The following is a 57,671-nucleotide window of genomic DNA, read 5'->3' on the forward strand; positions in this document are numbered from 1 at the left end:
AGGCAGAGATCCTGGAGGCAGAGGGCGAACAGGAATATATGAAAATCCTTGCTCAGGCTTATGGAGAAGAGGACAGGAGTGAGTTTTATTCTTTTGTGAGAAGTCTGGATGCGCTGAAGACATCTATGAAAGGTGAGGACAAAACAGTGATACTGTCCGCGGATTCACCGATCGCTCAGATTTTTGAAGGGAAATAAAAGAAAAAAGTAGCAATAGTACACTCTCAAGTATTTCCAGATTTTTATATAAAATAGATGAGAAATTGACTTTGTAAGCAGGTATGAGACTTGACGAACGATATGAATGTGGATATAATAGGTTCAGAAAAGAAAAAATGGAATTTTTAACCGGATTTTACCGGCTCGGATATTGCTAAGGAGGAACATTTTATCATGAAAATCGGAAATGATATTTATTATGTAGGTGTAAATGATCATCAGGTAGACCTGTTTGAAGGTCAGTATGTAGTGCCAAACGGTATGTCCTATAATTCATATGTGATCATGGATGAGAAGATTGCAGTTATGGATACCGTAGATGCTAATTTCAAAGACGAATGGCTTGAAAATGTAGCCAAAGTCCTGGACGGTGCGAAACCGGATTATCTGGTAGTACAGCATATGGAGCCGGATCATGCCGCAAATATCGAGAACTTCATGAAAGCATATCCTGACACAACCGTAGTTGCAAATACCAAGACTTTCACTATGATGGGAAATTTCTTCAGAAACCTGAATCTGGACGGAAAGAAGCTGGTAGTTGCAAACGGTGACAGCCTGACAATTGGAAAACATGTGCTGACTTTCGTATTTGCACCGATGGTTCACTGGCCGGAGGTTATGGTTACCTATGACAGCACTGATAAGGTTCTGTTTTCAGCAGACGGTTTCGGTAAATTCGGAGCACTTGACGTAGAAGAAGACTGGGACTGCGAAGCACGCCGTTACTATATCGGAATCGTTGGAAAATATGGTGCACAGGTTCAGAAGCTCCTGAAAGCTGCCGCAACTCTGGATATCCAGACAATCTGTCCACTCCATGGACCAATCCTCACAGAGAACCTTGGATATTACCTTGAGAAATATGATATCTGGTCCTCCTACAAAGTAGAGAGCGAAGGTGTTGTGATCGCCTATACATCTGTATATGGAAACACAAAGAAAGCAGTAGAACTTCTGGCACAGAAACTGGAAGAAAAAGGTTGTCCGAAAGTAACTGTATTTGACCTTGCAAGAGATGACATGGCAGAAGCAGTGGAAGAGGCTTTCCGTTACGGCAAACTGGTACTTGCCACAATTACATACAATGGAGATATTTTCCCATTTATGCGTACTTACATTGAGAATCTTACAGAACGCAGCTACCAGAACCGCACCATCGGTCTCATTGAAAACGGAAGCTGGGCACCTGCAGCAGCAAGAATCATGCAGGGGATGTTCGAAAAGAGCAAAAACATTACATGGCTCGAGAACAATGTAAAGATCATGTCCTCACTCAGCGAAGCAAATGAGGCAGAGATTGAGGCTATGGCTGAGGAGCTTTGCAAATAAATTTTGGCTACGATAAGGTATCAAATTCTGAAGTATATATAGAAAATTATTAAATGCAGAGAATCTGCAACTATACTAATATTAAAAAACAGGGAGTGTACAACTTTAAGTAAGTTGTACACTCCCTGAAATTTTTTACCAGAATATTTGCCTGCCACTCTATTGACAATAGTATGATTTCGTACTATTATACTTTGGTATGAAATCATGCTATGAAAGGAAAATAAAAATGTCAGAGATAATTCAAGATAAAGTTAATCAAATAAACTGCCTGAACGAAGAAATTGATTCCTTGTATCATCAGGCGGCATTAAAGCTGGGAGTATCGGACTGCGTTCTGTTTGTTCTTTATATGCTTCACACGAATGACGGGAAATGTCTGCTCTATGATATTTACAAATTATCGGGAATCAGCAAACAAACAGTCAATTCAGCAATTCGAAAACTGGAAAATGAAGAAACGGTATATCTGGAAAAATGTAATGGAAAATCGAAGATGGTATATCTTACTGAGAAAGGAAAAACATATACTTCCCAGACAGCTGCACGACTATTTGAGGCTGAATGTAAAGCGCTAAGCAATTGGACGGAGGAAGAAATTAACCTGTATCTTAAGCTGACTGAAAGATATCATGCAGATTTAAAGAATGAAATCGAATCTTTATAGAAAGTGGAAGAACTATTGGAATCTGTCAAATAAGCAGAGGAAAGATTTAAAGAAAATTGTTATAAAATCATCTATAAGATTATGGGACTTAACAACAGAAAGGAAAATAGGAAAATGGAACAGACAATACAGCTTTCGGATCATTTCGGTTACAGACGACTGATCCGTTTTACAATACCGTCAATTCTTATGATGATCTTTACATCCATCTATGGTGTAGTTGATGGATTTTTTGTATCAAATTTCGTTGGAAAGACATCATTTGCAGCGGTAAATTTTATCATGCCATTTCTGATGATCACCGGAGCTATGGGATTTATGTTTGGAACTGGTGGAAGTGCGTTGATTGCTAAAATCATGGGTGAAGGAAAGAAAGAGAAAGCACAGAAAATTTTTTCGCTCCTTATTATGGCTACGATTATCTGTGGAATTGTAATTGGAGCAATCAGCATAATTTTTCTCAGACCAGTAGCCGTATTTCTTGGAGCAAGAGGAGAGATGCTGGAAGAATGTATTATATATGGAAGAATTATTCTCGTAGCATTGCCATTCCTTATGTTACAGTACGCATTTTCAAGCCTGGCTGTTACCGCAGAAAAGCCGAAACTGGGATTGATTGTGACAGTTACTGCAGGTGTGATAAATATGGTTGGTGATGCGCTTTTTATGGCTGTTTTTCAGTGGGGAATCGCCGGAGCGGCAATGGCTTCCGCACTGGGACAGATTGTAGGAGGTATTATTCCGCTGATTTATTTTGTCCGGAAAAATACCAGCCGATTAAGGATTGTCAGACCGGAATGGGACGGCAGAGCACTGCTTAGAATCTGCACCAATGGCTGCTCGGAACTTATGAGCAATATCTCTATGTCCGTCGTCGGCATGCTTTATAATACACAGCTTATGAAATATGCAGGAGAAGACGGGGTGGCAGCCTACGGTACGATCATGTATGTGAATTTTATTTTTATTGCAATTTTCATTGGCTATGCAACAGGTGTTGCGCCGGTGATCAGTTATCATTATGGTGCCGGGAATACAAAAGAACTGAAAAGTTTGCTGAAAAAAAGTTCTGCATTGATCCTGATTTCATCTGCATTGATGTTTGGAATATCAGAACTTATGGCAAAACCACTGGCAGGTATTTTTGTTGGATATGATGCGGCACTGCTGGAAATGACTGCGCATGGTTTCTCAATCTATGCAGTTTCTTTTATCTTCGCAGGGATTGCCATATTTGGCTCCGCTTTCTTTACAGCTCTCAATGATGGACTTACATCGGCAGTCATTTCATTCCTCAGAACACTTCTGTTTGAATGCGCTTCCGTAATGATCCTGCCGCTGATTCTTGGGCTTAATGGAATCTGGTGCTCGATTGTTGTAGCAGAGTTCATGGCAGTGGTGGTAACTTTGATATTTCTTGTGGTTAAACGTAAAAAGTATGGATATTGGTAAAATGAAATAGAGTATCTGGATTATATAATCGGCATATGGGTGACCAAGACTTAAAATATTTCTCCAGTTTGTTCTATAATATGCTATACTAGCTTTAGTTAAAACTCAGGGAGGCGGTAAGATGACTAAATTAGGTCAGATGTTAGTTGATGATGGGTACAAGCGTGGAAAAATTCAGGGAGCACTTTTATGTGGAAAAACGCCTGAGGAAGTAGCAGAAATGTTTGATATTTTGTTACAAGAAGTGTTAAAAGTGAAAGAGAATGAAAAAGATATGAAAAAAGCTTGAGTCATAGACTTATATTTATATACTATTTAGAAAAATTGTTATGACAGGTATATTTCTTATACTTTGTTCTTTTATGATTCCTGATGGATTCTGGGAACATCATAAGCAGGAAGCCACCCTTATCACGTGCGTTGTGAATCTGGCAATTGTAGTATATATGTTTGGAGTTGTGATAAAGAAAATAAACAGGGAGAAAAAGAATCCGGCAATTATTATAGTTGTTGTAGTATTGGAGATTGTGTTGGTGATGTGGATTTTGCAGAGCTTTGCTGCCAGATCAATAGAAAATGCTGATGGAACCAGTAAGGGTGTTGTAGCAGAGCAGTTTGCGATGCAACTGTTGCTTAATGAAAAAGATGTCGAAGAAGACTGGATATGTGGATATAATTATGTTCAGATTGATTTACACCCGGATGTCTATCGTGTAGGTTTCACTTATTATGCAAATCAGAAAGATGTAGAAATAGGAAAAGAAAGTGTGTATGGTTATGATATTCAGGTGGATTCCGAGTATATGATTACGATAAAAGAAAAAAGTGTTGCAATCGGTGAGGATTTGTGGAGCAAAAATACAGATCTGATAGAATAAAACCAATAAAATTGAAAATTTCAGTACAGAAAGGATAAAACTCAAAAAGTATTAAGAAGTTATAAAAACCAGTAAGATAATACTGAAGAGAAAGGCAGGAACAAAACATGACAGTAGCAGAAGTTGTAAAGAAAATGGTAGAGTATTCCAAGGGCGATCTTCATGACATCAACCATTTCATGAAAGTATACGCATATGCAAAAACAATCGCAGAGGGCGAAAATCTGTCACCGGAGCAGCAGAAGCTGGTGGAGGTAACTGCGGTTGTTCATGATATTGCCTGCCCTCTCTGCAGAGTAAAATATGGAAATGCCAACGGCAAGCATCAGGAGGAAGAAAGTGCGGCACTGATAGAGGAATTTTTCGCAGATTCAGATCTGCCGAAAGAATTTGTAAATCGTGTTTCTTATATTGTAAGTCATCATCATACAATAACCGGAATCGATGGTATTGATTATCAGATCATGATAGAGGCAGATTATCTGGTAAATGCAGATGAGAGTAATTTCTCCGGAAACAATGTGAGAAATATGCTGGAAAAAGTATTCAAAACAGAGACAGGAAAATTCCTGCTTCAGTCTATGTATCAGAAAAGATTAAATGCTGAAGAATAAAAAGAAAACGTTAAGAAAGATTATGAGTGATAAAAAACCGGTGCAGAAGTGTGCCGGTTTTTTATGGGGAAATTCAGGGCTTATAATTTGTTTGTATTACAATTATATGTGGATGAGAGGTTATAATAAATATAAAAAATCTGATACCTGAAAATTTATTTAAAAGATATGAAACTTTTCTCTATAATTCCCCATCTAATAAGTGTAAAACAAAACAACAAAGCTTCATTCGAATGAAACATATTTGTAAAAACATAAGAGCTACTGGATATGAAGTAAACAGTAACACATAAAACTCTAAACAAGGAGGATCAGCATTTGATACAGTTGGTAAAACGCTCCATCTCAGGAGATGCGGATGCATTTCTGGAATTGATGGAAAAGAATTCTCTGGCAATGTACAAGGTGGCGAGGGGAATCCTGGATAATGATGAGGATGCCGCAGATGCCATGCAGGATACCATACTTACCTGCTTTGAAAAAATACATACACTGAAAAATCCGGAATATTTCAAAACCTGGATAATCCGGATTCTGATCAATGAATGCAATAAAATCCACAGACACTACAAAAATTTCAGCAGAGCCGAAGAACTTCCGGAAGTTCCCGGACAGGACATGTCCATTGAGGAATTTGAGTTCAAGGAAATGCTTGGAATGCTGGATGAATCCTACAGGATCATACTGGTTCTGTATTATGTAGAGGGATTTCGGATCGCAGACATTGCTTCTATATTAAATATGAATGAAAACACAGTAAAGACCAGACTGGTCAGAGCCCGGGTGCAGCTAAAGCAGGAATATACTTCAGCAGAAGATAATATTCAGAAGAAAAGACTGCAGCAGAAGAAAAACAGAGAATTCACAGGTATCACAGAAGAGCTTGCAAAAGATCAGAATGGAAATCTGAGAACAGGATCAGTAACAGCAGGAAGCATAACGGTAAGTGCAAGAAAGGGATGAAGTGATTATGGCGAAGAAATTGGATTTTGATAAAGAAAAGAATAACAGAAATGACAATGCGATAGAGGAAATCATGCAGGCAGAGTTTCCATTGCCAAAGCAGGCAGAAGATGCAAAAAACGAAGCATTTTCCAGAATCAGAGAAATGGCAGCAGCTTCTGGAAATGTGGAGAATACAGAGAATATGGTGCAAAGATTGCGGGAGAAATCAACAGAAAAATCAACAGGAAGTTCCGGAAAGAAATCATCCGGAACAGCAAAATCGCACAAGAAATTCAAAGCAGTATACAAAACAGCTTTGGGACTGACCGCAGCTGCAGCCGTATTTTCCGCAGTATGTATCACAAATCCTGCATTTGCAGAGAACATTCCTCTGGTCGGAAATGTATTTAAGCAGCTCGGCAATTCCCTGGGATTTTATGGTGATTATTCAAAATATGCAAAGCAGCTGACAGATTCCACAGAAGATGCACTGTCTGCAGATGCTGATGGAAGTCAGGAGGGCAGCAGTAATTCTCAAAATGTTCAGGTTGAGGATCAGAATACAACAGAAAATCACAATGCAGATAAAACGAAAGACGATCAATCCTACAGCAAAACGGTAGATGGAACAACTGTCACACTCTCAGAGGTATACTGTAATGAACTGGCAATGTATCTGTCTATGGCAATCCACACAGAAGATAAATTCCCGGATACCTTCATTACATCTGATGGAAAACCCAATATTAAGCTCAGTGAGGATTCTACAGTCAAATATGATTACATGGATGGAAAAAGTAATCTGTTTAATGCTTATCTGGATGGAAAAATGCTGGATGATAACACCTATGCAGGAGTTTTGCGTATTCCTGTGGACGATATGACAGTGGATGATGCAGGATGGACAAAATATTATGAGGTGCGTAATGCATTTTTCAAAGAAAAAGGGATTGATGTAGATTCCGAGGACTTTAGTTTTGATAAGTTAGCCCAGGTACTGGGAATGGATGAATACAGTGATGAGAACCTTCCTCAGGTGGGAGGTCCGGCAATCAGCGATTATGTCAAAGACATCAAAGTACCTGACAGGTTTGCCATGGAGCTGGATCTGAAAGATATTGTGGGTACTCTTCCGGATGACCAGGATACTACCCCGGATATCCCTCAGGATCTGCGGGATGAATATAATCAGAAAATGGCAGAGCATGGAATCAGCACAGATGATGCAGATTATGAGAGCCTGACAGAAGAACAGAAGGATCTGGAACATCAGTTTTTCACTGAGATGTGGAATGAGTATTTTGAACGGTATCCTGAGGCAATTGAAGGTAATAACAGATATAACTCATGGACACTGAAGGGTGACTGGAAGTTCAACGTAGATGTAGAGAAAAATACTTCCGATACGGTTAAAAAGGATGTAAATGTGGTAGATGAAAATGGAGATGGTGTTCTCTCCATTACGAAAACACCATTTGAGATCACTATGAAAATGCAGGATCCGGAAGCAAAGTATTTTGCAGTTATGCTGGATGCCAATGGAGATATCATGCCATATGGAGGCGTGTCAAACAGCAATAACACATATGCGATACAGGACAGAGACATTTCCACTGTATATATTTATCTTTGTGACTACTATGAGTATATGGACGAACTGAAAGGCTACTATTGGTCTGATAACTATGAAGAGAAAGCAAAGACCAGGACCTTCAAACAGCTTCTGGATGAACGGGCAGTTGCCGGCACAGAAGTACATTTTGATACAGATAAATAATGATATAAAGCTTCTTTTTGCCCTTGATATCAGATGATAAAGTCCCGTAACTGAAACAGCATCTTCACAATTTTCTGCAGAAAGATGATGTTTTAATTATTTTGATAAAAAAGGTCAGAAAAACAGTAGAATCTGAGCCAAGTTAATGTTACAATGTAGGCGTCTCAAAAAAAGAGTGCAGAAGGGAGCCAAAACAAAATGGACTACGCAAAAGAATCTTTAAAAATGCATTATGACTTAAAAGGTAAAATTGAGGTTGTATCAAGAGCCAAAGTAGATTCCAAAGATGCTTTAAGCCTTGCTTACACACCGGGTGTTGCTCAGCCTTGTCTGGAGATCCAGAAGGATGTAAACAAGAGCTATGATCTGACAAGACGCTGGAATACAGTTGCTGTTGTAACAGACGGAACTGCAGTACTTGGACTTGGAGATATCGGACCGGAAGCAGGTATGCCTGTTATGGAGGGCAAATGTGTACTCTTTAAAGAATTTGGCGGTGTAGATGCGATTCCGCTCTGTGTCCGCAGTAAAGATGTTGATGAGATCGTTAAGACAGTAAGCCTCCTGGCCGGATCCTTTGGAGGAATCAACCTTGAGGATATTTCCGCACCGAGATGCTTTGAAATCGAAAAGAAACTGAAAGAGTGCTGTGATATTCCGATCTTCCACGATGACCAGCACGGAACAGCAGTTATCACACTTGCAGGTGTTATCAACGCATTGAAACTGGTTGGCAAGAAGCTTGATGAAGTGAAGATCGTTACTTCCGGAGCAGGTGCTGCAGGTATCGCTATCATTAAACTGTTAATGTCCATGGGACTTAAGAATGTAATCATGACAGACAGAAAGGGCGCGATCTACGAAGGCAGAGAAGGATTAAATCCAATTAAAGAAGAGATGGCTAAGATCACAAACTTCAACAAAGAGAAAGGTACTCTTGCAGAAGTGATCAAAGGCGCAGATATCTTCATCGGTGTATCCGCACCTGGAACACTGACACAGGATATGGTCCGCACAATGGCAAAAGATCCGATCATCTTTGCATGTGCAAACCCGGTACCTGAGATTTTCCCTGACGAAGCAAAAGCTGCAGGTGCAGCAGTGGTATCCACAGGACGTTCTGATTATCCGAACCAGGTAAATAACGTGCTCTGCTTCCCGGGACTTTTCCGTGGTGTACTGGACGCAAGAGCATCAGATGTTAACGATGAAATGAAAGTTGCAGCAGCATATGCCATCGCAGGTCTGGTAAGTGATGAAGAATTAACAGCGGAATATATTCTTCCGGCAGCCTTTGACCCACGCGTAAAAGATGCTGTAGCTAAAGCTGTAGCAGAAGCAGCAAGAAAATCAGGCGTAGCAAGGATTTAACCGAATCAGATTGCGAATATCTGTTTGACACAAATAGAATAATGAAGCCCTCTGTTTTCATGTGAGCAGCATGCAGACAGAGGGCTTTTTTACATAATACCAATCTGACCTCTAAAAAATTCGAAAAATTGGTCATTGAAATAATGACACATTTCGCGTATGATAACTTCAACATATTGATGCGTCAATATATAAAAAATCTGATAGTGAAAATCAAACAGGTGATATGGCTTATTGATATGAACCTGGAGTCTATCAGATTATACGAGAGGGGACAGTTATTATGAATACTCAGAACAGCACAATTACAAAACTTGCAGAGACAGCTCTTATGGCTGCATTATGCTATGTATCCTTTACATTCTTGCAGATTAAGATCCCTGTACCGGGCGGTGATGCAACATCCATCCATATTGGAAATGCATTCTGCGTACTGGCAGCACTTCTGATCGGCGGTGTATACGGCGGATTATCCGGTGCCATCGGAATGGGAATTGCAGACCTGATGGATCCTGTATATATCACAGGCGCACCAAAGACATTTGTACTGAAATTCTGTATTGGTCTGATCACAGGTCTGGTAGCACATAAGATTGCAAAGATTAATGAAAGTACAGATAAAAAATATGTTTTCAAATGGAGTGTGATTGCTTCTGTAGCAGGTCTTGCGTTTAATGTTGTGGCAGATCCGATCGTAGGATACTTCTATAAACAGTATATTCTCGGACAGCCTCAGGAACTGGCACAGGCACTTGCAAAAATGAGTGCTGTAGCCACATTATTCAATGCAGTAGTTTCTGTGATCCTGGTAGTAGTGATCTACAATGCAGTACGTCCGGTACTGATCAAGAGTCATTTGCTTACAGTTACCGGTAAGAAAAAAGAACAGGCAGCATAAAAAATGAAAAGCATTTCAGTTTTGCATCATACAGCAGACTGAAATGCTTTTTTGGTGTATAGAGTATTTATAAGAAAAAATATAATAAGAAAAAATAAAAATATGGGGTTGAAATAGGGAGAAATATATAGTATCGTAGGTGATACAACGCTTAGGGCGAGGACTGTCTTTGGACAGTCTCTTTTTATGAAGAAGGATGAGGAAAAAATTATGGAGAGGACAAAAGAAAGGTTATCGTTTCGTAAGAAGTTTATCGGTGACAAGAAGTTTTATATGATGGTTCTGGCTGTGGCTGTGCCGATTATGATTCAGAATGGAATTACAAATTTCGTAAGTCTGCTGGATAATATTATGATCGGACGGATCGGTACGGAGCAGATGTCAGGGGCTTCCATTGTGAATCAGCTGATTTTTGTTTATAATCTGTGTATTTTCGGAGGAGTATCCGGGGCAGGGATTTTTACAGCACAGTACTTTGGACAGAAGGACAATGAAGGAGTGCGGCAGACATTCAGGTACAAGTTATGGATGGCTGTGATCCTGACTATTGGGACGACTTTGCTGTTTCTGACGGTTGGAGAGAATCTGATCAGTATGTATCTGCAGGGGGATGGAACTGCGCAGCAGATTGCAGATACACTGAATTATGGAAAACAGTATCTGGATATTATGCTGTTGGGATTACCACCTTTTATGATGGTGCAGATTTATTCCAGTACTCTGCGAGAGTGCGGAGAGACGGTTCTTCCTATGAAAGCAGGAGTTGTGGCAATCTGTGTGAACCTGTTATTTAACTACCTGCTGATCTATGGTGTATTTTTCTTCCCAAGACTTGGTGTGAGAGGTGCGGCAATCGCAACTGTGCTGTCACGTTATGTGGAGGCTGCAATTGTAATCAGTTGGACACACAGGCATACGGAGAAGAATCCCTTTGCAAAAGGGTTGTATAGCACGCTTAAGGTTCCTGCAAACCTGACAAAGAAAATTCTGGTCAAGGGAACTCCACTGTTATTTAATGAGACTTTATGGGCTTCAGCTATGGCTATGCTGACCCAGTGCTATTCGGTTCGAGGGCTGAATGTGGTTGCTTCCCTGAATATTTCCAATACGATCAACAATGTGTTTAATATTGTGTTTATTGCTCTGGGAGATTCCGTGGCAATTATTGTAGGACAGCTTCTGGGCGCGGGAAATATGAAGAAGGCAAGAGATACAGACAATAAGATGATTGCGTTTTCAGTTATGTGCTGTACAGGAGTTGCAATTGTCATGTTTATTATGGCTCCGTTGTTTCCAATGCTTTATAATACCAATCAGGAAGCCAGGGAGCTGGCGAAATATCTGATCATGATCACTGCATTCTTTATGCCTCAGAACGCATTCCTGCATGCAACCTACTTTACCCTACGTTCCGGTGGAAAGACCATCATTACGTTCCTGTTTGACAGTGTGTTTATCTGGTGCATCAGTGTGCCGATTGCGTTTGTACTGAGTCGTTATACAGGGATTCATGTGCTTGTGATTTTTGCATGCGTGCAGCTGGCAGATCTGATCAAATGTGTGATTGGATTTGTTCTGGTTAAGAAGGGTGTGTGGCTGCAGAATATCGTTTCGTCATGATAAAAAATTTCAATAACATTTGGCTTGACTAACCGATATACTATAGTGTATCATCAGTGAAAGTCAAATAGAAACAGTCTTATAAAACTGTTATAATATGACTTGTTGTTTGATTCACATCATGCTATTTGTGAATTGATATATGTAACATTAATTCTCTTTGCACTGCATTACATTCAACAGAATGCGAGATCAACAGTACAAACTGAGCAGGCGATGCCCGAGATGTTCGAGGGCGTGGGGCCGGGCCGCGCGAAGTGGCAGCAGATATGAACATTTTCAGACATATCTGTGGGACAGTGTATGTTCCGCAGGTGTGTCTTTTTGTTTTCTGGAAAATATGTTTTGGAGAGATTTTCTTTTAGAGGGATTTTCTTTTAGGAGAATTTCCTGAAACGGGTGCAATTCCGGGATACCAAAAGACCCCTGTAAGACCGCACTTTGATAAGTCGCAGAAAGGAAATATGTTTTCTGACTGTGACGCAATGTATGTGACATAAGAAGAACCTGTAAACTCAAATATAGGAAAGTACAAAAACTTATATATTTGAAAAGAAAATTTAGGAGGTCCTGGTTATGGAACAGACAAAAAAATTAAACATGACATCAATGTCAGAAAAGACAAACAGTAACACGACAACTAAGAAAGAAGAGCCTGCATGGGAACATAAGGTAGCCATGAAGGTATCGGGTGTGAGTATTGCAGTAAACCTGTTACTTTCCTTATTTAAATTACTTGCCGGAATTCTGGCACATTCAGGTGCCATGATTTCAGATGCGATTCATTCAGCATCTGATGTGGGAAGTACTTTCGTAGTAATAGTCGGTGTGAATTTATCCAGCAAAAAATCCGATAAGGAGCATCAGTATGGACATGAGCGGATGGAATGTGTATCTTCCATTATTTTGTCCGGGTTACTTCTGGCAACCGGTATCGGAATCGGTATGAATGGAATTGAGAACATTATTAAGAGTACTTCAGGAGCAAGCATTGCAATTCCCGGAACATTGGCACTGATTGCGGCAGTTGTTTCTATTGTAGTGAAGGAATGGATGTTCTGGTATACGAGGAGTGCTGCGAAGAAAATAAACTCTGGCGCACTGATGGCAGATGCATGGCATCATCGTTCAGACGCAATGTCCTCTGTTGGTGCATTTATCGGTATCCTGGGTGCGAGACTTGGCTTCCCGATTCTGGATCCGATTGCCAGTGTGGCAATCTGTGTACTGATCGTGAAAGCATCTGTAGATATTTTCAGAGATGCAATTGATAAGATGGTTGATCATTCCTGCGATGAGGCAACAGAAGAGAGCATGAGAGAAGTGATCCTGGGAGTGAAAGGCGTGAAGGGAATCGACCTTCTCCAGACACGACTTTTCGGTTCCAAGATGTATGTGGACATTGAAATCTCAGCAGATGGTGAGATTCCACTAGATGAGGCACATGACATTGCAGAAAATGTTCATCATAGTATAGAGAAGAATTTTAAAGACGTAAAACACTGTATGGTTCATGTGAATCCGGTGAATGAGTAATTTACTTCAAATAAGATATCCGTACTTAGCAGTTGTTCTGATTGCAAAATCTATCCTATGGAGTTACAATGACAATGCGGCAAAGTAAGTCAGACACAGGATAGATTAAGGAGGCTAGACAACAATGAATGAAGGAGAAGAAGTCAGAAAGGGGAAGTCTGTATTCAGATCAGTGATATTGCTGATGGCAGTGGTGCTTGCAGTTATGGCCGGAAATACCGGAATTTATGCTGCTCAGGCTGAGAAAGTAAACGGAAATGGTACCACAGAGATGGTTAATCCAACGGTAACACCGGATCCGGACATAACAACAACACCCACAACAACACCCACAACAACACCCATAATAACACCGGAAGTGACACCAATTGTAAAGAAGGGGCTTTTGAAAGAGGGAAATTCCTATCGCTATTATGTCAATGGTAAAATGGTTACAAATACCTGGAAGAAGGTGAAAAACCATTATTATTGGTTCAAGTCCAATGGAAAAGCTGCTGCAAATGGTTATTATAAAGTGAAGGGTGTATATTATGTTTTTGATGAAAAGGCACGCAGACTTTCCCCTGCTAAAAAAGCAGTAGTAAAGGTAAAAAATATCAGCTATTTTGTAGATACAAAGGGCAGAGCTGTCAAAGGCTGGAATGAATATAAAAATAAAATGTATTATTCATATTCCAATGGAAAATGTGCGGTAAATACAAAAATAGATGGAATTAAAGTTAATAAAAACGGGGCGGCAGATCTTACTCAGGCCAGAGAGATGCTGGAAGCAAAAAAGTTTATTGCAGCGCATACCACTAAGAATATGAATAACTATCAGAAACTTCGTGCCTGCTTTAATCATATCATGTGGTATACCAGATATACTCCCTGGAAACGCCCCACGGAGGCTGAATTCAAAACACAAACATGGGTATATAAATACGCCTTGGATATGTTTCAGACAAATCTTACCGGAAATTGCTATGGCGTAGCCAGCTGTCTGGCAGCAGTTGCCAAAGAATTGGGCTATGAACCTTATGTGATCACTGCTTTGGAGGATCATGCTTTTGTTATGATCAATGGCCTTTATTATGACAATATGTATGGAACCCTCTTTGGTTCACCTACTCATCCCTATTATCATTTACGACAGAAAATTAGATTTTAATCGAATCAAAAAACTATAATAAGGATATATTGAATGAAGAAATTATTTAAAAAAGTGGGAAAAGCAATTTTGCTTTTTCTGCTGATCGTGGTGGTGGTAAATGTACTTTTACCTCTTTTTTGCAAGAAACCGGACAAAGAATATGCGGAAAATCTGAGAAAGACAGAATTTACAGCAGAGACAACAGGTACAGAAAAGATTTGCTGCATTGACGATAATGAAGAAGCACTTTTGTGGAGGCTTCGGATGATCGGTACTGCCAGGGAGAGTATTGTATTATCTACCTTTGATTTACGTGCAGATGAGAATGGCACCAAGCTTCTGGCTGCTCTGAATTGCGCTGCGTCAAGAGGCGTAAAGATTCAGCTGTTGATCGATGGAATCTATCAGCAGCTGTTTTTGGCTGGAAGCAGTGACTTTCAGGCTCTGTCATCATATGACAATGTGGAAGTGGGTGTTTACAATCCGGTGACACCAGCCAATCTGTTTAAGGTAAACTATCGTATGCATGACAAATATCTGATTGTGGATGAGAAAATGTACCTGTTGGGTGGACGTAACAGCAATGATATTTTTCTGGGAGATCAGACAAAGGGCATTAACGTAGACAGAGATATTCTGGTATATGATACATCCGGAGGACAGGGAGAATCACTGCAACAGATTGAGGATTATTTTCATAAAATCTGGAAGGAAAGCTGTGTGAGTATCAAAAAAGGAAAAAAATCTTCCAAAGATACAGATGCTTACAGGCACATGGAAGAAATTTATGCAGCCCTGCTGAAGAAGTACAATGACATAGAAACCTACCGTGCATGGGAAAAAGATACCATAGAAGTAAATAAAATTACGCTGATCCATAACGAAACCCAGGCAGAGCGAAAGACACCTCAGGTTCTACAGGCAATTCAATATCTTTCTGAAAATGCAGATCACGTAACAATACAGACTCCCTATGTAATCTGTAATAGCTATATGTATAATGTGCTGCAGGGAATTTCAGATCATGGGAAACTGCAGATCGTGTTAAATGCAGTTGAAAAAGGTTCCAATCCATGGGGATGTACGGATTATCTTAATCAGAAAAAGCGGATTTTGGAAACGGGGGCAGATGTGTATGAATTGATGAATGACTATCCGGTTCATACAAAAGCTGTGTTGGTGGATGATCGTCTGTCCGTAGTGGGTTCTTATAACCTGGATATGCGAAGTACTTATCTGGACACAGAGCTGATGCTGGTTATTGACAGTGAAAAACTGAATCAGCAGATTCGTGAAACAGAATCAGATTATATGGAAAAAAGCAAAGAGGTACTTGCAAATGGTCAGGAAACCGAAGGTGCAAAGTACCAGGGGAAAGTACTGGGCTGGAAGAAGAAATTATATTACGGTATGCTCAGGATTATTATCCGGCCGTTGCGGCAGCTGCTCTAGAGCCTTTTTCAAACACGCTCTAGAGTGACAAAAACGAAAGTGCTCGAAAGCCAATGAATACAAGGCTTTCGAGCACTTTTTGAGAGCAGGGGATGAGAGAATCGAACTCCCACCAAAGGTTTTGGAGACCCCTATCATACCATTTGACCAATCCCCTATGAACTTATATGTAAATTTCGTTTACTGTTGCAATTATACATATAAAAGCAACGATTGTCAAGGCTATTGTGCATTTATTATTATAAATATTTTTGATAATTGGATAGAAGAATGGAAATAAAAAATCCTGCTACAGAGCAGGAAAAGATAAAAGCGGAGATGGAGGGATTTGAACCCTCGCACCGGTTACCCGGCCTGCCGCATTTCGAGTGCGGTCCCTTCAGCCTCTTGGGTACATCTCCATATTAAGATGAAAAACAGTTCCGCAACGTAATCGGAACTGTTTTTCATTATATAAGGAATCTGCGAAAAGGTCAATTCTTTTTTTATTGACGAATTGGTTTTACTGTAATAAGATAATAACAAAATGCAGTTGTAAGGAAAGCAAACAGGTGATGATCATGACAGACAAAAAGAAAACAATTCTGGAAGCTGTGGATAGGCTGACAGATACTTACCGTAAGGAAGAACTTTTTCTGGGAGAAAACAGAAATCCTCTTCCAAATAAGAAAGAAATTATTGATTTTATTAAAGATATGAGATCCGTTATTTTTCCCGGATATTTTAGTGTGGATTCCAGTGCCAGTGTGTTTCCGGAGCATTATGTGGCATATCGCCTGAATGATCTGTATGACTGCTTGCAGGAACAGATTAAGGTTGCGTTTTTATATCAGGGTGAGCCTGTGCAGCAGGCACAAGAACGGGCAGAGCAGATTACAGAGCGCTTTTTTGTAAGTGTACCGGATATTCAGTCCATGCTTCTTACTGATCTGCAGGCCGGCTTTGACGGTGACCCTGCGGCAAAGAGCAAGGAGGAAATTATTTTCTCATATCCAGGATTTTATGCAATCTATGTATACAGACTTGCCCATGTTCTCTATCTGGAGAATGTGCCGTTTATCCCCAGGATCATGTCAGAATATGCACATGGCTATACAGGGATTGATATTAATCCGGGTGCGACCATCGGAGAGTATTTCTTTATTGACCACGGAACAGGCGTTGTAATTGGTGAAACGACAGAAATCGGAAGGAATGTAAAACTGTATCAGGGTGTGACACTTGGGGCACTTTCTACCCGCCAGGGACAATTGCTTGCCAATGTGAAGAGACATCCGACAATTAAGGATAATGTAACGATTTATTCTAATTCTTCTGTGCTTGGCGGAGAGACTGTGATCGGAGAGAATACGATCATCGGAGGTAACACTTTTATTACAGAATCTATTCCGGCAAATACCAAGGTAAGCGCCAAGAGTCCGGAGCTGGTGATTAAGAAGCCCAGAAGTGCTGTGGAAGCTACCAATGTATGGGATTGGGATAATTAAAATTGTACCAGATGTCAATAAAATATAAAAAATACAAAAAAATTAAAAATAGTGTTGACAAATGCTTTTTCATAAGCTATACTAAAGTCCGTTGATGCGTAAGAAATGTATCAACGGCACCAAAATGCGGGTGTAGTTCAATGGTAGAACACCAGCCTTCCAAGCTGGATACGTGGGTTCGATTCCCATCACCCGCTTATGCGATAGTGGCGTAGTTGGTAACGCGCGACCTTGCCAAGGTCGAGACCGCGGGTTCGAGCCCCGTCTATCGCTCTTAACTGAATATGCGGGTGTAGTTCAATGGTAGAACACCAGCCTTCCAAGCTGGATACGTGGGTTCGATTCCCATCACCCGCTTACGCGATAGTGGCGTAGTTGGTAACGCGCGACCTTGCCAAGGTCGAGACCGCGGGTTCGAGCCCCGTCTATCGCTCTTAGGACTTCGGATTTTCCGAAGTCCTTTTTTCTTTTAAGAACCACTATAAAAGAACTGCGGCATATCCATTTGATAAATATGCCGCAGTCCGTTAGGAAGGATTATAGTATAGAATTATAATTTCAGATGTCGGCTTGTACTCAGGATTGTTCTGAGATAGTGTCGGAATCACCGTAAAAGGTCAGAAGATAGAGTCCGCAGATTCCAACCAGACCATATACGATTCTGGAAACCCAGCTCATGCTTCCGAAAAGGAGAGCGACCAGGTTCAGATTGAAAAAACCAATCAGTCCCCAGTTAACAGCTCCTATAATGGCGATAGTCAGCGCCGTATATCTTAAACATTTGCTTCCCATAAGTCACCATCCTTTCATAACCTGTCGCTGTATACAGCTTTTACAGGAATCATAAAGCCAGTACACCGTTTTCGAATAATGTACTATACATTTCATATTGTTTCACGGAAAATAAAAAATATACACAGCTTTCAAATTTGATTTTGAAAAACTGTGTATATTATTTTTTTACTGATAAGTTAATGTTTATAACTTAGAGATATGATTGGTGTTCACTATCATCTCTATTGCTCAGCTATTTTACTTTAAGAATCTGTTTTGCAGTTGCATCTTCGTCAAAGGAATATGCTTCCTGTGCCTGAACGGTGACATCACTTTCATCTGTCAGTGTAAATGCCTGACATACATTTACAGTCTGTCCCGGCTGGATTTCAGCTGTATAATGATCAATTGCATCATCATTATTCTCTGGAATAGCAGCCTCACAGACTTCGCCATGCTGGTAAGCTTTCAGACTTACATCAACCATAGCGCTGGAAGTACCGGATGCACGATTGGTATAATCATAGTAAATCATAACACAGGGATTTCCTGCAAAATCCTTGGTTACTGTGTGCTTTTTGTATTTTATAGTAAATTTGTCAGTGGTCAGATCCAGAGTATCGCTTTCGGAAGCTTCTGGTACAGAAGCTGCATCGGATCCATCGGAGCTTCCCATATTGTTGATGGAATTATTAACTTCTTCTTCAACATTTTTGAAATTCGCAGACATAATTTTTACAGTTTCATCATCCAGGGAAACAATTTTCCAGCCTTCGTTTGTTTTGATCACCGGATAAGTGATGTCTGTTTCAGAATATTCGTCCGTTTTACTTTTCTTTGCCTTTTCATTCAGAATAGTGGCAAGCTGTTTTTGAGTTTCTTCTTCTGTAAGCTTATTGCCTGCATAAGCACTGGAAACAATCTGACGGAGAAATTCAGTAATGGTTTCTTTGTAAATACTGGTACCGTCAATATATTTAATGTGGGCGGTAATAGAAGCAGTGCCATCCTGGAGCCTGAAACGGTTTCCGGTGATTTTATAGGTCATTTTTTTGTTGATGGCTATAAAGAAATCTGTATATGCGGCATTGCGGATGTCTGCATTGTCCAGGGCTGAAAGATCGCTGCTCTGAAGCATGGATTCCATTGTATTAAAATCCATTTTCTGCATACTGGACAGAAATTTTTCTGCTGCTTTCTTGGGCTGCTGGCGCTGATAAAAATAGAATCCTGCGCCTCCTGCAATTGCAAGAACCAGAATGATAATAAAAATAATCAGTCCAATATGGCTCTTTTTTGTGTTTTTACTCATAGTTCCTCCTGATATTAGGATGGGTTGCTGTTCTCAGTAACCCATGATTAATATATACGTAATTTCATTATAGCAGAAGAAGTTGACAATAGCAAATATCTTACCTATAATTACGGTAACCAATAATTAGCGTAAGCAATAATTACAAAAGGTAAATCTGGCTGTGTGCAGGCAGATTATTTTATGGAGAGGAGTGGGATTATGAGGTATGAAGGAGCTTTTTTGTCGGAAGCAGATGGGCTGAGTATTTCCACGGCAGCTATGATTCCTGACCAGAAACCATATAGAGCAGTAGTACAGCTTGTTCATGGCATGAGTGAGCATAAAGAGAGATATTTTCCGTTTATGGAATATCTGGCAGGGCTTGGTTATCTTGTAGTGATCCATGACCACAGAGGACATGGCAAAAGTGTAAAAGCTGTGGAGGATCTGGGATATACTTATGGAGGGGGCGCTCAGGCGATGCTGCGGGATATTGGAACTGTAAACCGCAGACTGAAAGCAAAGTATCCGGATCTGCCGTTGATTCTTATGGGACATAGTATGGGGTCTCTTGCAGTCCGTGCCTTTGCGGCAAAACACGATAGCTGTATGGATATGTTGATTGTCTGTGGTTCACCAAGCTATAATGCGGCCTGGCCGTTAGGAGTAGCTATTGCAAAGACTGAGAAAGCATTATTTGGACCGCACCACAGGAGCAAGCTGATCGAGACTCTATCTTTCGGAAGTAGTGTCTTGAAGTTTCGCAAGGACAAAAACTGTACTGCCTGGATTTGTTCAGATCCTCAGGTGGCCAGGGAATATGAGGATTCCCAACTTTGCGGCTTCACTTTTACAGATGATGGATATCTGGCTTTGTTTGAACTGATGAGGCGGGCATATGATGTGGAAAGTTTTTCCTGCACAAATCCGTCTATGCCGGTGCTGTTTATCAGCGGAGCAGAGGATCCCTGCCTGATTAATGTGAGGCATTTTGCCAAAACTGTAAGGGCAATGCGCAGGGCTGGATACAGGGATGTAAAGGGAAAGCTTTATCCGGGAATGCGTCATGAGATTCTCAATGAGATCAATAAGGAACAGGTTTACAGAGATATTGTAGCTTATATGCGTAAGAAAGGATTTTAAGGAGACTGATTATGGAAGAACAGAAAAATGAGAATCTGCCGGAGGAGATTCAGGCAGAGAATTTAACAGAAGAGGATAACGGGGAACAGGAAAAGGCTTCCGGAAGACGGATGCTTCTCTGGGGACTGGCAGGAATCTATCTTCTGTATACAGGATTTAGTCTGTGCAAAGGTTTTATCAATGGTGAAGAAGGAAGTCAGATGGGATTTATGATTGCAGGAATTGCATTTCTGGCCATTGGAGCAGGACTTATTTTTGCAGCTGCCAGAAATGCATTAAAGTCTGGCAAGGTGAAAGAACTGAAGGAAGCAGGAGAAGCAGCTGGCAGAGCAGGTACAGAAGCTGCAGCAGGCGGAGAACTGAAATCAGAAGACAGACCACTGACAAATCATTCTATGAGTATTGCCCAGAGAGCAAATCTGACTCAGAGGCTTGCAGATGAGGAGACTGAGAAGGAATGAAAATAGTGATTGCATTGCTGAAACCATTTTCCTTTGTGCCGGCTATTTTGATGATGTTTCTGATTTATTCTTTTTCTGCACAGCCCGGAGAAGTTTCAGGTGATCTTAGCTATAAGATTAGTTATACGATTGTTGAGACCAAGAACGAAGTGTTGAATGAAGGAAAAGGTTACGATGAGTTATCATATGAGGCTGATGGTATTCACTATTATGTGAGAAAAGCTGCACATATGACAGAGTACTTTTTGCTGGCAATTGCAATTTCCTTTCCTTTATATGTGTATGGTGTGAGAGGAATCTGGCTGATGCTCCTTGCTGGAATTGTTTGCGTGGGTTTTGCAGGACTGGATGAATATCATCAGTCTTTTGTGGATGCCCGTACACCTTCCGTGAAGGATGTTGGAATAGACAGCACCGGTGCATTTATCGGAATACTGCTTGTGCAGGCTTTTTGTTGGTCAGTGCTCAACAATCCGAATAAAAAGAAAAGAAAGCGCAGTCGCTGAGGCAGGAGACAGAAATTCTGCCTGGCCAGATTGAAATCGTGAAATTAAGAAAAAACTGTGGGCATTCTGTTATAAAAATATAAACAGAATATCCACAGCTTTTTTATTTCCATAATCTGTGAAGATGAGTTTAAGCTTACATTTTTACGGAAAATCTGATCCGCAGGGTTAAATACGGTCCAGTCCTTCTCTGGTATGGCGGATAAAGATATTTCGGATCTCCTGGATCTCGCCAAGACCTTTCAGTGTGCAGGTGACGGAATATCCTTCTTTTTCCAGAATGCTTTTCCAGGAATTAGCGTCCTCTCCGGACATATCATTGTTTGCATGATCTCCGGCAACGATCATAAAAGGTGCCAGATGAATGTGGGCAGGATGTAATTCTTTTAATTCATCAAGAAAATGTTCAATACAAAAATTTCCTTCAACAGTTCCCATGTGCATATTGGAATAGCCGAAATCCTTAAATAACTGATCCATCTCAGGATAGAGTTCATTGGCGACATGTTCTGTTCCGTGTCCCATAAATAAGAGAACTTCGTCAGCTTCCGGATGATATTCTCTGACCATAGCCTGACAGACTTCCTCTTTATCCTGCTTTGAAACCATCAGAGAATCACAGATAATGACAGAATTAAAATCCGCTTTATGAGCCAGAACTTTCTCTTTCATGGCATCACACTCAAATCCGGTGATCACGTAGGTCGGCTGTACGATCACATTTTGGATTCCGTCTGTCTTGAGTTGTGTCATTGCTTCATCAATATCCATGATATGGATCCCGTCCCGCTTCAGAAGTTTGGCACGGATACGTGCACTGGTCCATGCCCGGTATATTGGATATTCCGGATATGCGTGATGCAGATCAGATTCGATCTGTTCAATTGTCTTTTTTCGTGTTTCTGCATAACTTGTACCAAAACTGATAACAAGAATTGCTGTTTTTTCAGATACCCCCATTTTAGATCTCCTTATAGTAAGTATAGTTACAGTTACCTTTGCATAATCAATCCATCAGATATCTGTTCTATTATACAGGGGAAAATGTGGAAACTCAAGCAAAAACCTATTTTTGCTCAAGGAAAGAACGCATGTTTACTTCCGGTATTATATGTGCTAAAATATAGCCATGGGTAGTAGAAAAAGATAAAAGTATCCGTGAAGAGGCAAGAAGCCCCCACTTCAAAATCTGGGATTTAAGTGGTGGGAGCATGTCACAGTATCAGGAGGAAAAACTATGTATCAGTCATTTAAAGGTGGACTTGGCGGTATTGCACTGGCAAAGCATGGCAGAAGCCGTGCAATCAATGCTGAGAATCCTCATGGAGAAAAAGGAAAAGGCGGAATGGCAGCCAGTCATCTGGGACCATCAAGAAAAGGAAGTCCTTGTCTGAGTAATATTGAGCCGGGTGCAATTGTAACTCTTGCAGAGATGGAAGGTCCGGGAGAAATCAATCATATCTGGATTACAGTGGATAACAAGACAACAGATGCAGATTGTTTTGTATTGAGGGATTTGGTTATCCGTATGTACTGGGATGATGAAGAGTATCCATCAGTAGAAAGCCCGCTTGGAGACTTTTTCTGCTGCGGGTTTGGCAGAGAATGCAGTGTAAATTCTGTACCGATGGCAGTAGTGCCAAACAGAGGATTTAACTGCTATTTTCCAATGCCGTTTAAAAAGAAAGCGAAGATTACATTGGAGAATCAGCATGCAAATAAAATCCCTGCATTTTTCTATCAGGTAGATTACTGTCTGTATGATGAACTCCCGGAGGATATTACTTATTTCCATGCACAGTGGAGACGGGAACGTCTGACAGAGAAGCAGAAGGATTATACAATTCTTGATGGAGTAAAGGGAAAAGGACACTATGTAGGAACTTATATTGCACTTACTACCTTGGAACGTTACTGGTGGGGAGAAGGCGAAGTGAAATTCTACATTGACGGAGATGAGGAATATCCTACAATCTGCGGAACCGGTACAGAAGATTATTTCGGAGGCTCCTGGAGTTTTGCAAAGCAGGTGGACGGAAAAACTGTGGAGCAGAATTATAATACACCATATCTGGGATATCCGTACTATTCCGCCCATGATGAGCTGATCCATAACTTCTATCATAATGATGACTGCCCTCCAATGAGAGGATTCTACCGCTGGCATATCCAGGATCCAATCTGTTTTGATGAGGATCTGCGTGTGACAATCCAGCAGATAGGGGTTGGATACAGAGGATTATTCGAGCGTCAGGATGATGTGGCAAGTGTTGCGTATTGGTATCAGACACATCCTCATGCACCGTTTGCACCATTAATGTCAAAGGAAGACAGATGGCCCAGATAAAACAGAGGTATAAGGCAGCAATAAGCTTTCATCTGTTTACGGACAACAGGAGGCGTACTTCGTGCAGAATCAACAACCATCAACTTTAAAGGAAATCCGTGTCCATGGTACTCGGGATTTTCCTTGTGCTTTTTATCAGACAGGCACAAAAACGAAAGGGAATATGGTAAAGCATCATTGGCATGAGGAAGTGGAGCTTCTGTATTTCTCAGGGGGAGAATTTTGCCTGGAAGTCAATATGGAGCGTTTTTATATTTCAGAGGAATGCTTTTATTTTATTAATCCCGGAGAACTTCACAGTATATCTGTTGAAAAGAATGGCGGGTGTGTGGAAAATGCATTGGTTTTCCATATGGATATGTTTCGTTCGGTATATTCACTGGATCAGATTCAGACTAACCTGATCCAGCCGGTCCAGATAGGCAGCATTCAGTTTCCCAGATGCCTGCGTAAGGAGGATTCGGCATTTGAACTGGTAAAAAAATCCTATAAAGAAATCAGAAATGTATTTGGCGGAGATTCTTTTCCGGATAATTATTATGACGGTGCGGCAGTTACAGATGATATCACCAGGCAGTTATTTATCAAATCAGCATTGCTGCGGATTTTGGCAGTTCTGTCTGTGAATAATCTGTTTGAGGTAACGGAGAAGAACCATGACCACAGGATTGAGACGATCAAGACCACACTGACTTACATACAAGAGAATTACAAAGAGAAAATTTATATCCGTGATCTGGCAGGGCTGATAGGGATGAATGAACAGTATTTCTGCAGATTTTTCAAGAAAGTAATCGGTCGTTCACCAATGGAATATGTGAATGAATACAGGATAAAAAAAGCAATACACTATCTGAAGGAATCAGATCTGACGGTTACGGAAATTTGTCTGGAATGTGGATATAACAATTTGGGGAATTTTCTGAAGGAGTTTAGAAAATATACATCAACAACGCCGCTGCAGTACCGCAAACGTTCTTTGGATGAAATAGAGAATGCTGATAAATAGAATGCACAAAAGTCAAAATATCGTATTTTTATATCAAAATAGGATAAGACAGTTTCTGTGAATCCTGATAAAATCGTATTTATTGAAAAAGAGAACTTGGATAAAAATACAGGAGGATTTTTGCAATGACAAAGAAATGGTGGAATGAAAAGGTTGCTTATCAGATTTACCCGAAGAGTTTCTATGATACCAATGGTGATGGAATTGGAGATCTGAGAGGTGTTATTGAGAAACTGGACTATCTGAAGGATCTTGGAATTGATATTATCTGGCTTTCACCCTGCTATCGTTCTCCGTTAGCTGATCAGGGATATGATATTTCTGATTATTATGATATTGATCCACGATTTGGAACTATGGATGACATGGATGAGCTGATCGCTGAGGCAAAGAAGAGGGATATGTATATTCTTATGGATCTGGTGGTAAACCATTGCTCAGATGAACATGAATGGTTTAAAAAGGCCTGTCAGGATCCGAATGGAAAATATGGAAACTTTTTTTATCTCCGTGATAAAAAAGAGGGAGAATTGCCTACGAACTGGAGATCCTATTTCGGAGGTTCGGCGTGGGAGGACTTGCCCGGAACCAATAAGCAGTATCTTCACTTATTTCATAAAAAACAGCCGGATCTGAACTGGGAGAATCCGGAAGTAAGAGAAGAGGTTTATAAAAACATTAACTGGTGGCTGGATAAAGGGTTGGGCGGTTTCCGCATTGATGCTATTATTAATATTAAGAAAGCCCTTCCACTCCATGATTATGAGCCTGACCGTGAGGATGGTCTGAGCAGTATCCATAATATGCTGGCTGAAGCGCAGGGAATTGGAGAATTTCTGGGAGAGATGCGTGACCGCACCTTCAAAAAATATGATGCTTTTTCAGTAGGCGAAGTTTTTAATGAGAAACCGGAGGAGATTCCTGATTTTATTGGAGACAACGGATATTTTTCCAGTATGTTTGACTTTGCAGAAACGATCTGTGGAGGCTCTGAAAAGGGATGGTATGACTGCAGACAGATCACACCGGATGAGTATAAAGCATGCTGCTTTGGCACACAGAGAAAAATCGGGGATATTGGTTTTGTTTCCAATATTATTGAGAATCATGATGAACCCCGTGGTGTCAGCAGATATATCCCGGAGGGTGACTGCTGTGATGCAAGTAAGAAAATGCTTGGTGGTCTGAATTTTATGCTTCGCGGAATTCCCTTTATCTATCAGGGGCAGGAGCTTGGAATGGAGAATGTGAAGTTTGAATCCATTGACCAGGTAGATGATATTTCCACATTAGATGAATATAAGGTTGCTTTAGATGCCGGATGTACACAGGATGAAGCTCTGAAGGTGGTTTCCAGATTCAGCCGTGATAATGCCAGAACCCCAATGCAGTGGACAGACGGTGAAAATGCTGGATTTACAACAGGTAAACCATGGCTGAGGGTAAATGAAAACTATAAAAAAATCAATGCTGAAAGCCAGATCAATGATCCGGATTCTGTAAGAAGCTTTTATAAGAAGCTGATCGCACTGCGCAAAAATCCGGAATATAAAGAAACTGTTGTATATGGCGCTCTGGAACCGGTATGGGAAGAAGTGCACAATCTGATGGCATATTATCGCAAAGGTGACAGAACTCTTCTTGTAGTGGGTAATTATCAGAAAGAACCACAGACAATCGAACTTGCAGGAGAGTATAAGAAAATTCTGATCAATAACTATGATCATGCAGCTGTGTCTGGAAATAAGATAGAACTGCAGGGGTATCAGTTCCTTGTTCTTGAGATGTAATATGATGTAATATACTTTAGAGTCTGTATCACAGGCATTTTACGGAAAATATAAATAAAAGAGAACGAAAATTCAGTTTTGGCAGGAAAGTTGGATTTTCGCTCTCTTTTTATATTATACGAGGATACCACGTTGCTAGGAACGGAGTGAACAGCAACTAATATGGTGCGGGACGGATTTCGTAATTGACAAGTCTTGTATGTGGGAGGTAAATATTGTATAGTATAAGTATTCGGATTTACAGGAAAATACGATTGGGTATGGCAGAGAGGGATAATGAGAAAAATACAGATTATTGTGAATAACGGAGCGGGAACCGGACAGGCACACAGGGTATGGAATGAAACTCAGTATCTGCTTCGGGGGTACAAAATAAAATATGCCGCTTATATGACAAAATATCGGGGACATGCTACAAAACTGGCAGAGCGTATTTCATCAATGAAAGGTGAGGAGCCGGTTTACCTGCTGGTGGTAGGTGGAGATGGCACGATTAATGAAGTACTAAACGGTATTACAGATTTTGAAAAAGTACGTCTTGGAGTGATTCCCACAGGTTCGGGAAATGATTTTGGCAGAAATCTAAATCTACCCAAAGCACCAAAGGAGAGCCTGAAGGAAATATGCGCCTGTATCAAAAAGGATCAGAGAGGGGAAAAACTCCTCAGGATTGATTTGGGGCAGGTAAGCTGGGAAGGCTGTAAGAAGCCACGGATTTTTGGAATCAGTTCCGGTCTTGGGCTGGATGCCCTTGTGTGCAAAAAAGCACTTCATTCCAGACTGAAACAGGTTTTGAACCGTTTCCATATGGGTAAGCTTACATATCTTGCATTGACAGTGCAGTCTCTTTTTACCATGGAAACGGCAAATGGAAAAGTGATTACAGAACATGGGGGATTTATTCTGCCTGGGATGATCTTTGCAGCAGCTATGAATCTTCCTGCTGAAGGCGGAGGTGTTCCCATGGCACCTCATGCATCACCACAGGATGGGCGTTTGTCTCTGAGCAGTGCAGCAGGAATTGCCAAGTGGCAGACCTTTTTTCTGCTTCCACTACTGGTTGCGGCAAAGCAGGAACATATTAATGGATTTAATATCAGAGACGAAAAAGCGTTCCGGTTGATTCTGGACAAACCCATGGTACTCCATGCAGATGGGGAATACTGCGCAGATGTGACGAGAGTAGAATTCCGGTGTTTGGAGAAGAAGCTGTGGCTGCTGCATGAATAAGCGGTATTACGAAAGTACAGTTGAGTATAAAAGCCAGAAATGCTATAATGCAGTGAAATATGCAAAACAGTAGAGAAAATAAAGAATATGGGAGTGTGGAAAAATGAGTTACGCAGATGATGTATTTATAAAAATGTGCCAGGATATCCTGGAAAATGGGACAAGTACTGAGGGAGAAAAGGTACGTCCGGTTTGGGAGGATGGGACTCCGGCATATACGATCAAGAAATTTGGGGTGGTAAACCGATATGATCTGAGAAAGGAATTTCCGGCAATGACGCTCAGACGTACAGCCTTAAAGAGTGCTATGGATGAAATCCTCTGGATCTGGCAGAAGAAATCCAATAATATCCATGATCTTAACAGCCATATTTGGGACAGCTGGGCAGATGAGAAGGGTTCCATTGGGAAGGCTTATGGATACCAGCTTGGTGTGAAGCATCAGTATAAGGAAGGCATGATGGATCAGGTGGACAGGGTAATCTATGATCTGAAGAATAATCCCTTCAGCCGCAGGATCATGACAAATATTTATGTGCATCAGGATCTCCATGAAATGAAGCTGTACCCCTGTGCATATTCTATGACCTTTAATGTGACACAGACACCGGGGAGCGATAAGCTGACTTTGAATGCAATCCTCAATCAGCGTTCCCAGGATATTCTTACAGCAAATAACTGGAATGTATGTCAGTATGCACTTCTGCTTATGATGATGGCACAGGTATGTGATATGGAGGCAGGAGAACTGCTTCATGTGGTGGCTGACTGTCATATTTATGACCGCCATATTCCGGTAGTAAAAGAAATGATCAAGAGAAAACCTTATCCGGCACCTATTGTGAAACTGAATCCGGAAGTGAAGGATTTCTATCAGTTTACAACAGATGATCTGATCGTGGAGAATTATGAAACATGGCCGCAGATTAAAAATATTCCGGTGGCCATCTGATAAATTAAGAGAGGAAAAAATAAAATGAATGTTATCGTAGCAGCAGATAAGAACTGGGGAATTGGCAAGGATAATAAACTTCTTGTAAGTATCCCGGCAGATATGAAGATGTTTCGTGAAGAAACCAGTGGAAAAGTAGTCGTTATGGGAAGGAAAACTCTGGAAAGTTTTCCAAATGGACTGCCACTGAAAAACAGAACCAACATCGTGATCACCAAAAATAAAGACTATGATGCAAAAGGTGCGATTGTAGTACACAGCATTGAAGAAGCACTGGAAGAGGTTAAGAAATATCCTTCAGAGGATGTTTACTGTATCGGCGGTGACAGCATATATACACAGATGCTTCCATACTGTGATGTAGCCCATGTGACAAAAATTGATTTTGTTTATGAGGCAGACAGTCATTTTCCGGATCTGGATGAAGACGAGGAATGGGAGATCACAGCAGAAAGCGATGAGCAGACTTATTTTGACCTGGAATATCAGTTCGTGAAATACGAGAGGAAAAAATAGAAGAAACAAAGCAGAGCTGGAAAAACCAGTGATGTAAAAGAAAAAATATCCCGTAGAATGTGCTCAAACTAATTCTGCGGGATATTTTTGTAATAGTTAACTGTTCAGCAGTCAGCTGTTATTTATTCAATAACTTTCAGCCATCCTTCCGGTGCCTGGATGCGGCCCATCTGGATACCTGTTAATGTGTCGTAGAGCTTCTGGATAACCGGACCCATTTTCTCCATTCCGCTTGGGAAGCAGATTTCCTTGCCGTGGTCAACAATCTTTCCGACAGGAGAGATAACTGCAGCAGTACCGCAGAGACCACATTCAGCGAAATCCTTTACTTCATCAAAGTATACTTCTCTTTCTTCAGCTTCTAATCCAAGGTATTCCTTGGCAACATAGATTAAGGAACGACGTGTGATAGAAGGAAGGATACTGTTGGACTTCGGTGTGACAACTTTACCGTCTTTTGTAACGAAGATAAAGTTAGCACCGCCTGTTTCTTCTACTTTAGTACGTGTAGCTGCATCAAGATACATGTTCTCATCGAATCCGTTCTTGTGAGCATCTACGATTGCATGTAAGCTCATTGCATAGTTAAGACCAGCTTTGATATGACCTGTTCCATGAGGTGCAGCACGATCGAAATCACTGACACGGATTGTAATCGGTTTAGCGCCGCCTTTGAAGTATGGTCCTACAGGTGTAGTGAATACACGGAACATATATTCGTCAGCTGGCTTCACACCGATAACAGGGTTGGTACCCATCATATATGGGCGCACATATAATGTAGCTCCTGAGCCATATGGAGGAACATATGCTGCATTTGCTTTTATTGTCTGTACGATGGCATCAACGAAACGGTCTTCCGGGAATACCGGCATTTCAAGCCTTTTTGCTGAATTTGCCATACGCTCTGCATTTAAATCAGGACGGAAAGTAACAATATGTCCGTCTTCTGTTGTGTAAGCCTTCATTCCCTCGAAAACAGTCTGTGCATACTGGAATACACCGGCACACTCATTTAATGTTACGTTAGGATCTGTAGTGAGTTCACCTGCATCCCATGCACCGTCTTTGAATTTAGATACATAACGATAATCGGTCTGTACATAACCGAAGCCTAAGCTGCCCCAGTCCATATTCTTTTTTTCCATAATATCAATTCCTCCGTTCACATTCATTACTTTGTGTAATTTATCTCTTTACCATTGTAAAACTTTTGACTGCTAACTTCAATGGGGAATTTGATTTTTTGGATTTTTTTTGTTCCTGTTTGTACTTTGCTTTCCGCGTGTTGCTTTTTAGACAGGATTTCGCTATAATAAATAGCAGAAATATGGGAGGGAAAAATGAGTAATCAAAATTTGAATCAATTTGGAGAGTTAGGGGACAGACTTAAAACCATCATTGATGACGGCGTGAACTCCCAGGACTATCAGAAAATGACAAAAGAAATAAAAAATACAGTAAATGACGCAGTAAATCTGGCAGTGAATACAGCAGTAGAGACCGGAAGCACAGCCATTAAAAATGGCCTGGATAATGTGTTCGGAAATGGAAATACCAATACCGGGATGCAGACAGAACAGCAGAAGACCAGAACACAGGCTTTTGAGGAAAAGCGAAAGCAGGAGCGTGCGGCACAGGATGCTGCCAGATCTCAGGCAGATGGGAAAAAGGAAATGCCTGCTCTTTATGAGAAAATGACAGGTGTCCGTGTGAAGGGGCTGCTTATGTCTGTTACAGGAGGAATCCTGGCCAGCGGAATGGGACTGGGATGTCTGGTTTTGGGAATTTTCGGTACAGTAGCGAAAATGAATTCCATAGTAGCCGGCGGTATTGGCTTTCTGGCAGCAGGAGCTGTTATCGGCGGTGGCTTTCTGGCAGCAGGCGTGAGCAGACTGGGAAGTCTGAACCGTTTTCAGAGATATCAGCAGACACTGGGAGATCATACCTATTCTAATTTTGAACAGTTATCCATTGCTGTTGACAAACCCGTGGATTTTGTAAAGAAAGATATCAAAAAAATGATAGCCAGAGGCTGGTTTCGTCAGGGACATATTGATAATCAGGAAACATGCCTGATCACAAGTAATGAGACATACAGACAGTATACAGTCACACAGAATGCACTGGAGCAGAGAACACAGGAAGAACAGAAAAAGCAGGCAGAGGCAGACTGGCTCAGGCAGAATACTGCTCCTGAGGTACAGGAGATTCTGGATAAGGGAAATGATTATCTGAAAAAGCTGGGAGAATGCAATGATGCAATTCCCGGTGAGATGATATCAGCCAAGATTTCCAGAATGGAGCTGATCGTGAAACGTATTCTGGAGCGTGCCCAGGAGCATCCGGAAATAGTGCCGGACCTGAAAAAAATGATGTCCTATTATCTGCCAATTACAGTGAAGCTTTTGAATGCATATGTAGATATGGATAAGCAACCAGTGCAGGGAGAGAATATTCAAAATTCCAAAAAGGAAATTGAAGAATCTCTGGATACCTTAAATCTGGCTTTTGAAAAACTGCTGGATTCTATTTTTGAGGATACAGCTATGGATGTATCCAGTGACATTTCTGTATTACATACTTTGTTGGCACAGGAAGGGCTGACAGAGGATGATTTCAACCGTATGAAGAAGCAATAACATCAAAAGCATAATAGAAAAGGAGAGAACTTATGGGAAACGAAATGCAGGATTTTGAAAAAGCAAATTTAGTATTGGAACCAACAGAGGCACCAACCTTAACATTGGATCCTGATCTGGGAGAAACAGAACCAACAGCCGTTTCCGTGCCGGAGCCTGAAAAAAAGCAGGAAGTAAAAGCAAAAATGCCGGCCCTCTCTCCGGAAGAGCAGAAAATGGTAGATGATTTTGCTGCTAAGATCGATATTACCAACACAAACCAGATTCTTCAGTATGGAGCCGGAACCCAGAAGAAAATGGCTGATTTTTCAGATGCAGCTCTGGAAAATGTAAAGACTCAGGATCTGGGCGAGGTTGGGGATCTGATTTCAAGCGTAGTTGGAGAATTAAAGGATTTCAGTGCCGAGGAGGAAAATAAGGGCTTTTTTGGATTTTTCCGCAAACAGACCTCCAAGATTGAGAATCTGAAGAACAAATATGACAAAGCCGAGATAAGTGTGGGCAAAATAACAGATGCCCTTCAGGAGCATCAGGTACGCCTTCTGAAGGATTCTGCAATGCTGGATAAAATGTATGACCAGAATTTGAGCTACTTTAAAGAGCTGACCATGTATATTGCTGCTGGAAACCAGAAGCTGGAAGCAACCAGAAATGGTGAACTGGCAGAATTGAAGAATAAAGCAGCTTTATCAGGACAGCCGGAAGATGCTCAGGCAGTCAGGGATCTGGAGGAAAAATGCAATCGTTTTGAAAAGAAGCTTCATGATCTGGAGCTTACCCGAACTATCGCTATGCAGACTGCTCCTCAGATCCGTCTGATCCAGAATAATGACACAAGTATGGTAGAGAAAATCCAGACAACGATTGTGAATACCATTCCTCTCTGGAAAAGCCAGATGGTTCTTGCACTGGGAATTGCTCATTCAACAGAAGCGGCTCAGGCTCAGCGCCAGGTAACGGATCTGACCAATGAGCTTCTGAGAAAAAATGCAGAAACCCTTCATACAGCCACTGTAGAGACAGCCAGGGAATCTGAGCGTGGTATCGTAGATATTGAAACTTTGCAGAAAACCAATGCAGATTTAATACAGACCCTGGATGAGGTGATCCGTATTCAGCAGGAAGGCCATGAGAAACGGCGGGCTGCTGAGGCAGAGATGCGTCGTATGGAAAATGAGTTGAAGGACAAACTGCTGGAAATCCGAAAATAAAGTAATTGTTTGAAAGCCAGATGATGTTGCCTGATAAGAGCAATGTCAGATATAAAAAGAAAAAGGGGTTATTTTCATGTATAGAGACCATACTAAAGTAATTCAGATAGGAAACAGAAAAATCGGCGGCGGTAATCCCATACTTATCCAGTCCATGACCAATACAAAGACCGAAGATGTAGAAGCCACTGTTAGTCAGATTTTATCCCTGGAACAGGCAGGCTGTGATATTATCCGCTGCGCAGTGCCGACTATGGAGGCGGCCAGGGCTCTGGGAGAAATCAAAAAACAGATACACATTCCGCTGGTAGCAGATATTCATTTTGACTATCGTCTGGCCATTGCAGCTATGGAAAATGATGCAGACAAAATCCGTATTAATCCCGGTAATATTGGAAGTATTGACAGGATTAAGGCTGTAGTGGATACAGCAAAGGAGCGTAATATTCCTATCCGTGTAGGGGTAAATAGTGGTTCCCTGGAAAAGGAACTGGTAGAGAAATATCATGGTGTTACAGCAGAGGGGCTGGTGGAAAGTGCTTTGGATAAAGTACACATTATTGAAGAACTGGGTTATGATAATCTGGTGATCAGTATCAAATCTTCTGACGTTCTCATGTGTGCCAGGGCTCATGAGCTGATCGCACAGCAGACAGATTATCCTCTTCATGTAGGAATTACAGAAGCAGGAACTCTATATTCAGGAAATATTAAATCAGCTGTGGGACTGGGGATTATTCTGTATCAGGGAATAGGAGATACCATTCGTGTATCTTTGACAGGAGCGCCTCTGGAGGAAATTAAATCTGCAAAGAGAATCCTGAAAACCCTTGGACTGCGTAAAGGCGGGGTAGAGGTAGTTTCCTGTCCCACCTGTGGCAGAACTCAGATTGATCTGATTGGTCTTGCAAATCAGGTAGAGACTATGGTACAGGATATTCCGCTGGATATTAAGGTAGCTGTAATGGGGTGCGTGGTAAACGGTCCAGGGGAAGCCAGAGAAGCTGATATCGGTATCGCCGGCGGTGTAGGAGTTGGCCTGTTGATCAAAGGCGGCGAGATCATAAAGAAGGTTCCTGAAGATCAGCTGCTTGAAACATTGCGTCAGGAGCTTCTGAACTGGCAGAAATAACGGAAAGACAGGAATGGTTTTTCAGACAGGGTTTTCTGGCTGAAAAAAGGAGATTTTATTTTGGAAAAAGACTTTTTTGATGTATTTCCCAACTTAAAAGTGAAAAAAGAATTGGAGGAATTGCTGGAAATGGTCACTGTGACCAGAGTTTCCTGTAATCCCTCCAAAACTCATATCTGGGTTTATATAAAAAGTGAACGATGGATCCACAAGAAACATATCTTTGAATTGGAGGATCAGATTGAAAGGCAGCTTTTCTCAGGACTTGAACTGCGAGTGACTGTTATTGAAAAATTCCGGTTGTCCAGACAGTATACCCCGGAGAATTTTTTGGAAACTTATCGTTCCAGTATGGAACTGGAACTGCGCAGCTATAACATGCTTGAGTACAATATGTTCAAACAGGCACAGATTACTTTTCCGGGAGAGAATGATCTGCGTATGATACTTCCGGATTCTGTGATCGCCAGGGAGAAAAGTGAAATTCTGGTGGAATATCTCCACAAGGTTTTTTGCGAGAGATGCGGCATGGATCTGAAGGTAGAACTGGATTTTGTGGAGACACAGGAGAGCAGATACAGGAAAAATGCAGCTGCCCAGATTGCACAGGAGGTAGAGAATGTTATCCGCCATGCAAAACTGAACAGCAGCAAAGAAGAGGACGGACAGAAACCGGAAGAAGAGGCAAAGACGGCAAAGACGGAAAACAAAGACAAAAAGGAAGACAAGACATCTGCAAAACAGGAGAAAAAATCCTCCTTTGGAGAGCGGAAAGATAAAAAAGGAGATTTCCGCGGCGGTTTCCGCAGGGACAGCAATCCGGATGTTATTTATGGAAGAGACTTTGAAGGAGAGCCCATTACCCTGGAAGCTATTACCGGTGAGATGGGTGAAGTTATTGTACGCGGACAGGTTATGGATGTGGAAGCAAGGGAGATCCGTAATGAGAAAACAATCCTGATCTTTCCGATTACAGACTTTACAGACAGTATTGTAGTAAAAATGTTCCTCAGAAACGAGCAGGTGCCAGAGGTTACAGAGCATGTAAAGAAAGGAGCTTTTTTAAAGTTCCGCGGTGTTACTACAATTGACCGTTTTGACAGTGAACTGACCATCGGTTCCATTGCGGGAATTAAGAAGATTGCCAATTTTACCACTGCCAGGGTGGATACCAGCCCTCAAAAGCGGGTGGAGCTTCACTGTCATACCAAAATGAGTGATATGGATGGAGTTACAGAAGCTAAGGCTCTGGTAAAGCGTGCTTATGAGTGGGGGCACAAGGCAATTGCCATTACAGATCATGGCGTAGTTCAGGCTTTTCCAGAGGCAAACCACTGCTTTGATGCATGGGGCGGTTGTGTGCCCAAGGATTCGGATTTTAAAGTTCTTTATGGTATGGAGGCTTACCTGGTAGATGATTTAAAGGGTATGGTTACAAATGGTAAAGGACAAAGCCTGGATGGGAAATTTGTGGTATTTGATATTGAAACCACAGGCTTTTCCTCTCTGACCTGTCATATCATCGAAATTGGAGCAGTGCTTGTAGAGAATGGCCAGATCACAGATCGTTTTTCTACTTTTGTAAATCCCAGGGTTCCCATTCCTTTTCGGATTGAACAGCTGACCAGTATTAATGACAGTATGGTAATGGACGCCCCTCCCATCGAGGAGGTTCTGCCCAGATTCTTGGAATTCTGCAAGGGTGCGGTAATGGTTGCCCACAATGCAGACTTTGATATGGGATTTATTATGAAAAACTGTGACAGACTGGGGATTTCTCATGACTTTACCTATGTGGATACTGTAGGTATGGCCAGATTTCTGCTTCCTGCATTGAATCGTTTTAAGCTGGATACAGTAGCGAAAGCGGTAGGCGTTTCTCTGGAGAATCATCACAGGGCAGTGGATGATGCGGCGTGCACAGCGGAGATCTTTGTGAAATTTGTGCAGATGCTGGCAGAACGTGATATCGTGGATGTGGATGAATTAAATAAGCAGGGAGCAGTTTCAACGGATACTGTCAGAAAACTTCCTACTTATCATGCTATTATTTTTATGCGGAATGAACCGGGACGCATTAACCTGTATAAGCTTGTCAGCCAGTCTCATCTGAAATACTATCACAGAAGACCACGAGTACCAAAGAGCGTGCTGGAAAAATATAGAGAAGGACTTTTGGTAGGAAGTGCCTGTGAAGCAGGGGAGCTGTATCAGGCCCTTCTTAGGAATGCACCTGAGGCAGAAATCGCCAGACTGGTGAATTTCTATGATTATCTGGAAATCCAGCCAATAGGAAACAATAAGTTTATGCTTACAGATGAAAAGCATGATATGATAAATTCAGAGGAGGATCTCCGGGAGATCAACCGCCGGATCGTGAAGCTTGGAGAGCAGTTTAAAAAGCCGGTGGTAGCTACCTGTGATGTACATTTTATGGATCCTCAGGATGAGGTTTACCGTCGGATCATTATGGCCGGGAATGGATTTTCAGATGCGGATGAGCAGGCACCTCTGTATCTGCGTACTACGGAGGAAATGTTGGATGAGTTTTCCTATCTGGGCAGCGAAAAGGCTGAGGAAGTGGTGATCACAAATCCAGGTAAGATCGCGGATATGATCGAAAAAATTTCACCGATCCATCCGGACAAATTTCCACCGGTTATTGAAAATTCGGACCAGGATCTGAAGAATATCTGCTTTACCAAGGCTCATGAAATGTACGGCGATCCTCTTCCAAAGATCGTAGAGGACCGTCTGGATAAAGAACTGCATTCCATTATTTCCAATGGTTATGCGGTAATGTATATTATTGCCCAGAAGCTGGTATGGAAGTCTAATGAAGATGGATATCTGGTAGGCTCCCGAGGCTCTGTAGGTTCCTCCCTGGCAGCGACTATGTCAGGAATTACAGAGGTTAATCCTCTGCCACCCCACTATTTGTGCCCTAATCCTGATTGTAAATACAGTGATTTTGATTCTCCTGAGGTCAGAAAGTATTCCGGAATGGCAGGTTGTGATATGCCGGATAAGATATGCCCTAAATGTGGAACCAAAATGAAGAAAGAGGGATTTGATATTCCTTTCGAAACATTCCTGGGATTCAAGGGAGATAAGGAACCGGATATTGACCTTAACTTTTCCGGAGAATATCAGGCGAATGCTCACAGATATACAGAGGTTATTTTCGGAAAGGGCCAGACCTTCAAGGCAGGTACCATTGGTACACTTGCCGAGAAAACAGCTTTTGGTTATGTGAAAAACTATTATGAGGAACGCGGAGTACATAAGCGTTATTGTGAGATTAACCGTATTGTCCAGGGCTGCACCGGTGTGCGAAGGACTACCGGACAGCATCCGGGAGGAATTATCGTACTTCCTATGGGAGAAGAGATTGAGAAGTTTACTCCGGTTCAGCATCCGGCCAATGATGTGAACAGTGATATTATCACAACACATTTTGATTATCATTCTATTGACGGAAACTTGCTGAAGCTTGATATACTCGGGCATGATGATCCTACCATGATCCGTATGCTGGAAGATCTGACAGGAATCAGTGCCAGGGACATTCCCCTGGATCAGAAGGATGTGATGTCGCTGTTTGCCAGCACAAAGGCTCTTCATATTGAGCCTGAGGACATAGGGGGATGTAAGCTTGGCTGTCTTGGAATTCCGGAGTTTGGTACAGATTTTGCCATGCAGATGCTTATAGATACTAAGCCGAAATATTTCTCTGATCTGGTTCGTATTGCGGGGCTTTCCCATGGTACTGATGTATGGCTGGGAAATGCCCAGGTACTGATCCAGGAAGGAAAAGCAACTATTTCCACTGCAATCTGTACACGTGATGATATTATGATCTATCTGATCGGTAAGGGAGTAGAGAGTGGCCTGGCCTTTACCATTATGGAGAGTGTCCGTAAGGGCAAGGGTCTTCGTGAGGAGTGGATCACGACTATGAAGGAACATGATGTGCCAGACTGGTATATCTGGTCCTGTAAGCTGATCAAGTATATGTTCCCCAAGGCTCATGCAGCAGCCTATGTTATGATGGCATATCGTATTGCCTGGTATAAGGTATTTCAGCCACTGGCCTATTATGCGGCTTATTTTAGTATTCGTGCCACTGCCTTTTCCTACGAACTGATGTGTATGGGAAAAGAACGTCTGGAATATTATATGGCAGAGATACGCAAAAAAGGAGATGCTGCTTCCAAGAAAGATCAGGATACTTTGAAGGATATGCGTATTGTACAGGAAATGTATGCCAGAGGGATTGAGTTTGTTCCTATTGATATTTATACTGCCAAGGCCCAGCGGTTCCAGATTGTAGACGGAAAACTGATGCCTGCACTGGCCACCATTGATGGTCTGGGAGGTAAGGCAGCAGATGCAGTGGTGGATGCCGCCAAACAGGGCAGATTTTTGTCAAAGGATGATTTTCGTGACAGGACCAAAGTCAGTAAAACTGTGATTGATCTGATGGATGACCTGAAACTGTTCGGCGATATTCCTCAGTCCAATCAGATGTCATTGTTTGATTTCACCGGCTGATCTGTGCAAGTGTCAGATTGGCCATATCATAAGAGACAGAAAAACAAGGAGATGGATATGCGAAAAGAAGAATTGAGATATTTACAGAGACTGGCTGAGCTTTATCCTACAATAGGAAAAGCTTCTACGGAAATCATCAACCTGCAGTCTATTCTGAATCTGCCCAAAGGTACGGAACATTTTCTGTCAGACCTGCACGGAGAATATGAGGCATTTTCCCATGTTCTCAGGAATGGTTCAGGAGCAGTGCGCAAAAAGATTGATGATGTATTTGGACATACTCTCAGCAACAGCGACAAACGGGCTCTTGCTACTCTGATTTATTATCCGAAGGACAAAATTGATGTGGTTAAAAGTGAAGAAGAGGATATGGAAAACTGGTATAAGATCACCCTTTACCGTCTGATCGAGGTGTGTAAGACAACTGCCTCCAAATATACCAGATCCAAGGTACGCAAGGCTTTGCCTGCAGATTATGCCTATGTAATCGAGGAGTTGATCACAGAGAAAGCAGAAGTACTGGATAAAGAAGCTTATTATGATGCGATTGTAAATACCATTATTCAGATTGGAAGGGCAGAAAATTTTATTATTGCCCTGGCAGAATTGATCCAGAGGCTGGTTGTGGATCATCTGCACATTCTGGGAGATATTTATGACAGAGGTCCGGCACCTCATTTTATTATGGACAGACTGATGGAATATCATTCCCTGGATATCCAGTGGGGAAACCATGATGTAGTGTGGATGGGTGCGGCGGCAGGACAGCAGGCATGTATTGCCACTGTTTTAAGAAACAGTATCCGATATGATAACCTGGATATTCTGGAGGATGGATATGGAATTAATATGCTGCCTCTGGCCACCTTTGCCATGGAAGTTTACGGAGAAGATCCCTGTGAGATTTTTTCCATAAAAGGAAGTTCTGATTATAATATTTTGGAAAAAGAACTGGGCAAAAAAATGCATAAGGCCATTGCTGTGATCCAGTTTAAGTTAGAAGGAAAGCTTGTGCGTAAGCACAGGGAATTCCAGATGGAAGACAGGGCATTACTGCACAGGATCAATCCGAAAAAGGGAACGATCGTCATGCCGGATGGAAAGGAATATCCACTGCGGGATACGAACTTTCCTACTGTGGACTGGAACCATCCTTATGAGCTTACGGAAGGAGAAAGGGAGGTTATGGATAAACTTTCCTCAGCTTTTCGTAATTGTGAAAAGCTTCAGAGGCATATCCTCTTTCTCCTTGATAAAGGAGGGCTTTATAAGGTATATAATGGAAATCTGCTTTTTCATGGAAGCATTCCCCTTAATGAGGATGGAACCTTCCGTGAAGTACAGATTTATGGAAAAAGCTATAAGGGTAAGGAACTGTATGATATTCTGGAAGCCTATGTTCGCAGGGCATATTATGCGGTAGATAAAGAGGAACAGAAAAAAGGCAAAGATATTATGTGGTATATCTGGGCAGCACCCAATTCTCCTTTGTTTGGAAAAAGTAAAATGAGTACTTTCGAAAGGTATTTTATTGAAGATTCTACTACTCATGAGGAGAAGAAAAATGCATACTACAGACTCTGGGAAAAAGAGGAAATCGTGGACCAGATGCTTCTTGAGTTTGGATTGGATCCGGAGAAGGGACATATTATTAATGGACATGTTCCTGTTCATCAGAGTGAAGGTGAGAGCCCGGTGAAATGTAATGGCAAAGTAATTGTGATTGATGGTGGTTTTTGTAAGGCCTATCGGAAGGTTACGGGAATTGCAGGATATACTTTGATCTATAATTCCTATGGACTGACTCTCTGTGCCCATGAGCCCTTTACATCTAAGGCAGATGCTATTGCAAAGGAAACAGATATTGCTTCAAACCGTGTTGCAGTCCGTTATACACCGAGACGTCTGCTGGTTGGAGATACAGATACCGGATATGCCTTGAAGGAAAGAATCCAGGAACTGATCCAGCTTCTGGAAGCTTACAGAAAAGGTATCATTAAGGAAAAAAGTAAGTAATAGATGAAGCGGTTTGAAAATATCCGCTATATAAAAGGAGACGGATAATTTGTCGGAAACGAAATATAACAGGAGAAACAGAAGAGACCGAAAAAAAAGAATACTGACCAGACTTCTTATTGTATTGATTATTATATTCCTGCTTGTAGGCCTGGCAGGAATCCTTATGGCCAGGCAGAAACAGGATATGGAAAAACAGCAGAAAAAAGATGAGGCCATAGCAGCACTGGCCAGTATTCCTACAGTGACACCCACCCCGGCTGCGACACCAACTCCTACGCCTACACCGATTCCTACAGTAACTCCTACACCTGTTATTACCAGGGCACCTGCTTTTAATCCTGAGGATTATATAGGAGTCTGGAAAAGCGAAAACGGAAGGGTTACCATACAGATCACAGAGCTTACAGAGAAAACCATTACCTTTACTTACACACAGACCAACAAAAAAGAAACTGCTGTGTGTGAGGCAAATGTGAAAAAATCCGTGGCAGGAAATGCGGCAAATTTTTCCTTTAAAGATTCTCTGGGGAATAAGGCAAAGGGTTTCCTGACCTTTGACAACGGCAGGCTATATGCGTATATAAAAACCAGAAAAAAGGCAGAGGGCGCAAAAGTTCATCCGTCAGTTGACGGTATTATGATAAGAAATTAAAATGCAGGAGGAATAGACTGAAAATACAGTCCTTCCTCCTGCATTTATATTTTATTTTGCCATCTTTTTGTTATCTGTACGTCCCACAAGATAGTCCAGGCTGATTTCATAATAGTTGGCAAGGCGAATCAGCATTTCAATGGGAATATTTCTGGAACCGGTCTCATAGTGAGAGTAGGAACGCTGACTGATGTGAAGGATTTCGCTGAGTTCACGCTGGGACATATCAGCATCAGTACGCAAATCCTGAATACGTTGAAATTTCATATAGAGTTCGCTCCTTTTTTATTATAATATAAAAAGTATAAATCAGAACAAAATGAACACTTGCAAATTGGAGCAAAATGGGCTATAATAAAAGATAATCTTTTTCTCATTTCTTATTTTCTAAGCAGAGTTTTATCGTTTGACTGCGATTTCATCTGCATAATTTCCAAAATATATATTTATGTGTGAAACAGCGGGGATTTTTGCGCAAAGAAAGGAGTAAATTTGTTTGCAAGTGTTTTATCTGCTGCAATTCTGGGGATAGAGGTGCGTCCGGTTCAGGTGGAGGCAGATGTAAGTAATGGTCTGCCATCCTTTACAATGGTTGGTTTTCCTTCTGCTCAGGTGAAGGAGGCACAGGACAGAGTGCGGACAGCACTGAAAAATAATGGTTTTCAGTTTCCACCAAAAAAAATCACAGTAAATCTGGCTCCTGCAGATATGAAGAAAGAAGGAGCCGGATTTGATATGCCGGTGGCTGCTGCTGTGATGGCTGCTTTTGAGATGATAAAGCCTCAGGTATTGGAGGGGGTGATGATGTCCGGTGAAATCGGTCTGAATGGGGAAATCCATGAGGTTTCCGGAATTCTGCCCATGGTTCTCTGTGCCAGAGACCTGGGCTGCAGACTGTGTGTGGTGCCTTATGGAAATTTAAAGGAGGGCAGGCTGATCAGGGATGTTCCGGTAGCCGGAGTGAAGAATCTTCAGGAACTGATGCAATGCTTAAATAATCCGGAACCCTATATACAGAGAGAAGAGCAGGAGGAACCGGAAGTCGGAGGGGAAAGGAATCAACTGGATTTTGCGGACATTGAAGGACAGGAAAGTGCAAAGAGGGCAGCAGAAATTGCAGTGAGTGGATTTCATAATATACTGTTTATGGGACCACCGGGAACCGGCAAAACTATGCTTGCCAGAAGGCTGCCTACGATTATGCCGGGAATAAGCTTTGAAGAGAAGCTGGAACTTACCAAAATATATAGTATTGCCGGACTTTTGGCCAGAGATCATCCTCTGATCAGCCAGAGACCTTTCCGCAGTCCTCATCATACAAGCACCGCCTATGCGCTGGCCGGTGGGGGACGCAATCCAAGACCCGGTGAGATTACGCTGGCCCACAGGGGTGTGCTGTTTCTGGATGAGATGCCTGAGTTTTCCAGAAGTAGTCTGGAACTTCTCAGGCAGCCGCTGGAGGATAAGGTGATTCATATTGCCAGGGTAAGCGGAACCTACACGTTTCCGGCAGATTTCATGTTGTGCGCAGCCATGAATCCCTGTCCCTGTGGTTACTATCCGGATCTGAACCGTTGTACCTGCACTCCGGGGGCGGTAGCCGGTTATCTGGGAAAGATAAGCCGTCCCCTTCTTGACAGAATTGATATCAGTACAGAAGTGCCGCCTATTTCTTTTGAGCAGCTTCATCAGGGAAAGAGAGGAGAAAATTCAGCAGTGATCAGAAGTAGGGTGGAAAGGGTGCAGAAGCTTCAGAGAGAACGTTATAAAGATATGGATATCAAATTCAATGGTCAGCTTCGCAGCAGTCAGATCGACAGATTCTGCCCTGTGACAGACAGCGGTGCCAGACTGCTGGCAAGAGCTTTTGAACGGATTGCGTTCAGTGCCAGATCTTATCATAGGATACTGAAGGTTGCCCGAACTATTGCAGATATGGAAAGGGAAGAAAAAATTGCCAGTCATCATATTGGAGAGGCTTTATCCTACAGAGTTTTTGATAAGGAGTCAGTCATAAAATAAGGGATGGGAAGGTATTTATTATATGAAAGAATCTACTTCTGAAAATATCAGATGCATTACAAAGGAGGATCCGGAATATCCTGTAAAAATGAAACAGTATCCATCTATGCCAAACAAACTTTATGTAAAGGGCAGACTGCCTCTGGCAGAAAAGCCGGCAGTGGCTGTGATTGGTGCAAGAATGTGCAGTCCATATGGCAGAATTCAGGCATTCCGGTATGCGAAAGTATTAAGTGAAGCAGGCATTCAGATCATAAGCGGAATGGCACTGGGAATTGATTCAGAGGGGCACAAGGGTGCACTGGAGGGAAAAATGCCTACCTTTGCAGTACTTGGAAGTGGAGTGGATGTCTGCTATCCCAGGGCAAATCGAAAGCTTTATGAGAGAATTCTCTGGGAAGGGGGCGGAGTGATCAGCGAGTGCCCTCCTGGGACACAGCCTATGCCATGGTGCTTTCCGGCCAGAAATCGTATCATCAGTGCACTGGCAGATGCAGTGCTCATCGTGGAAGCAAAGGAAAACAGTGGCTCCCTGATCACTGCAGGGTTTGCTTTGGAACAGGGAAAAATGGTATATGCTATTCCAGGTGCAGTTACAGATGCTCTCAGCAGGGGCTGCCATAAACTGATTTATGATGGAGCCGGAATTGCCTACAGCCCGGAAATTATACTGGAAGAATTGGAAATCTGTACAAAAACCAATATAAAAAGCGATGAAAAAAATGACTTAGGACTTGAAAGTGATTTGAATATGGTGTATAGTTGTCTCGATTTACGACCAAAAAATGTGGACTATATTGTGCGAAAAACAGGTTTTTCTCCTGGTCAGGTAAGCAATTATCTGATAGAGTTAATGCTTCAGGGGCTGATTACAGAATGTGGAAAACATTATTATACAAGGACGTAGAGAGGGTAGCAATTCGGTTGTCGGTCGGACAACTGATGAAACAGAAAGTTACTGTAAAGGAAACAGTGACAACAGATAGTATAGATTGTAACTAGGAGAGATAGCATGGCGAAATATCTGGTGATAGTGGAGTCACCTGCAAAAGTAAAAACAATCAAGAAATTTTTGGGTGCAAATTATGATGTGGAGGCTTCCAACGGACATGTGCGTGATTTCCCCAAAAGTCAGTTTGGAATTGATGTAGAACATGATTTCGAACCTAAATATATTACCATTCGCGGAAAAGGAGAGCTTCTTGCCAAATTGCGTAAGTCTGCAAAAAAAGCAGATAAGATTTATCTGGCAACTGACCCTGACCGTGAGGGAGAGGCAATCTCCTGGCATCTGATGCAGGCGTTAAAGGAAGATCCGAAAAAAATGCACAGGATTACTTTTAATGAAATCACTAAAACTGCAGTAAAGACTTCTATCAAACAGGCCAGAGATCTGGATATGGATCTGGTAGATGCACAGCAGGCCAGACGTATGCTGGACCGAATGGTAGGTTATACAATAAGTCCGCTTCTCTGGGCAAAGGTTAAAAGAGGGTTAAGTGCAGGCCGTGTACAGTCTGTGGCTCTCCGTATCATCTGTGACAGAGAAGAGGAAATCAATGCGTTTATTCCTGAAGAGTACTGGAGTCTGGACGGAGAATTTCAGGTGCAAGGTGAGAAAAAACCTCTGCAGGCTAAATTTTATGGTACAGATAAGAAGATGAATATTCATAATAAGCAGGAAATGGATGAACTTCTTGCTGCTCTTCAGAATCAGGAATATGAGATTACGGAAGTGAAAAAGGGAGAGAGAACCAAGAATGCACCTCTTCCATTTACCACCAGTACACTGCAGCAGGAAGCTGCCAAGACACTGAACTTTTCTACTCAGAAAACCATGCGTCTTGCTCAGCAGTTATATGAAGGTGTTGATATTAAAGGAAGCGGTACAGTAGGTGTGATCTCTTATCTGCGTACGGATTCTACACGAATTTCCGAGGAAGCGGATACTGCGGCAAGAGAATATATCACTGCCCAGTATGGAGAGGATTACGTATCAAAAACAGAGAAGGCTGTTAAGAAGGGACAGAAAATACAGGATGCTCATGAAGCAATCCGTCCTACAGATATCAGCCGGACTCCGGTGCTTCTGAAGGAATCCTTGTCCAGAGACCAGTTCAGGCTTTACCAACTGATCTGGAGACGATTTGCAGCCAGCCGTATGGCTCCTGCAAAATATGAAACCACCTCTGTCAAAATAGGAGCAGGTGATTATACTTTTACAGTAGCTGCCTCTAAAATTGTTTTTGATGGATTTATGTCGGTTTATACAGACGAAGAAGACCAGAAAAAAGGAAACGTACTGAATCAGAGCCTGGAAAAAGGAATGAAGCTTACTTTGAAGGAATTGAAACCGGAGCAGCATTTCACACAGCCGCCGGCTCATTATACAGAGGCTTCTCTGGTAAAAACCATGGAAGAGCTTGGAATCGGCCGTCCTAGTACCTATGCTCCCACAATTACCACGATCATCAGTCGCCGCTATGTAGCGAAGGAACAGAAAAATTTATATGTTACAGAGCTGGGAGAGGTGGTAAACAGTATTATGAAGCAGGCTTTTCCAAGCATTGTAGATGTGAATTTTACAGCTACCATGGAGGGATTGCTGGACTGTGTGGCAGCAGGGACTGTAAAGTGGAAGACAGTTGTGAGCAACTTCTATCCGGATCTGAAGAGAGATGTGGATGAGGCTGAGAAGGAACTGGAAAAGGTGGAGATCCAGGATGAAGTTACTGATGTGATCTGTGATAATTGCGGCAGGAACATGGTGATCAAATACGGTCCTCATGGACGTTTCCTGGCATGCCCCGGATTTCCGGAATGTAGAAATACAAAGCCATATTATGAAAAAATCGGTGTTCTCTGTCCAAAATGTGGTAAAGAAGTCGTTCTGAAGAAAACCAAAAAAGGACGAAAATATTATGGATGTGAGAATAATCCGGAATGTGATTTTATGTCCTGGCAGAAGCCATCCAAAAAGAAATGTCCAAAATGCGGAAGCTATATGGTAGAAAAGGGAAATAAGCTTGTCTGCAGCCAGGAAACCTGTGGTTATGTAGAAGAAAAAACACAGGACTGACCGGGGAAAAAGAGAGTGATCTGTAAAAAAGAAAGCTTAGGAAACAGGATTCTGTAAATCAGCAGAATTCTGTTTTTTTGCGCTTTTTAACTTTAATATCAGAAAATCTATACCATCGGGGAAAATGTATTTGTTGAATAATATTTGGAAAAGAAATCTATTTTCAGAAAAGCAAAAATAAAATGAAAAATAGTAAAATTTATCTTGTAATTTTCAATCAAAACGTGTAGTATTAGACTATAAATATATGATTAACCATAACAAAGGCGAAAGGAGGACAATATGAGCGTTCAGTTGCTGGATAAAACAAGAAAGATCAATAAGCTTCTGCACAACAGCAGCTCTAGCAAGGTGGTGTTCAATGATATCTGTCAGGTACTGATGGAGACCTTGAGTTCCAATATTCTGGTACTCAGTAAGAAAGGTAAGGTTCTGGGCGTCAGTTTGTGTCCGGGTGTTGATGAGATTACTGAACTGATAGAGGATAAGGTCGGTGGATATGTAGATACTTTATTAAATGAGAGATTTCTGGGAGTTTTATCAACGAAAGAGAATGTAAATCTGCAGACACTTGGTTTTGAACATGTGTCAAATAGCTATCAGGGGATTATTAATCCTATTGATATTGCAGGTGAGCGTCTGGGAACTGTATTTATGTATCGATTTGACAGACCTTATGATATTGAGGATATCATTGTCAGTGAGTACGGTACCACGGTCGTAGGACTGGAGATGATGCGTGCAGTTCATGAGGAGAACGCAGAGGAAGACAGAAAACAGCAGGTTGTGAAATCTGCATTTAATACCTTGTCCTTCTCAGAACTGGAGGCGATTATCCATATTTTTGATGAGCTTGACGGAGATGAGGGAATCCTGGTAGCCAGCAAGATTGCTGACCGGGTGGGAATCACAAGGTCTGTGATCGTTAATGCTCTCAGAAAATTTGAAAGTGCAGGTGTGATCGAATCTAGATCCTCAGGTATGAAGGGAACCTATATAAAGGTTCTCAATGAGGTGATCTTTGATGAGCTGGAGGAGATCAAGGCTCAGAGAAACAAGAAAGGCTGATGGCATCAGATAAGCCGGAAGAGAATAAATGTTAAGTTTTAAGACTGCCTTTTATCCTTAGACAATATGGGATAGAGGGCAGTCTTTATCATTGTATATCAGTTATACCATCGCAAACCTGGCAGGCGATTTTCCCCATTTGGATAAAATAATTTGGAAATTGAGAAAAAGAAAGAAAAAGAGAGTATAAATTAGAAAAAGAGAGTATATATTGAATTATATAATACTCAGTGAAGTTGCTAATTTTACTTGTTTTCAATATTATATGGACAGTGATTAGCACTCGAAGTAAATGAGTGCTAGCAGAAATCGGCAGAATCTGACAAGGCGCCGAGACAGTTACCGGATATTTTGCAATAACAAAAAAGGTACGGTAACAGGAATGTTTTAGTTGGAGAATAAAGGAGGACATAGATCATGACATTAGTACCTTTAGGTGACAGAGTTGTATTAAAACAGGTTGAAGCAGAAGAGACAACAAAATCCGGAATCGTTCTTCCGGGACAGGCACAGGAGAAACCACAGCAGGCTGAAGTTGTAGCTGTAGGACCTGGCGGAGTTGTTGATGGCAAAGAAGTAAAAATGGAAGTAGTTGTAGGTGATAAAGTTATCTACTCCAAATATTCAGGAACAGAAGTAAAAATGGATGGAACAGAGTATATCATTGTAAAACAGAATGATATTCTTGCAATTGTTAAATAATCAGAGTTTAAACAGGAGGTCATATTATCATGGCAAAAGAAATTAAATTCGGCGCAGAAGCCAGAGCAGCTCTTGAAGCTGGTGTAAATAAATTAGCTGATACAGTAAGAGTAACATTAGGACCGAAAGGAAGAAACGTAGTTCTTGATAAACCATACGGTGCTCCGCTTATCACAAACGATGGTGTTACAATCGCAAAAGAAATCGAACTGGAAGACGGATTCGAAAACATGGGTGCACAGCTGATCAAAGAAGTTGCATCCAAAACAAACGATGTAGCAGGTGATGGTACAACAACAGCTACTGTTCTTGCACAGGCTATGGTTCATGAAGGAATGAGAAACCTTGCTGCAGGTGCAAACCCGATCATCCTGAGAAAAGGTATGAAGAAAGCTACAGATACAGCTGTAGAAGCAATCAAAAATATGAGCCAGACAATCAGCGGAAAGAAACAGATCGCAAACGTTGCATCTATTTCTGCAAGCGATGAAACAGTTGGACAGTTAGTAGCAGACGCCATGGAAAAAGTTTCCAAAGACGGTGTTATCACAGTAGAAGAATCCAAGACAATGCACACAGAACTTGACCTTGTAGAAGGTATGCAGTTCGATCGTGGATATGTATCTGCATATATGTCAACAGATATGGAAAAAATGGAAGCAAATCTGGAAGATCCATATATCCTGATCACAGACAAAAAGATCAGCAATATCCAGGAAATCCTTCCGTTACTGGAGCAGGTTGTTCAGGCAGGTGCAAAACTTCTCATCATCGCTGAGGATGTAGAAGGTGAAGCTCTTACAACTCTTATTGTAAACAAATTAAGAGGAACCTTCCAGGTAGTAGCTGTAAAAGCTCCTGGATATGGCGACAGAAGAAAAGAAATGCTTCAGGATATCGCAATCCTTACAGGCGGACAGGTAATCTCCGAAGAACTTGGTCTTGAACTGAAAGAGACAACAATGGCTCAGTTAGGACGTGCAAAATCTGTTAAAGTTGCAAAAGAAAATACAGTTATCGTTGATGGTATGGGCGACAAAGAAGCAATCGCAAACCGTGTTGCACAGATCCGTGGACAGATCGAAGAAACAAAATCTGAATTTGATAAAGAAAAATTACAGGAAAGACTTGCAAAACTGGCTGGCGGCGTAGCTGTTATCCGTGTTGGTGCTTCCACTGAGACAGAAATGAAAGAAGCTAAGCTTCGTCTGGAAGATGCTCTTGCAGCTACAAGAGCAGCAGTAGAAGAAGGTATCATTGCAGGTGGCGGATCTGCTTACATCCACGCATCCAAAGAAGTTGCAAAACTTGCAGCAACTCTGGAAGGTGATGAAAAGACAGGTGCAAACATTATCCTGAAAGCTCTGGAAGCTCCTCTGTTCCGTATTGCAGCAAATGCAGGACTGGAAGGCTCTGTAATCATTAATAAAGTAAGAGAATCTGAACCAGGAATCGGTTTCGATGCTCTTAATGAGAAATATGTAGACATGGTAGGCGAAGGTATCCTTGACCCTGCAAAAGTTACAAGAAGTGCCCTTCAGAACGCTACAAGTGTTGCGTCTACCTTACTGACAACAGAATCTGCTGTTGCAATTATTAAAGAAGACACACCAGCACCGGCTGCTAATCCGGGAATGGGAATGATGTAATCCACAAAGAGCGTGGTCTAAACAATATAAACCACAGTAAAGGGAATCATCGTCATAGACGTTGGTTCCCTTTTGTGGTATAATGCCTAATAAAATAATCCGGAAGACCGGAAAAATAAGAAAAGGAGTGATAAGGATGAGTGATCTTTATTCAGAATTGCTGGTAAAGAAAGAAAGCACAGCAAAAGACGGTATCATGAAATATGGATTGATCGTGCTGACTGCACTGGCAGTTTTGGCAGGAATTTTTGTTAATCCGTTGATTCTGCTGGCTGCTGTGGCACTTGGAATTGCATGCTATTTTGTAATCCCGAAGACAGATGTGGAGTATGAATATCTGTTTGTGAACGGAGAGTTTGACATTGATATGGTTATGGCAAAGTCAAAGAGAAAGAGGGTAAAAAGCTTCAATCTTTCTGAGGCAGATCTGGTGGCACCGTTAAATTCCCACAGAATGGACTATTATAATGGGAACCAGAACATGAAAGTTCTTGACTATTCATCAGGAAATCCACAGCACAAACGTTTTGGTGTGATCACCAGACTGGACAATGCTACATGTAAGATTATTCTGGAGCCGGATGAGGCTCTTGCCCAGGCAATGAAAAAAACTGCACCAAGCAAAGTATTTTTGGATTGACACGCTAACTAATTTTTGTTACACTTGATAAAAATAAAGGGCCAGTTACTGGTTCCTTATTTTTATTTTCTATTTAGGAAGGTCCTTTCGGGCCGAAGTTTTTTCTATACTTACTAATTTCACATACGCAAGGGAGGAAATGCAATGGGTACTATCATTGGTGAAGGTATTACTTTTGATGACGTCCTGTTAGTTCCGGCTTATTCAAAAGTAATTCCGAATCAGGTAGATGTCACAACGTACTTAACGAAAAAGATCAAACTGAACATTCCCATGATGAGCGCAGGAATGGATACAGTTACCGAACATCGTATGGCAATTGCCATGGCAAGACAGGGTGGTATTGGTATCATTCACAAAAATATGTCCATCGAGGCACAGGCAGAAGAGGTAGATAAGGTAAAACGTTCTGAGAACGGTGTTATCACAGATCCTTTCTATTTATCCCCTGAGCATACATTGAAAGATGCAGATGAGCTTATGGCAAAATTCCGTATCTCCGGTGTACCGATCACAGAGGGCAGAAAGCTTGTTGGTATCATTACAAACCGAGATCTGAAGTTTGAGACAGATTTTACCAAGAAGATCAAAGAGTGCATGACTTCTGAGGGACTGATCACAGCCAAAGAGGGAATCACTCTGGAAGAGGCAAAGAAAATCCTTGCCAAATCCCGTAAAGAGAAATTACCCATTGTAGATGATGATTTTAATTTAAAAGGCCTGATCACAATCAAGGATATTGAAAAACAGATCAAATATCCTCTGGCTGCCAAAGATGAGCAGGGACGTCTGCTCTGCGGTGCAGCAGTAGGAATTACAGCTAATGTACTTGCACGTGTAGATGCGCTGGTGAAGGCATGTGTAGATGTAATTGTAATTGATTCTGCACATGGTCATTCAGAGAATATTCTGAAGGCTGTCCGTGAAATTAAAGCTGCATATCCGGATCTTCAGGTAATTGCAGGTAATGTAGCTACAGGAGCAGCTACCAAGGCTCTGATCGATGCAGGCGTAGATGCAGTTAAGGTTGGTATCGGACCTGGATCTATTTGTACCACACGTGTGGTTGCAGGTATTGGTGTACCACAGATTACTGCAGTAATGGACTGTTATGAGGTTGCTAATCGTTATGGAATCCCGATCATTGCAGATGGCGGTATCAAATATTCCGGAGATGTTACCAAGGCAATTGCAGCTGGTGCAAATGTATGTATGATGGGAAGTATCTTCGCAGGCTGCGATGAGAGCCCGGGAACTTTTGAACTGTATCAGGGACGTAAATATAAAGTATACCGTGGTATGGGATCTATTGCTGCTATGGAGAACGGCAGTAAAGATCGTTATTTCCAGGAAAATGCAAAGAAGCTTGTTCCGGAAGGTGTAGAGGGACGTGTTGCATATAAAGGACATGTAGAGGATACTGTATTCCAGCTTATGGGTGGTCTTCGCTCAGGTATGGGATATTGCGGTGCAGAGAATATTGAAACTCTTAAGACTACAGGTAAGTTTATCAAGATTTCTGCTGCTTCTCTGAAAGAATCTCATCCACATGATATTCATATCACCAAAGAAGCTCCAAACTATAGTGTAGATGATAAATAAATAATGAATGATACCCCGGAGGTCCTGTGGATCTGCCGGGGTATTTTTGTGGAATTACCGGTTTTGATAGTGAAAAGAAAGGAATTCAATGGTATAATAGAAAAAACGAATTCCAGGAAATGGGTGGCAGAGAAAAGCTATGATACAAAAGAATCGGAGCGGTAAAAAAAGTACCGGATCTGCGAAAACAAAGAGAAAATCGGTTTCAAAATCAAAAACCAGTGCTGGATGCAGAAAAAAATCTTCCAGGAAATCAGGGAAAAACAGCAGAGTCCGACAGAGAAATCTGAGGATGCTGCTAATATGCATTATCCTGATGGTGGGAGTAAGTATGGGATGCTGGTATGGAATAAATAATATGCAGGAGAGGGAAAGAAAAGAGCAGGAAGTACTTCTGGAGCAGGAAAATTCAGGAAGCGGTCCTGAGCAGTGGCAGAAAGAAGGGGCTCCCTATATTGATGTGGAGCTGCTGACTCCCAATGAATACTCCAGACCGCAGATTCCCATTGAAAGCGTAAAATATATTGCAATTCACTATACTGCGAACCCAGGGGCAACAGCAATGGCCAACAGAAATTATTTTGAGAATCTGGCAAATACACATGAGACAAAGGTAAGCAGTCATTTTGTCATTGGCCTTGATGGAGAGGTGGTACAGTGCATTCCTACATCGGAGATGTCTTATGCGACAAATTCCCGTAATGTGGATACCGTATCGATCGAGTGTTGTCACCAGGATGAGACGGGAAAATTCAATGATGCAACCTATGATTCGGCTGTAAAACTGACAGCATGGTTATGTGTGCGATTCGGACTTACTTCTGAAAATGTGATCCGTCATTATGATGTGACAGGAAAGAACTGTCCAAAATATTATGTGGAGAATCTGGATGCATGGATTCAAATGAAGGCTGATATTGCTTCACAGATTGAGGTTGACTATAAATTAAAGAATATTCAGTAATGGTATATACTATTGTTTTTGAAAAAAAGTATGAAAAAAAGCATGAAACAAAAAAAATGCCTTGAAATATGTAAAGAAGTATTGTACTATAATAACAGTGTGTGAGTTTTCACGACAGTGTCTGCATGACTGGCGGAAGTAGGATTACCTACAGGGAGTGCAGCAAATATATGAGCCGACCGCCTGGGCAGCCTGGAAATTATTCAATGAATAAATAGGTTTCCCAGGCTTTTTTTAACCTTATTTTTAACGAAAAGGAGAAAAATTATGGAAATGTTATCACTGGAAAAAGAACTGAAAGAGAATTCCTATCCTGGAAGAGGAATTGTGATCGGACGTTCCGCAGACGGTAAGAAAGCAGTGACAGCTTATTTCATCATGGGCAGAAGCGAGAACAGCAGAAACAGAGTATTTGTAGAGGATGGAGAGGGAATCCGTACCCAGGCATTTGATCCGTCCAAGCTTACAGATCCGAGTCTGATCATCTATGCACCTGTACGTGTACTGGGAAACAAAACAATCGTAACTAACGGAGATCAGACAGACACTATTTATGAGGGAATGGATCATCAGCTTACTTTTGAGCAGTCCTTAAGAAGCAGAGAATTTGAGCCGGACGGTCCGAACTATACACCTCGTATCTCCGGTGTTATGCATGTAGAGAACGGAAAATTTAACTATGCAATGTCAATTCTCAAGAGCAACAACGGAAATCCGGATGCATGTAACAGATACACATTTGCATATGAGAATGCCATTGCAGGAGAGGGACATTTTATCCATACTTATAAATGTGACGGAAATCCACTTCCAAGCTTTGAGGGTGAGCCGAAACTGGTAGCAATTCCAGATGATATGGATGAGTTTGCAGAACTTCTCTGGAATAGCCTGAACGAAGATAACAAAGTATCTCTGTTTGTAAGATATATTGATATTGAGACAGGTAAGTACGAGAGCAAGATCATTAATAAGAATAAATAATAGTCACTTACTGAGTACAGATAGTGCTCATAGATTATTGTGGACATAAGACGATGCTTTCGCAGTAAGAAATTATTTACAGGAATTAATTTTAAAATACTTATTTGGTTCATACGGAGGATTTATATAATGAAAGAATTCGAATTAAAATATGGCTGTAACCCGAATCAGAAACCTGCAAAAATTTATATGGCAGACGGATCCGAGCTTCCGGTGAAAATCCTTTCGGGAAGACCGGGATATATCAATTTCCTGGATGCATTCAACGGCTGGCAGCTGGTATCAAATCTGAAAAAAGCTACAGGACTTCCTGCAGCAACATCCTTTAAGCATGTATCTCCTGCAGGTGCTGCTGTAGGACTTCCTCTTACAGAGACTCTGGCAAAGATCTACTGGGTAAATGATATGGACTGGAAGAATTTTTCACCATTAGCATGTGCTTATGCAAGAGCCCGCGGTGCTGACAGAATGTCCTCTTTTGGTGATTTCATTTCTCTTTCTGATGTGTGCGACAAAGATACTGCACTTCTGATCAAGAGAGAGGTATCTGACGGTGTCATTGCACCTGGATACACAGAGGAAGCTCTGGAAATCCTGAAGCAGAAGAAAAAAGGAAACTACAATGTGATCCAGATCGATGAGAACTTTGTACCGGCTCCGTTGGAACACAAAGAAGTATTTGGTGTAACTTTTGAGCAGGGACGTCAGGAACTTGAGATTGATGATGCAATGCTCTCCAATATTGTGACAGAGAATAAAGAGCTTACAGAGGAAGCAAAACGTGATATGAAGATTTCTCTGATCATCCTGAAATATACACAGTCCAACTCTGTATGCTTTGTAAAAGATGGACAGGCTATCGGTGTTGGTGCAGGTCAGCAGTCCCGTGTACACTGTACAAGACTTGCAGGACAGAAAGCAGACAACTGGTTCCTTCGTCAGTGTCCGAAGGTGCTGAATCTGCCATTTAAAGATACCATTTCCCGTGCAGAGCGTGACAATGCCATTGATGTTTATATCGGGGATGAATATATGGATGTACTTGCTGACGGTATGTGGGAGAAAACTTTCACAGAGAAACCGGAAGTATTTACAAAGGAAGAGAAACGTGCATGGCTGGATCAGATGACTGATGTTACACTGGGATCTGATGCATTCTTCCCATTCAGTGATAATATTGAACGTGCGCATAAGAGTGGTGTGAAGTATATTGCTGAGCCGGGTGGATCAGTGCGTGATGATGCTGTGATCGAGACCTGCAATAAGTATGGAATGGTGATGAGCTTTACTGGTATCAGATTGTTCCATCACTAAGTCCTTGATATGGGGACGCGCAGGACATTATATGTTTTTGTCCGCGGTTTCGGAGCCTAAGAAAAATTAAGCGCCAGGAAATCTGCTAAAAACATGTAAAAAATTTCAAACTCGCCGCAAATGCGGCTCAGACAGTGAAATTTTTTTACATAACGCAGATTTCCTGGCGCTAACTTTTTCTAAGACTCCTGCAAATGCGGGCAAAAACATATAATGTCCTGCGCTGGTTATGAGCAAGTAGCGAAGCGGATTGCGAATATACGCTTGACCCAGGGATGTTAATCAAGGACATTGGCTATAGATGTTATTGGCGGATATGGGATTGCTATAATTATGGAAAGTCATAGAAGGGGACAAAAAAAGCATCAGCTCTAGCTGATGCTCTGAGAGCGATAGACGGGGCTCGAACCCGCGGTCTCGACCTTGGCAAGGTCGCGCGTTACCAACTACGCCACTATCGCATTTGTGATGTCGGTTGAGTTATTACCTCAGCGACAAAATATATATTACTATAGAATGACAGGTTTGTCAAATGTTTTTTTATCAATTTTGAAATTTTTTATGATGATGTTACTATAGAATATAGAAATCATAGAAGCAATATAGTTTATGAAGATTCCGTGAAGGATGGGGGTGGAAAATTGCAAATTGGGAGGGGGTGTGCTATGATAGGACAGACGGAGAGAGACTATAAAGGAGTTGAGGCTCAGTTTATGAAGAAAAAAATTTTAGTATTATTAGTTTGCAGTATGCTTACTTTACCGACAACAGTTTCTGCGGATATTCTGGATTATGAGGGGACAATTAATGCTTATAAGCAGGATAATAAGACACCGCAGACCTTTGAGATTGATAATGGAAGTGGAGAGAAGGTAACTGCAGTTGCCAAGTCGGATAAGGTTTCTGTTTCTGCAAAGGCGACTTATATACGTTCTATGCCGGGGAAAAACGGAAAGAAGCTTGCAAGAGTGTATCTTGGTACCGGTGTTGAGAGAGTGGCCGTATGTGATAATGGCTGGAGTAAAGTGACTTATGAGAAAAAGAGTAAAAAGGGTACGGAGAAGATCAGTGGCTATGTGCCCACAAAACATATCAATGACAGTGATCAGGTTGCTCAGGCAAAGGGAACTTTTACAGCACTGAAGGACAGTGATATTCTGGATTATCCGGGAAAGAAGGATGGACAGGTAGTAGGTGAGGTCATTCAGGAAGATGAAGTGAAGCGCCTGGCTACAGTGAACGGTATCTGGAGTCAGATTTACTATAAAAAAGAGAATGGGAAAAGAGGCATTGGATATATTCCAACCAGTGTTCTGGAGAATATTGCAGCAGAGGAGAAAACAGAGGAGTCAAAGGTCGCTAAAGTAGACGGTGAAGAAGCAGGAACAATTCATAAGAGTGAAGGCAAAGGTGTTTTTGCAGAGGCTGTGGATGGCGTAACTGCTTCAAAGGGAGAGTCTGTGGATGGAGTGCAGGTGGGAACTCCGGTAGCTGTGTCTTCAGATGCGTCACTGGTTCCGCTGGGAACCTTTAAGATTACTCATTATTGTCCCTGCAGTATTTGTTGTGGCCCTTGGGCAAATGGCATTACTTCTACAGGGGTGACTGCTACGACAAACCGTACGATTGCGGTGGACCCTACACAGATTCCATATGGGTCTAAGGTTGTGATCAATGGACAGGTTTATGTTGCAGAGGACTGTGGTGGTGCGATTAAACATAATTGTATAGATATTTATGTTGCTACCCATCAGGAAGGGGAGGACAAAGGGGTATATTATACAGATGTTTATTTGTTAAAGTAGAAAATAAGAAAGAATTTAACCGAATCAAGTAAGTCCCCTGATTCAATTGCGAAAAGCAATAAGCAGTGGGTGGGGACTTGCTTGTATCAGGAGGAGTGCAAGCTCCTTCTGATAAACTGCGAAGCAGTTATTCGGTTATGAGCAAGTAGCAAAGCGGATTGCGAATATCCGCTTGACCTGAAAATAAAAATCCGGGAGAATCTGGAAATGATCTGTTATATCTGTGATCATTTC

General features: G+C 41.6%; 47 protein-coding genes, 7 tRNA genes, 2 pseudogenes and 2 riboswitches. Of the genes and pseudogenes, 48 read left to right on the forward strand and 8 right to left on the reverse strand.

Annotation, left to right across the window (positions count from 1 at the left end; genetic code table 11):
• The 15 genes and pseudogenes from H8Z82_RS10755 to H8Z82_RS10825 all read left to right on the forward strand — a co-directional run.
• Positions 1–197 (forward strand): annotated as a pseudogene (locus H8Z82_RS10755) (protease modulator HflC); the annotation flags it as partial.
• Between the two features lie 195 nt (positions 198–392).
• A pseudogene (locus tag H8Z82_RS10760) lies at positions 393–1,547 on the forward strand (FprA family A-type flavoprotein); the annotation flags it as partial.
• A gap of 232 nt (positions 1,548–1,779) precedes the next feature.
• On the forward strand, positions 1,780–2,217 hold the full coding sequence (locus H8Z82_RS10765; RefSeq protein ID WP_019160932.1) for a MarR family winged helix-turn-helix transcriptional regulator: 438 nt from the start codon (positions 1,780–1,782) through the stop codon (positions 2,215–2,217).
• 114 nt (positions 2,218–2,331) lie between these two features.
• Positions 2,332–3,669 (forward strand): MATE family efflux transporter, encoded by a 1,338-nt coding sequence (locus H8Z82_RS10770; protein ID WP_119241649.1) that lies wholly within the window; start codon positions 2,332–2,334, stop codon positions 3,667–3,669.
• A gap of 121 nt (positions 3,670–3,790) precedes the next feature.
• Positions 3,791–3,958 (forward strand): hypothetical protein, encoded by a 168-nt coding sequence (locus H8Z82_RS10775; protein ID WP_022379826.1) that lies wholly within the window; start codon positions 3,791–3,793, stop codon positions 3,956–3,958.
• 73 nt (positions 3,959–4,031) lie between these two features.
• On the forward strand, positions 4,032–4,547 hold the full coding sequence (locus H8Z82_RS10780) for a hypothetical protein (RefSeq protein ID WP_207724658.1): 516 nt from the start codon (positions 4,032–4,034) through the stop codon (positions 4,545–4,547).
• A 107-nt stretch (positions 4,548–4,654) separates the two neighbouring features.
• A complete protein-coding gene (locus H8Z82_RS10785) occupies positions 4,655–5,161 on the forward strand; it encodes an HD domain-containing protein (protein WP_186995107.1) in 507 nt (168 codons plus the stop codon).
• 318 nt (positions 5,162–5,479) lie between these two features.
• The gene (locus H8Z82_RS10790) at positions 5,480–6,124 is read left to right on the forward strand and encodes an RNA polymerase sigma factor (protein WP_117675744.1); all 645 of its coding nucleotides are present in this window, start codon (positions 5,480–5,482) and stop codon (positions 6,122–6,124) included.
• A 7-nt stretch (positions 6,125–6,131) separates the two neighbouring features.
• Positions 6,132–7,883: a DUF4179 domain-containing protein gene (locus H8Z82_RS10795; protein WP_207724659.1), complete on the forward strand. Its 1,752-nt coding sequence runs from the start codon at positions 6,132–6,134 to the stop codon at positions 7,881–7,883.
• Positions 7,884–8,081: 198 nt separating this feature from the next.
• Positions 8,082–9,254, forward strand: a complete 1,173-nt coding sequence (locus tag H8Z82_RS10800) for an NAD(P)-dependent malic enzyme (RefSeq protein ID WP_019160940.1) — start codon at positions 8,082–8,084, stop codon at positions 9,252–9,254.
• Between the two features lie 283 nt (positions 9,255–9,537).
• The gene (locus tag H8Z82_RS10805) at positions 9,538–10,152 is read left to right on the forward strand and encodes an ECF transporter S component (protein WP_186995108.1); all 615 of its coding nucleotides are present in this window, start codon (positions 9,538–9,540) and stop codon (positions 10,150–10,152) included.
• Positions 10,153–10,362: 210 nt separating this feature from the next.
• Positions 10,363–11,772 carry an MATE family efflux transporter gene (locus H8Z82_RS10810; RefSeq protein ID WP_044997038.1) on the forward strand — a complete coding sequence of 470 codons (1,410 nt, stop codon included), beginning with the start codon at positions 10,363–10,365 and terminating at the stop codon, positions 11,770–11,772.
• A gap of 195 nt (positions 11,773–11,967) precedes the next feature.
• Positions 11,968–12,074: riboswitch (NiCo riboswitch) on the forward strand.
• A gap of 307 nt (positions 12,075–12,381) precedes the next feature.
• Positions 12,382–13,308, forward strand: coding sequence for a cation diffusion facilitator family transporter (locus tag H8Z82_RS10815; protein WP_186995141.1), 927 nt, complete (start codon positions 12,382–12,384; stop codon positions 13,306–13,308).
• A 124-nt stretch (positions 13,309–13,432) separates the two neighbouring features.
• The gene (locus tag H8Z82_RS10820; RefSeq protein WP_186995109.1) at positions 13,433–14,458 is read left to right on the forward strand and encodes a hypothetical protein; all 1,026 of its coding nucleotides are present in this window, start codon (positions 13,433–13,435) and stop codon (positions 14,456–14,458) included.
• 33 nt (positions 14,459–14,491) lie between these two features.
• Positions 14,492–15,892, forward strand: coding sequence for a phospholipase D-like domain-containing protein (locus H8Z82_RS10825; protein ID WP_186995110.1), 1,401 nt, complete (start codon positions 14,492–14,494; stop codon positions 15,890–15,892).
• Between the two features lie 86 nt (positions 15,893–15,978).
• Here the strand turns inward: H8Z82_RS10825 and H8Z82_RS10830 are convergent.
• A tRNA-Trp gene (locus H8Z82_RS10830) sits at positions 15,979–16,049 on the reverse strand.
• A gap of 156 nt (positions 16,050–16,205) precedes the next feature.
• Positions 16,206–16,293: transfer RNA gene (locus H8Z82_RS10835), tRNA-Ser, on the reverse strand.
• Positions 16,294–16,452: 159 nt separating this feature from the next.
• On the opposite strand from H8Z82_RS10835, the gene epsC reads away from it, so the two are divergent.
• The 5 genes from epsC (at position 16,453) to H8Z82_RS10860 (ending at position 17,812) form a co-directional block, all read left to right on the forward strand.
• Positions 16,453–17,379, forward strand: a complete 927-nt coding sequence (gene epsC / locus H8Z82_RS10840; protein ID WP_186995142.1) for a serine O-acetyltransferase EpsC — start codon at positions 16,453–16,455, stop codon at positions 17,377–17,379.
• Positions 17,380–17,505: 126 nt separating this feature from the next.
• Positions 17,506–17,576: transfer RNA gene (locus H8Z82_RS10845), tRNA-Gly, on the forward strand.
• A gap of 3 nt (positions 17,577–17,579) precedes the next feature.
• Positions 17,580–17,652: transfer RNA gene (locus tag H8Z82_RS10850), tRNA-Gly, on the forward strand.
• 13 nt (positions 17,653–17,665) lie between these two features.
• Positions 17,666–17,736, forward strand: a tRNA-Gly gene (locus tag H8Z82_RS10855).
• A gap of 3 nt (positions 17,737–17,739) precedes the next feature.
• Positions 17,740–17,812, forward strand: a tRNA-Gly gene (locus H8Z82_RS10860).
• A 143-nt stretch (positions 17,813–17,955) separates the two neighbouring features.
• On the opposite strand, the gene H8Z82_RS10865 is transcribed toward H8Z82_RS10860, so the two are convergent.
• Both H8Z82_RS10865 and H8Z82_RS10870 read right to left on the reverse strand, forming a co-directional pair.
• A complete protein-coding gene (locus H8Z82_RS10865) occupies positions 17,956–18,171 on the reverse strand; it encodes a DUF378 domain-containing protein (protein ID WP_025581288.1) in 216 nt (71 codons plus the stop codon).
• Between the two features lie 235 nt (positions 18,172–18,406).
• Positions 18,407–19,465 carry a DUF5067 domain-containing protein gene (locus H8Z82_RS10870; protein WP_186995111.1) on the reverse strand — a complete coding sequence of 353 codons (1,059 nt, stop codon included), beginning with the start codon at positions 19,463–19,465 and terminating at the stop codon, positions 18,407–18,409.
• A gap of 201 nt (positions 19,466–19,666) precedes the next feature.
• On the opposite strand from H8Z82_RS10870, the gene H8Z82_RS10875 reads away from it, so the two are divergent.
• From H8Z82_RS10875 to H8Z82_RS10885, 3 genes are read left to right on the forward strand one after another with little or no spacing between them, the layout of a single operon-like run.
• Complete coding sequence (locus tag H8Z82_RS10875; RefSeq protein ID WP_186995112.1) at positions 19,667–20,590, forward strand: alpha/beta fold hydrolase; 924 nt, start codon at positions 19,667–19,669, stop codon at positions 20,588–20,590.
• 11 nt (positions 20,591–20,601) lie between these two features.
• The gene (locus tag H8Z82_RS10880) at positions 20,602–21,051 is read left to right on the forward strand and encodes a hypothetical protein (RefSeq protein WP_186995113.1); all 450 of its coding nucleotides are present in this window, start codon (positions 20,602–20,604) and stop codon (positions 21,049–21,051) included.
• Entirely contained in the window at positions 21,048–21,557 is a 510-nt protein-coding gene (locus H8Z82_RS10885) for a VanZ family protein (protein WP_186995114.1), read from the forward strand. The genes H8Z82_RS10880 and H8Z82_RS10885 overlap by 4 nt, the downstream gene beginning before the upstream one ends.
• Before the next feature lie 168 nt (positions 21,558–21,725).
• On the opposite strand, the gene H8Z82_RS10890 is transcribed toward H8Z82_RS10885, so the two are convergent.
• The gene (locus H8Z82_RS10890; RefSeq protein WP_186995115.1) at positions 21,726–22,517 is read right to left on the reverse strand and encodes a sirohydrochlorin cobaltochelatase; all 792 of its coding nucleotides are present in this window, start codon (positions 22,515–22,517) and stop codon (positions 21,726–21,728) included.
• 277 nt (positions 22,518–22,794) lie between these two features.
• Here H8Z82_RS10890 and H8Z82_RS10895 point away from each other — a divergent pair, with 277 nt between their 5' ends.
• From H8Z82_RS10895 to H8Z82_RS10920, 6 genes are all read left to right on the forward strand, one after another.
• A complete protein-coding gene (locus H8Z82_RS10895) occupies positions 22,795–23,904 on the forward strand; it encodes a glycoside hydrolase family 172 protein (RefSeq protein WP_186995116.1) in 1,110 nt (369 codons plus the stop codon).
• Positions 23,905–23,965: 61 nt separating this feature from the next.
• Complete coding sequence (locus tag H8Z82_RS10900; RefSeq protein WP_186995117.1) at positions 23,966–24,913, forward strand: AraC family transcriptional regulator; 948 nt, start codon at positions 23,966–23,968, stop codon at positions 24,911–24,913.
• Positions 24,914–25,038: 125 nt separating this feature from the next.
• Complete coding sequence (locus H8Z82_RS10905; protein WP_186995118.1) at positions 25,039–26,703, forward strand: alpha-glucosidase; 1,665 nt, start codon at positions 25,039–25,041, stop codon at positions 26,701–26,703.
• Between the two features lie 276 nt (positions 26,704–26,979).
• Positions 26,980–27,933, forward strand: coding sequence for a diacylglycerol/lipid kinase family protein (locus tag H8Z82_RS10910; protein WP_186995119.1), 954 nt, complete (start codon positions 26,980–26,982; stop codon positions 27,931–27,933).
• Positions 27,934–28,036: 103 nt separating this feature from the next.
• Complete coding sequence (thyA, locus tag H8Z82_RS10915) at positions 28,037–28,885, forward strand: thymidylate synthase (protein ID WP_186995120.1); 849 nt, start codon at positions 28,037–28,039, stop codon at positions 28,883–28,885.
• A gap of 24 nt (positions 28,886–28,909) precedes the next feature.
• Positions 28,910–29,401 (forward strand): dihydrofolate reductase, encoded by a 492-nt coding sequence (locus tag H8Z82_RS10920; RefSeq protein ID WP_019160958.1) that lies wholly within the window; start codon positions 28,910–28,912, stop codon positions 29,399–29,401.
• A gap of 122 nt (positions 29,402–29,523) precedes the next feature.
• Here H8Z82_RS10920 and H8Z82_RS10925 read toward each other — a convergent pair whose 3' ends face one another.
• Positions 29,524–30,549 carry a branched-chain amino acid aminotransferase gene (locus H8Z82_RS10925; RefSeq protein ID WP_026076903.1) on the reverse strand — a complete coding sequence of 342 codons (1,026 nt, stop codon included), beginning with the start codon at positions 30,547–30,549 and terminating at the stop codon, positions 29,524–29,526.
• Positions 30,550–30,744: 195 nt separating this feature from the next.
• Between H8Z82_RS10925 and H8Z82_RS10930 the strand changes: the two genes are divergently transcribed.
• The 6 genes from H8Z82_RS10930 (at position 30,745) to H8Z82_RS10955 (ending at position 41,611) form a co-directional block, all read left to right on the forward strand.
• Positions 30,745–32,043 (forward strand): 5-bromo-4-chloroindolyl phosphate hydrolysis family protein, encoded by a 1,299-nt coding sequence (locus tag H8Z82_RS10930; protein ID WP_186995121.1) that lies wholly within the window; start codon positions 30,745–30,747, stop codon positions 32,041–32,043.
• A gap of 32 nt (positions 32,044–32,075) precedes the next feature.
• A complete protein-coding gene (locus H8Z82_RS10935) occupies positions 32,076–33,254 on the forward strand; it encodes a toxic anion resistance protein (RefSeq protein ID WP_186995122.1) in 1,179 nt (392 codons plus the stop codon).
• 76 nt (positions 33,255–33,330) lie between these two features.
• Positions 33,331–34,386: a flavodoxin-dependent (E)-4-hydroxy-3-methylbut-2-enyl-diphosphate synthase gene (gene ispG, locus H8Z82_RS10940; protein WP_186995123.1), complete on the forward strand. Its 1,056-nt coding sequence runs from the start codon at positions 33,331–33,333 to the stop codon at positions 34,384–34,386.
• 60 nt (positions 34,387–34,446) lie between these two features.
• The gene (locus tag H8Z82_RS10945; RefSeq protein ID WP_186995124.1) at positions 34,447–38,940 is read left to right on the forward strand and encodes a PolC-type DNA polymerase III; all 4,494 of its coding nucleotides are present in this window, start codon (positions 34,447–34,449) and stop codon (positions 38,938–38,940) included.
• A 57-nt stretch (positions 38,941–38,997) separates the two neighbouring features.
• Positions 38,998–40,956, forward strand: coding sequence for a fructose-1,6-bisphosphatase (locus H8Z82_RS10950; RefSeq protein ID WP_186995125.1), 1,959 nt, complete (start codon positions 38,998–39,000; stop codon positions 40,954–40,956).
• 49 nt (positions 40,957–41,005) lie between these two features.
• Positions 41,006–41,611, forward strand: a complete 606-nt coding sequence (locus tag H8Z82_RS10955) for a hypothetical protein (protein ID WP_186995126.1) — start codon at positions 41,006–41,008, stop codon at positions 41,609–41,611.
• A gap of 51 nt (positions 41,612–41,662) precedes the next feature.
• Here H8Z82_RS10955 and H8Z82_RS10960 read toward each other — a convergent pair whose 3' ends face one another.
• On the reverse strand, positions 41,663–41,878 hold the full coding sequence (locus H8Z82_RS10960) for a helix-turn-helix domain-containing protein (RefSeq protein ID WP_019160965.1): 216 nt from the start codon (positions 41,876–41,878) through the stop codon (positions 41,663–41,665).
• Positions 41,879–42,103: 225 nt separating this feature from the next.
• On the opposite strand from H8Z82_RS10960, the gene H8Z82_RS10965 reads away from it, so the two are divergent.
• The 12 genes from H8Z82_RS10965 to H8Z82_RS11015 all read left to right on the forward strand — a co-directional run bounded on the left by H8Z82_RS10965 (position 42,104) and on the right by H8Z82_RS11015 (position 55,632).
• Positions 42,104–43,633, forward strand: coding sequence for a YifB family Mg chelatase-like AAA ATPase (locus H8Z82_RS10965; RefSeq protein WP_186995127.1), 1,530 nt, complete (start codon positions 42,104–42,106; stop codon positions 43,631–43,633).
• A gap of 22 nt (positions 43,634–43,655) precedes the next feature.
• Entirely contained in the window at positions 43,656–44,540 is an 885-nt protein-coding gene (dprA, locus tag H8Z82_RS10970; RefSeq protein WP_019160967.1) for a DNA-processing protein DprA, read from the forward strand.
• A 105-nt stretch (positions 44,541–44,645) separates the two neighbouring features.
• Complete coding sequence (gene topA, locus H8Z82_RS10975; RefSeq protein WP_186995128.1) at positions 44,646–46,712, forward strand: type I DNA topoisomerase; 2,067 nt, start codon at positions 44,646–44,648, stop codon at positions 46,710–46,712.
• A gap of 282 nt (positions 46,713–46,994) precedes the next feature.
• Positions 46,995–47,780, forward strand: coding sequence for a GTP-sensing pleiotropic transcriptional regulator CodY (gene codY, locus H8Z82_RS10980; protein ID WP_019160969.1), 786 nt, complete (start codon positions 46,995–46,997; stop codon positions 47,778–47,780).
• A gap of 417 nt (positions 47,781–48,197) precedes the next feature.
• Positions 48,198–48,482 (forward strand): co-chaperone GroES, encoded by a 285-nt coding sequence (gene groES, locus H8Z82_RS10985; RefSeq protein WP_019160970.1) that lies wholly within the window; start codon positions 48,198–48,200, stop codon positions 48,480–48,482.
• A gap of 29 nt (positions 48,483–48,511) precedes the next feature.
• A complete protein-coding gene (gene groL / locus H8Z82_RS10990; protein ID WP_186995129.1) occupies positions 48,512–50,131 on the forward strand; it encodes a chaperonin GroEL in 1,620 nt (539 codons plus the stop codon).
• Between the two features lie 136 nt (positions 50,132–50,267).
• Positions 50,268–50,771, forward strand: coding sequence for a DUF6106 family protein (locus H8Z82_RS10995; protein WP_186995130.1), 504 nt, complete (start codon positions 50,268–50,270; stop codon positions 50,769–50,771).
• Between the two features lie 144 nt (positions 50,772–50,915).
• Positions 50,916–52,373, forward strand: a complete 1,458-nt coding sequence (gene guaB, locus H8Z82_RS11000; RefSeq protein WP_186995131.1) for an IMP dehydrogenase — start codon at positions 50,916–50,918, stop codon at positions 52,371–52,373.
• Positions 52,374–52,601: 228 nt separating this feature from the next.
• A complete protein-coding gene (locus tag H8Z82_RS17575; RefSeq protein WP_279289721.1) occupies positions 52,602–52,730 on the forward strand; it encodes a hypothetical protein in 129 nt (42 codons plus the stop codon).
• Positions 52,705–53,337: a peptidoglycan recognition protein family protein gene (locus H8Z82_RS11005; protein WP_330607941.1), complete on the forward strand. Its 633-nt coding sequence runs from the start codon at positions 52,705–52,707 to the stop codon at positions 53,335–53,337. The genes H8Z82_RS17575 and H8Z82_RS11005 overlap by 26 nt, the downstream gene beginning before the upstream one ends.
• Before the next feature lie 115 nt (positions 53,338–53,452).
• Positions 53,453–53,533: riboswitch (ZMP/ZTP riboswitch) on the forward strand.
• A 71-nt stretch (positions 53,534–53,604) separates the two neighbouring features.
• Positions 53,605–54,318, forward strand: a complete 714-nt coding sequence (locus H8Z82_RS11010; protein WP_008705693.1) for an IMP cyclohydrolase — start codon at positions 53,605–53,607, stop codon at positions 54,316–54,318.
• A 129-nt stretch (positions 54,319–54,447) separates the two neighbouring features.
• Positions 54,448–55,632: a phosphoribosylaminoimidazolecarboxamide formyltransferase gene (locus H8Z82_RS11015; RefSeq protein ID WP_019160977.1), complete on the forward strand. Its 1,185-nt coding sequence runs from the start codon at positions 54,448–54,450 to the stop codon at positions 55,630–55,632.
• A gap of 388 nt (positions 55,633–56,020) precedes the next feature.
• Here the strand turns inward: H8Z82_RS11015 and H8Z82_RS11020 are convergent.
• Positions 56,021–56,093, reverse strand: a tRNA-Gly gene (locus tag H8Z82_RS11020).
• 204 nt (positions 56,094–56,297) lie between these two features.
• Here H8Z82_RS11020 and H8Z82_RS11025 point away from each other — a divergent pair.
• Positions 56,298–57,437: a 3D domain-containing protein gene (locus H8Z82_RS11025; RefSeq protein WP_186995133.1), complete on the forward strand. Its 1,140-nt coding sequence runs from the start codon at positions 56,298–56,300 to the stop codon at positions 57,435–57,437.
• The last annotated feature ends 234 nt before the right edge of the window (positions 57,438–57,671 follow it).

The sequence above is a fragment of the Blautia difficilis genome, assembly GCF_014297245.1.
Classification (GTDB): domain Bacteria; phylum Bacillota; class Clostridia; order Lachnospirales; family Lachnospiraceae; genus Blautia_A; species Blautia_A difficilis.

Coding starts and splice junctions, on each gene's coding strand:
- H8Z82_RS10765 (WP_019160932.1), top strand. CDS start 1,780: ATGTCAGAGATAATTCAAGATAAAGTTAATCAAATAAACTGCCTGAAC.
- H8Z82_RS10770 (WP_119241649.1), top strand. CDS start 2,332: ATGGAACAGACAATACAGCTTTCGGATCATTTCGGTTACAGACGACTG.
- H8Z82_RS10775 (WP_022379826.1), top strand. CDS start 3,791: ATGACTAAATTAGGTCAGATGTTAGTTGATGATGGGTACAAGCGTGGA.
- H8Z82_RS10780 (WP_207724658.1), top strand. CDS start 4,032: ATGATTCCTGATGGATTCTGGGAACATCATAAGCAGGAAGCCACCCTT.
- H8Z82_RS10785 (WP_186995107.1), top strand. CDS start 4,655: ATGACAGTAGCAGAAGTTGTAAAGAAAATGGTAGAGTATTCCAAGGGC.
- H8Z82_RS10795 (WP_207724659.1), top strand. CDS start 6,132: ATGGCGAAGAAATTGGATTTTGATAAAGAAAAGAATAACAGAAATGAC.
- H8Z82_RS10800 (WP_019160940.1), top strand. CDS start 8,082: ATGGACTACGCAAAAGAATCTTTAAAAATGCATTATGACTTAAAAGGT.
- H8Z82_RS10805 (WP_186995108.1), top strand. CDS start 9,538: ATGAATACTCAGAACAGCACAATTACAAAACTTGCAGAGACAGCTCTT.
- H8Z82_RS10810 (WP_044997038.1), top strand. CDS start 10,363: ATGGAGAGGACAAAAGAAAGGTTATCGTTTCGTAAGAAGTTTATCGGT.
- H8Z82_RS10815 (WP_186995141.1), top strand. CDS start 12,382: ATGTCAGAAAAGACAAACAGTAACACGACAACTAAGAAAGAAGAGCCT.
- H8Z82_RS10820 (WP_186995109.1), top strand. CDS start 13,433: ATGAATGAAGGAGAAGAAGTCAGAAAGGGGAAGTCTGTATTCAGATCA.
- H8Z82_RS10825 (WP_186995110.1), top strand. CDS start 14,492: ATGAAGAAATTATTTAAAAAAGTGGGAAAAGCAATTTTGCTTTTTCTG.
- epsC (WP_186995142.1), top strand. CDS start 16,453: ATGACAGACAAAAAGAAAACAATTCTGGAAGCTGTGGATAGGCTGACA.
- H8Z82_RS10865 (WP_025581288.1), bottom strand. CDS start 18,171: ATGGGAAGCAAATGTTTAAGATATACGGCGCTGACTATCGCCATTATA.
- H8Z82_RS10870 (WP_186995111.1), bottom strand. CDS start 19,465: ATGAGTAAAAACACAAAAAAGAGCCATATTGGACTGATTATTTTTATT.
- H8Z82_RS10875 (WP_186995112.1), top strand. CDS start 19,667: ATGAGGTATGAAGGAGCTTTTTTGTCGGAAGCAGATGGGCTGAGTATT.
- H8Z82_RS10880 (WP_186995113.1), top strand. CDS start 20,602: ATGGAAGAACAGAAAAATGAGAATCTGCCGGAGGAGATTCAGGCAGAG.
- H8Z82_RS10885 (WP_186995114.1), top strand. CDS start 21,048: ATGAAAATAGTGATTGCATTGCTGAAACCATTTTCCTTTGTGCCGGCT.
- H8Z82_RS10890 (WP_186995115.1), bottom strand. CDS start 22,517: ATGGGGGTATCTGAAAAAACAGCAATTCTTGTTATCAGTTTTGGTACA.
- H8Z82_RS10895 (WP_186995116.1), top strand. CDS start 22,795: ATGTATCAGTCATTTAAAGGTGGACTTGGCGGTATTGCACTGGCAAAG.
- H8Z82_RS10905 (WP_186995118.1), top strand. CDS start 25,039: ATGACAAAGAAATGGTGGAATGAAAAGGTTGCTTATCAGATTTACCCG.
- H8Z82_RS10910 (WP_186995119.1), top strand. CDS start 26,980: ATGAGAAAAATACAGATTATTGTGAATAACGGAGCGGGAACCGGACAG.
- thyA (WP_186995120.1), top strand. CDS start 28,037: ATGAGTTACGCAGATGATGTATTTATAAAAATGTGCCAGGATATCCTG.
- H8Z82_RS10920 (WP_019160958.1), top strand. CDS start 28,910: ATGAATGTTATCGTAGCAGCAGATAAGAACTGGGGAATTGGCAAGGAT.
- H8Z82_RS10925 (WP_026076903.1), bottom strand. CDS start 30,549: ATGGAAAAAAAGAATATGGACTGGGGCAGCTTAGGCTTCGGTTATGTA.
- H8Z82_RS10930 (WP_186995121.1), top strand. CDS start 30,745: ATGAGTAATCAAAATTTGAATCAATTTGGAGAGTTAGGGGACAGACTT.
- H8Z82_RS10935 (WP_186995122.1), top strand. CDS start 32,076: ATGGGAAACGAAATGCAGGATTTTGAAAAAGCAAATTTAGTATTGGAA.
- ispG (WP_186995123.1), top strand. CDS start 33,331: ATGTATAGAGACCATACTAAAGTAATTCAGATAGGAAACAGAAAAATC.
- H8Z82_RS10950 (WP_186995125.1), top strand. CDS start 38,998: ATGCGAAAAGAAGAATTGAGATATTTACAGAGACTGGCTGAGCTTTAT.
- H8Z82_RS10960 (WP_019160965.1), bottom strand. CDS start 41,878: ATGAAATTTCAACGTATTCAGGATTTGCGTACTGATGCTGATATGTCC.
- dprA (WP_019160967.1), top strand. CDS start 43,656: ATGAAAGAATCTACTTCTGAAAATATCAGATGCATTACAAAGGAGGAT.
- topA (WP_186995128.1), top strand. CDS start 44,646: ATGGCGAAATATCTGGTGATAGTGGAGTCACCTGCAAAAGTAAAAACA.
- codY (WP_019160969.1), top strand. CDS start 46,995: ATGAGCGTTCAGTTGCTGGATAAAACAAGAAAGATCAATAAGCTTCTG.
- groES (WP_019160970.1), top strand. CDS start 48,198: ATGACATTAGTACCTTTAGGTGACAGAGTTGTATTAAAACAGGTTGAA.
- groL (WP_186995129.1), top strand. CDS start 48,512: ATGGCAAAAGAAATTAAATTCGGCGCAGAAGCCAGAGCAGCTCTTGAA.
- H8Z82_RS10995 (WP_186995130.1), top strand. CDS start 50,268: ATGAGTGATCTTTATTCAGAATTGCTGGTAAAGAAAGAAAGCACAGCA.
- guaB (WP_186995131.1), top strand. CDS start 50,916: ATGGGTACTATCATTGGTGAAGGTATTACTTTTGATGACGTCCTGTTA.
- H8Z82_RS17575 (WP_279289721.1), top strand. CDS start 52,602: ATGCAGAAAAAAATCTTCCAGGAAATCAGGGAAAAACAGCAGAGTCCG.
- H8Z82_RS11005 (WP_330607941.1), top strand. CDS start 52,705: ATGGGATGCTGGTATGGAATAAATAATATGCAGGAGAGGGAAAGAAAA.
- H8Z82_RS11010 (WP_008705693.1), top strand. CDS start 53,605: ATGGAAATGTTATCACTGGAAAAAGAACTGAAAGAGAATTCCTATCCT.
- H8Z82_RS11015 (WP_019160977.1), top strand. CDS start 54,448: ATGAAAGAATTCGAATTAAAATATGGCTGTAACCCGAATCAGAAACCT.
- H8Z82_RS11025 (WP_186995133.1), top strand. CDS start 56,298: ATGATAGGACAGACGGAGAGAGACTATAAAGGAGTTGAGGCTCAGTTT.